This window comes from Clostridium porci (genome assembly GCF_009696375.1).
In the GTDB taxonomy this organism is placed as follows: domain Bacteria; phylum Bacillota; class Clostridia; order Lachnospirales; family Lachnospiraceae; genus Enterocloster; species Enterocloster porci.
In genome coordinates this window covers 1-57,671 of the sequence record NZ_VUMD01000017.1, presented here as the reverse complement: position 1 = coordinate 57,671, position 57,671 = coordinate 1, and the positions used below count along the sequence as shown (strand labels likewise).

The following is a 57,671-nucleotide window of genomic DNA, read 5'->3' as shown; positions in this document are numbered from 1 at the left end:
CTCCTGTATTGCCGATTAACTTCTCGCTTACATACAGTTTTGCATCTTTCTCTAAGCCACCGTTGACGATTAAAAACTGCAGCAAGTTGACCAGGTTATACTGATTGATCTTCTGATCATCAGATTGCATGATCAAAGGAAAAATGCCCTGGGACAGCCTGGTCATCATCTCTGGCTGTGAGGTAAACCCAACGCAATATGCACTGGTCTGCCGGGTCAAAGAGCCTTCCCCATCTTTTCCTGCATCCATAACAGCACCATCTACATTGGAAAAAATAATGATGGCGTCATCGCATGCAATATCAATGTTGTTTGCTCCTTTTTCCTTAAAATCTGCGTTCACATTTAACTTAATTGGCTTTCCCATGATTCTGTCTCTCCTTTTCTTCTTCATTTGTAATCGGGCGCTGTAAAATGTTTGCAAAATGAATGCAACGATTATCCTTCATGGTCACTTCCATGACCTGAATAAGCAGCTCTGATTTATCCAGCTGTACCTGATACATACCAATCGCTTCGTAGTTTTTTACGACTTTCGAAAACTGCATCAGGGCGGCAACATCATGGTCAACGAGCGTTCCGTCCATTTTACGAATGGTATCTGCATCAAAAATGCAGCTGATTACTTCTTCCGCTTCCTTGACCATCGCTCGGCTGGCCGCCTCGTCTCCCTGTGCAAACATGTCAATCAGCTCTGCGAGCTGATTGCTGTTTGGGTTATCGGTTTCATTTAATGTCTGTACAAGACTTTTGATGTTTTCGGTCATAGTTCTTCTCCTCCGTTATGACTTTGCAAATTTAAGGCCCGTTACATATTGAGAGCCCTTTGGATTTAATGTAACGCTGGCATCATAGGGGTTGCCGCTGCTTTTGGATTTTCCGATGGCTTTAATGAGTCTGGTTTCCTTTTTCTCAATCAGGTCCTTTAAATCCTTTTCCTTGAGTTTCCCGTTAAAATTCGACACTGAAAAATTGCAGCCCTTTTTGTAATCTTCACAAGCAAATCCCCACGATGTAGTTGTGATGGGTTTTTGACAATATGGGCAGGAATATGCTGTCGTACTTGGTTGAGAATCGAATTCAAACTTCGTAGCATGAGCAGATCCTTTTGCTTCCAGTCTGATTTTGGCATCATATGCCTTTCCTGTTTTTGCGGATACGGCGATATTTTTGATGGTACGCGTGACACCTTTGGTCAATAGTGCATCCATATCGCTGTCTTTCACCTTTCCGTCGAAATTGGAAACCTTAAAACCGCAGCCGTTTCTGCTGTCTTCGCAGGCATAACCCCATTTGAGTTTTAGGATTTTCTTTCCGCAATATGGGCATGGATGCTTCTCATACGTCTGAAACCGTGATACCGACTGGATATTCATTGCCTCTACGCCACGAACAAAATCCGTGATATAGGTGTGGAATTGACGTTCCGCATCATGGTAGTTAATGGTACCATTTCGGACACCTTGGAACATAGTTTCCCATTCAGCGGCCTGAATTGGATCTGTGATGGTAAAATCCTTCAGAGATTCAATGTAGCGTTTTCCCATGTCGGTAATAAATAGCTGGTTCGCCTTTGTGCGTGATTCCATATATCCAGAACGAATGAGTTCTGAGATAATTGTACCGCGTGTGGAGGGTTGTCCGATTCCCTCAGCGGCATTCATGGTGGCACGCAATGCTTTATCTGAAATGTATTTTGAAATATGTTCCATAACTTCGACTAACGATGCTTCTGTCAGGCGTTTTGGCGGCACGCTTTTCTTTTCGTGCGGTTCGATTTGTGCAATCGATAAAGCGGTGTTTTTTACAACAGAGGCTGGGATCACTTCTCCTTTGGTTTTTCGGTTATACAATTCCGTCCATCCCTTTTGTACCAGGGAGGTGCCGTTTGACTTAAAGATCAAACCCGCAATGTCTGCCAGGAGGATCACCTTTTCTTCGATTAACACTGGCAGGAAATGCCCAAGTAAACGCCGGCAGATCATATCGTAAATATTGATCTCATCCTGGCTTAAAGCAGCAAGATCCGGCTTTTTCTCTGTTGGCAGCAAAGCATCATGAGATTCTTTCTGCACTTCCTTGTCGTTGACAATACGTGGATTCTGCTGTGTTCGTTTGATGTCTGCAGCTGTGATATGCTCGACAAACGGGGCCAGATCTGGAAGGGTGCGAACAGATTCCAAAAGCATTGGAAATTCGAGGGCCTTTTGGCTTGAAACAAATTCTCCGTTCGTTCTCGGGTAAGACACAAGTTTCTTTTCATATAAAGACTGAATTAGATCCAGTGTCTTTTGCGGGGTGTAGTTGTATTTTGTACCCGCTTCTGACTGAATCGTTGCCAGCTTATAAAGTTTCGGTGCCTCTGTCTTGACGTTTTTTCGTTGAATGTCAAGTACCGTTGCAGTTTTCGGACTTTGCATGGAGCGAATGAAGTCTTCCGCCTCTTTTTGCGTTTCATATGCAATCGGACCTTCTTTGCTGTAATAATATCCAGTAAATCCTTCTGCATAAATAGCTTTAATCAGATAATCCGAATGCGGGACGAATTCATCAATCGCTTTGGAGTTGTCGTACACCAATTTTAATGTAGGAGCCTTTACTCGCCCTACACGCATCTTTTCTCCTGTTTTAACAGTCAATGCTCTGGTGGCATTCATACCAACAATCCAGTCTCCATGGGATCGTACCAAATAAGATTCAGTCATCTGTACGTCCCTGGGATTCCGGTCAAAATCTGTCATCTGAAACAGAGAACGCAAAATGTCCTTATCGGTTAAGGTGCTTTCAAAATATCGCAGCGTTCGCATTGAAGGCAGTTTGAGAAATTCTCTCAGCAAATAAAAAATGCCATTACCTTCTGTATCAGAGTCCGTTCCAACAATAATGCCGTCGAACTTGGTCTGCTGCAGAAGATTTTTGATGCGTTTGATAATTTCAACTTTTTCTGGAATATATGAGACCACAAATGGATCCGGGATCATTGGTAGATCTGTTTCTGCCCATTTTAACCCTTTCCATTGAGGGTACTCATCTGGCTCCAACCAACGGCATACGTGACCAGCCAAAGCAGTAAATTCAATCTCACCAATTTTTGAGATGATTTCTGTTTTGTGCTTTTGGTACGTCTCTTTTACCGCATTCATTACGGTTGGTTTCTCCGCAATAAATAAATACTTCAATGTACTATCCTCTCTTTGATGTGATAATTTCCTGTATGGTCAATGAGTATTTACATTACCCATAGCATACCGCACCACTCTCTTATGGTCGAAAAGAGAATGTTGCGGATATGAAAAACGAAGGTTTAATTGTGTTTTAACCACCATTTGTATGCCAGAAATAAAAGGAAAGCGATTGGAAGGAAGAACAGATTGGTGATCGCAAACTGAGAAAACAGACTATTATTTTCTTCTGCCGGTTTGGTAAAATCCAAATACACCTCTCCATTTTCCTCCGGGATCACGAGGTTTGCACCATTGGCCAGCTCCTTATTTTCGCCATCTACTACTTTGGTAATATGGTAGCTGCCAGGTTTAATTTTGACCGGCTGATTCTGATAGCTGACTGTGAACGAAAATGCTCCGCTCTTGTCCTTCATGGTCACTGTGACTGGCAACGTGACATTCTCTGCAGCTGAGATATTCATCGTCACAAACCCATCTGCATCTACTCCGGATTCACTTTCAATCACAGAAATGAGGTCGGAATCAGTTTCTCCCTCTGTGCTTTCGGTGGTTTCCAGCATTGTTTCATCGACACTGTCTTCTGGCGCTGTTTCATTGATGCCGGTCTCTGCTGGGTCCGCAGCAATAGTGTTGATGGTAGCTTCTTCGGTTGTCTCCTGTGCTTCAGAAGTGCTTTCTTCCAAACTATCTTCTGTCGATTCCGCCACAGACTCCATTTCCTGATTGGTGTCTGTACCTTCATTTTCCGGCACCGCCGTCTGATCCTTCATAGATTCCTCCACAGCATTTCGCTGTACCATATCCATTTCTTCTGATACGGAAATTCTTTCTGTTTCCTGTGTTTCCGTCGCATATGCTGGTGTACAAAGCAGCCCCACACAAAGGATTGGGGCAATATGTCTTACGCATGACTTTTTAATCATAAAAAATCCTCCTTTGAATTTTCTTAATTATGCAAAATTTTTTGCAAAAATCAGAAAAGCGGGACGTTCCCGCTTCATCTGGTGTAGGTGTTGCAGTTACACTTCCAAATCCTGATTTTGCACTGCTCGATTGTATTTGTATTGCATATTCGAGATAATCTGTTCAATGCTCTCTGCCATTTCCGGATCCTGTTCTCTTGTCCACTCAATGGCCTGCTGCAAAGAATCCCGATACTGGATGGCATGTTTTGCATTTTGGACGTTGCCGATCTCTTTCATAATGGCATCAATTTGCTGTTGATAATCTTTTGCAGTCCGCTCTTCGATTGTTTTGTTCGCTTTCTCTAAGGCATCCTTTTCTTTCGCTAACTGTTTTGCTTGATGTTCGATATGAAATGTGCGTAGTGACTGGTTCTGATAAAATTCATTGGCACGCTTGGCATATTCTGAGATACTTTCCCCTGCTTCTGGACCTGGCAACGACTTTTCGAGTGCAAGATTGATGTTCGCATAAAATTTCCCCACTTTTGTGTGGTCAATCTGCATGTATCGATTTTCCGGTTCTAATCCACACTCCTTTGTGTATTCGTGATATTTGGTATGTAAATCACGCATTTCCTGACGATCTTTAATAAAGGCCCTGGCACTTAACTTCCCATCTTTGACTGGGATTACCACCGCATGAATGTGAGGGGTTCCCTCATCCATGTGAAGCACGGCGGATGCAATATTCTCCTTACCAAACTGATCTTCCAAAAATCGCTTTGATTGTTCTGTCCACTGTTTGATGGAAAAATTTGGTGGCAGGTCGTTGGTACCGAAAGACATCATGATTTCCCAACCTTGAGTGGCATTCTTTCTGATTTTATGAGTTTCATAATATGGTAGAGCCATCACTCGTTTTTCAAAAAAGCTGTTGTAGGTTTCGCCTACCGGCAGCCGAATGATCTGTTCATTTTGATGCATGCGGCTTGGATCTGCATTTGGCACATTGCCAATGCGATAATTGTGCTTAAATTTTGCTGCAAACGCCTGTGCAGAGTGTATGGACTCGATTTGTAAAATTTGTTTTGCCATAACATCATTCCTCCTGTTGTGTTGTGAGAAAATTATGCAAGGAGATGTCGTGTGTGAAACGCTAATATTAGCATTTTGACTTTGGGGTACCAAAAAGGCACCGCATAATGCGATGCCTTTGAACATGACCTCATAGTCAACTGTTACAATGAATAACACCTGATTTTATTCTTGTCTTTTCTTTCTGATCCAATATAGGATGACAACGATCATGCAGCATCCTGCAATCATGCCACCAATGGCCAAGATGAGACTCATCATGCTGATCGAATCCACTTCTATTTCTTGGGCAGCCGCAATGGTTTCGGTTTCTGCAATGGTTTCTGTTAACTCAGGAAATGCTGATTCTAACTCTTGCTTTTCATGCTCCTGCTGTATCGCCAAACTTTCCTCTACAACAACGGAATCATTGATGATGTTGGCATTCACTTCCATGGAATTGCTTCCTTGAACCATATAGATGACTAAATCGCTGATTGTAGTTTCTCCTCCGGCAGTCACATCATAATATTTGCCAAAGTTTCCCATTTGACCTGCATGTTCTAACGCAAATTTCAAATTATTCTCTGGCACCCAGTCATGGAACGTATATGACATTGTGGAGCTTTCATAATAAGATCCTGTAGGAAGTTTCACATCTGCCTGAAAAGCATGTTCGCTGTCCAGTGTAATATCATAGATTTCGTCTCCTACAAGACGGTAAGTGACGGTATCAAACACACCGTAATCTTTCATGGAAATATGTATGATACCACTTTCCTGTCCATGAGAGAAATCATATTGCAGTGGGGTTAAATCAAGATCAGTAATTTCTGTGACTCCACTGAAGTCTTCTGTTTCATCAAAATCTAATGCGTCCATTGGACGTTCTGTCACCTGAATCGTCAGGGTTTTTGTTTCGGCAGGATTAAGCGTTGATGGGGCAGAAAATTCATATCTATCTTCCACATCCGTAGACGACAACACAACAATGTCATATACCAGTTCTTTGTTTAATGGGATTTCCATTGAGTATTGATAGTCTTTTGTCAGGGGATGTGGGGAATGATTTAAGTAGACTTCTATTCTTTCATCAAATCCTTCCGGTACGATGGCTGATATTGTGACGAATACGTCATTTGCTGATTCCTCGTCATCGAGTTGAATATCTCTTGCGAAGGCAGTGGATCCAAAGATTGCAAGGGACATACAGAGTGTTATAAAAAGATATGCGATTTTTTTCATGTTCCTCTCTCCATTTCTTTCATATTTTCTTTACCAATTATGATACTACATGATACTTCCTACGGAAATATTCTCTACCGGAAACATTTTGGTATTTCCGGTAGAAAATCATAGTGCTATCTGCTCAACACCCACATACCACTGTTTTTATGACTCATGATAAAAGATAATGAATACCTTTCATAGCATTGGTTTGGCTTACTCGGATTGTTGATATAATAATTTCCAGCAGCATCCATACCAGTAATCACCATCAGATGGGCGTTCGATGTAAAGGTGTTGGTTGGCGCTCCTCTTTTGGCTCCTTTCACAGAAATGATGACTGGCAAGCCTCTTTGTAGGGCTGCGGTCACTTCTGTGGCTGATGAGATATATTTACATTTTAGACCATAATAGGATGCCACAGCGCTATAAATCGCATTACTAGCACCAGCACCGGCAACGTGGAACGCTTTATAATTGCCTCCATTGTGGTCCATGATGGATTGTCGAATGTCGCTTGGATATACGAATTGTCCAGTATGATAACTCACCACCATAGACAACGATGTGATAGAACATCCGGAATATGCGATATTTTTATCTCCAAATGCCAATCCGCTCCATGGCGCATTGCTGCCCTGTGGGAAGTATGGCACCTTATTGTTGCTCAGGTTGTTTGGCACTCCATAGCCGTTTGCATCTATCGTCAGACTGCCTGTGCTTCGCATAGCCATGGAAATTTTTTGTGCATAGATCCTTCGCTGAGCCAATTCCTGAAATTGATCACCATTGACAATCGGGCATTGTGTGACTGGATGGTTTGCAGAACAAACACATCCCTCAATCACACGTGCCCACAGGTCACATGCAGTTTGTACGTCGGCAATTCCCTTCACATCACTCTGCCCATTATATCGCTTTAAGTTTCGCACAAAAGATGATGAGTATGTAGAACTATTAAGTTCTTCCAGAATCAATTTGATCTGTATGTCCAAGCTATCCCACGTGGAATTGTTTTCAGCTGCGATTTGTTTTAAACGTTCAAAACGTCCACCACCCCATTGTACAATGCCATGAAAAGTACCTGATGCAGACACAGCCTTGGGATTAAAGTTTGATTCCTGCCACATATTACCGCAGGCGCCTGCAGCAAATTCCGGAGTATAACCTGCGGATACAATCGCATTGAATACAGTCGTCATATTCATGATTGCCTCTTGGGATAGGCCATCCAGGGAATTAAAGCTAAAGGATCCAAAAGCAAATGTTTTTGTAGGGACATAATATTGCGGTTTGAACTTTGTGTTTTTTAAGTCCATGCTGTTTTGGATCCGTACATTTGACTGATTGGCAATGCCCATACTGTTTTTTTCATTCTTTTGATTGTTATCTGCTGCATATGCGGTGGTCGTGAATAAATCTGTGAATGAACGCAATGCTTTTCCAACTACAATTGTGTCACCATTCCCAGAGTTGGATGTCCCTTTGTATTTCTCAAGCAGTCCATCATCATACGTGTCATACCAACCATTCCATATCTGCTTAAATGGTTTGAGACGGTCGAAAGCTAATTTTGACATATAGCTTGTCTTCCATTTAATCTCTTTTTGGATCACGTCGCCGGATTCATTTTTGACCTCTGGAATTAACACTTCTCCGTTTTTCGGGTATTTCCCCTTCAATAGAGCAAATTCAATGGCTTCGAAACGTTCAATAACGCCAGCATCCCAATTGGAAGTGTTTTTAACCCAAGAATCTGTTTTTCCCAGGGTTAGTCGATCATATGCCAAACGCATATTATTATCACGTGTTAATTGACTATAATATACGAAGGCATTCCCATACACGTCCATATACATTGCGGAGTCATCTTGACGTAAGACATTATTGATCTCCACTGGCAATTTGGAGTCTTCGATTTTATTTCCATACTTATCCTTTTTGTAATCAGCTGGATTGTTCGGATCTCCACCCGGCTTTAAGGAGCTGAGCGATTTTTGCGATTTGATCGTACCTGGAATACCCTTCATCTGTTCTCCAAGTGAAGAATTGATTCGCACACGATTTCCGGTGTTACGCAAAATACCATTGGCATCAATTGCCACTCCGTATCCGGCACCGGCTGCCTCATTGATTTTCTCAATATCTGCAATATTGATCTCTTCTTCCGCTTCTTTGCCGCCGGCCGGTTGTCCAGTGTTTTGGTCTAAGGCGTCCGGATCCCAATTCTCGTCATACTCATACTCGGCAAAAAAATTGAGGTCCTGATTTTTCATGATTTTGAATGAAGCCCCACCACGATACAACTGATCATGATTTTCCTCAGTCCAGCCCTTAAATGTACTCTCCCATAAAAGCGCTCCAAGAGATTTTTTTAATTGAATCGTCTCTCCAACTTTTGTTTCCAAAGATGCATAGATGGCTCCCGACATATCATCCGCAGTATAATAAGTGTCATAGTTGATTGGGTAATAAAATGATATCTGCACGGGATCATCCGTCATAATATAAAATTCATATACGCCAGGGCGAAAACGTGCTTTATCTTTGGATGCAAACAGGTATTCCTTGTCTTTTTCATCCATACAGTACCAATAAATGCCAGTTCCATGCAAAGTATCGGATGGATCCTCTTCACCTTCCGCATCCTCCCCACTTTCAAACCAATACGTGTATGGTGCGGGATCTGCAAATGTAAATTCGTCTTTGGGGCTAATGTCCTTTGCAAGGCTGTAGATCTCGTCTCCATTTACATTATAAAAATACAGGTGAACGCGTTCTTCCCAGGTTAAATCCATGGTATTTTCACCAGTTAAAATCGGATTATCAGATTTCACATAAAAGAAGTGATCACCTTCTGACCATTCAAAGGTATCTCCTTCTTTATAAGTGGCAATATGTTTTCCAGATGCATCTTTCTCCTCCCATTCAATACCCGTTACCTGATAGTATAACTCTGGGTAAAGTGGTTCATCTCCATCTTCTTCGATAGGCAGGTATTTATAAGGATCTGGATTTTTGAACATATAACTCGTTTTTTTGCTTACTTTTTTACTCAATGTATCAACTTGCTCCCCATCAATTGTAAAAAAGTAGAGATATGCTTTTTCCGTTGCAGCCTGTGCTCGTATCGTTAAAAATGGGCAGAGCAATAATGTGCAAAGAAACAGCCAAAGCAATCCCAATTTCTTGTTGAAATATAAGTGCTTATGATTTGTCACAATTTTATCCTCCTGTCTATGCTTTGTCCTGGCGGAACCTACTGGTTCCGCCAATCATTTCCTTATTTTCACTTTTATCCTGTTGGTGTTTATTCAGTGTTCGTTTCAGCATTCTCTGTTTCTTTTGGAGGAAGAGTGTCAACATGTTGCTGGAATTTATTCATTGCTTCTTCCTCTGTGCTGCCTTCGTATGTGCTATCATCTTCTACTAACGTGTACACATAGACAAATGGTGTGGAACTTTGATCGACGGATTTGGTATAAGCATATCCGCGGTATGTTAATGTACCGGAATCATTTAAAATATCATCTCCGGAGATGCTGTCTCCATATTGTCCGACAGCACTGTAGTCAACATCTTTCGCAGCATTAAAACCTGGATCTCTGGATAAGTCTCCAATCGTGACGTAAACGACGGAACCCATATGGCCACCACAGTTATACACCCATTCATATTCCCAGTGTCCGTGAGAGATTGGAGCAGCATTTCCTGCATCTTCACAAGTCCCCATACTACAAGAATAATTTTCAGGATCGTGATCGCAGTCGATATGACGATGATCTGTTTGACAGTTGAAGACATAGCGCGGCTCTGCTCCAGTCATTTTCCATCCGCCATGTGAGTTATCATCCTTTCCATGGGTGCATAAATCATCCAGTTCATCTCCCATACCGGTATTTGGTACTTCATCACAGGAATCGCAGACCCAATCCCCGTTGCTACGTGAGATAATATCCTGTGTAAAATCGGCCTTAAACCATTTTGTTGTTCCATCCTTATCACACAATCCCTTGTCCAGGGTGGTTTCCAGTCCGGAATTATCGATTGCGCCATCCACACCTTCGCTGTGTCCCGGATGGTACTCTTCGATTGCAATTTGATGCGTAGCCGCCCAAAGGAAATAACAATAATCCTTAAAATGCTGTTTGATGTCCTCATATGCTTTCTTCTCTGCCAGACTAGCGGCATCTGCCGGTTTTTGGAGTGGATAGGAAATAAACTTGCTTGCCATTGAAAGAATCGCTTTTGTATTGTTTAAGTCCACATGTGTAGGTTCTAACTCGTTTCCATAAGAATCACGGAATACAATATTGTACGATTCATAGAATGATACATTTTCATTCGTGGTCAAGCCGGATGTCGTACTATAGGCGCCACGATGGTTTGCTGCATCGTTAATATCCGCCATAAACGCTTCATTTTTTTGCGTAAGCTCCGTAATGATTTCCTGGACAAGCTCTGTATCCTGGGAGAAATTGTATGGCTTCATGTGAGTCTGGTCTTTCTTTGCTTCTTCGGAAAGGTTGGAAATTAAGCTAACGATCAAAATAATCACCAGAAGAATTACAGCGGCCCAGCCTAATATAAATGCTGCTTTGGCTGCGAATGCGGTAATCTTGCCAGAGAGTGCCTGCATTGCCTTCCACACTGCTGTTTCTCCGAATTTGGAAGACAGTTTTGCTCCAATGGACTGCATTGGATGTGCGATAAATTTCAGGGCACTTGTTGCATGCTGCACAGATCGTTTTTGCATCAGCTTTGTACCATGTTTTCCAAGTAGCTTACTACCGGCTTTCATTCCTGCGGTTTTTACACTTTCTGCCGCCTTGACACGAGCCGCTTTCATGGGATCAGCCATGATCTTAAAGGCTACCTCTGATACAAGCTGCTCTTTATTCTTAAAAGGTATTTTATTTAAGATTGTTAAAAGCAAACGCATACCGGCACGATAAGCCATATATGTCTGTTGGGACACGCCAAGAATCTGACCAAGGGCCCTGGCTGCATCAGAATCTTTCATTGAAGACTTCAAGAGTCTGGTTAACCAGCCCTTCAGCACCGTATGAAAACCAGATCCCTTTGGTAATCCATAACGTGCATTGATTTTGGATGCATACAGCGTCTTCAACATCTGAATATCATTGGTACCAGAAAATTGCTTAAGTAACGACTGTAGTTTTGCAGGCGTAAGATCCTTAACAGGAATACCCATGAGCGCTTTTTTCAGATCTTCACTGATCGGTGCGTTCTGTACCCATGCTAAAAATGTATTATTGTCCAAACGCGCAATCGCAGACATCAAAGAGCGTCCTTCACCTAAGCTAAAAAGATCTCCGGCATTCTTTAATGTCTCCATATCCGCTAAGGAAAGACGGCCTTTTCCGGCACACACCATACTAATATCCAACATGGTCATATTTGCTAAGGCGACATTTGCTTGCTGTAACGTAATTCCTTTTTGGGTGGCATAAAATGATGCCAATAAGGTCGTGCTGCATTGCGTTGTACGTGCAATCTGCATGGCTCCGTTAGCAAGCAGTTTTCTCTGCATTGCGATCGCCAACGGTGATGCATAGTCAATCGCATTCATCGCTACTTGCCCGGCCTCTGTCTCACGACTTAAAACGGATTGCATAGCAATTCGACGGCTGGCGCGAAATACAGTTTTAAAATGATCCGGTGACAAAATGTCTCTCATATGATAGAAGCGTCTGGACATTAGGATTTGTCTTTCCCAATCATTGTTCATAGATACTACGTGTTGGTCGTTCTTGGGAGTATAACCTGATTGAAGAGTGCTATGACGTGTATCCCACTGTGAAGTTGATGCTTCCTTTTGTTTTGTTGATTGATGAACGGTGGATTGTTCTCCAATTGATGCATCAGGAGCACTCTTTTCCGAAGATTGGTCTTGCATTGAAGAATTTGCGGTTGACTCAAAACTGTTTCTGGAAATGGTGGTGACAACAATCTTCTTTTCTGATATTTTCCCAGATTCTGCATTCTGCTGCCCACGCAAGGCTTTGACGATATGCTCTGGATTGACGACATCTTTTGGGGAATGTGTTGGTTGATAACCACCCACATTATTTTCAACTTTGCGCGTCGCCTGCCGCACCGCTTCCGCAGCTTTGTGACGAGCGGATTCGTTAAAAAATCCGCCACGAGTTGTAGTGCTGGGTACTCCCGTAGATTCTTGAATGTCATGGCCACTACCAAGAATTTGGATGGTGCCAGATTGCTCTCCGGCCGTTTTGGCCATTGAGTGTTGTGTTTTTGTTGTAGAATGTGAGGACTGCTCTGTACTGGTAATTGGTCTGGAGGCTTGCCTTCCAGTCTCAGCAATTGTTCGTTCATTGCCAATCGACTGAAAGCCACCCATTCTGGTAGATTCTTGCTTTAGAGGTTCTGTGCGTTTTTCAATGTACGAATGTGGTTGATTGGCTGAAGTTGATGGATCTATATGCTGAGGCCGTTCGACGGCATTGGATCCTGTGGTCTCTCTGGTAGCTTCTCCGGTTGATGTTCTGGCAATTTCTCTGGTCGATTCCAACACCGGCTTTTTCGCAGTGATATGTTCCTTTTTTACATATGCCTCAGAGTCCCGTGATGTTGTTTGACTGGCCGGAGTAGACTCTTCTTTCCTTCTTTCCGGCTCTCTTTGGAATTTTTCAGAGACAAATTGCCCATCATGTTTGGCTTTTTCCTCTTTATGGATGTCAGATTTATATGTCGATGCATAAGAGTGTTCTGATTCTGAGGATTCATTTTTTGCAGACCGATGGGAAAAATCAGTCTCGCGGTAGCGGTTATACCCAGCAAGTCCTTCGCGTTGTACAGATTCCGGGCGTGGATCTCTGTGCTGTTCAGAAGAATGTGACCGTTCTGTATAAGAATGCGATTCCCTTTCTCTTTGATAGGACTCTTCCGGATGGTGATACGAAGGCTCCGGGGATTTTGAGTGCTGCGGCTCCTGATATACGGGCGCTCTTTCTGATGTCGTATAAGTCTCTTGACGATGTAAATCATGATTGTATGCCGGCCGCTCTTGTTTTAGATAGGTTGAAGTGGTCTTCTTTTTCTTCTGCTTCTTGGATGCTTCTTCCGCCTCAAGGTCATCAGAATCATCATTTTCCTGGGAAGTATCTGTGTGTTCCGTTTCTGATTCTTTTTCTGGCATCTCTTCGTCTGATGTGGTGCGCTCCGATTCTCTTTCGCGTTCCAGCTCAGCTTCATCCTGTTCCTTCTCGGCGTCCATTTCCGGTTCTGGTCTATGAGAGCGCTCAAATTCAAGCTGTACTTCTCTCATAGCCTCTCGTACTCGCTGTTCATCGATGCCGCGGCACAAAAATACAAACATGCCATTGGCTTTGACAACGCCCTGGAGATCAGAGGCCTTCCGTTTCTCCCATGGAATGCCCTTTTCCTGTAATTTGATCTCTACAAGTCGCACAGCCTCGTCTTCTGCCGCAATACAAAGACATTCATCTGTTTGTTTGATGTCTCTTCTCAGCACATCCTGATAATAGGCACTAGCCTTAAATGTATCTATACCTTCAAACAGGTCCGGTAAACCCTGTAGAAAACTCTGATACAGTTTGATTACGATACTCAGAGATTGGTTCATCATTTGCTCATCGCGCATGGTTACTCCTCCTTTACACATTTGTTCAATTATGGAAATATTTCTTTTAAAAATGCAGAAATATTGCGTTGAACAAATAAGCGGGGTGAATATGTAAAACTATTATTTTTTATATCCGCAAGTTTTTGTCCTTGTGTTATTATTGGGGGGTGGGTATAATCGATATAGATCATATATGAGAGGTGCTTTTTATGAAAGATATGACAATTAACGAATTACGCAAAAGCGGTTATGAATTAGATAATGAAATTTTACAGGCGATTTATGAAAATCCCATGGTGCGGGATTTGCCCAGGGCGGCAGGGCTTTATGGCTTTCTTTCGCGTTTTGTTGTAGCTCAATCATCTATTTATTTTGTGTATGGTATGGATGAGAGCCTTGTGTTTGGCGAATTTGTAGAAGCAAGAGACACCATTTTCCCGGTCAGTCGTGTAAAACGTTATGGTTTCTTTGATCCCAATCAAGATTGCGGGGCAATGATGAGTCCGGGATGTATGGTGGAAAAATTCCCATTAAATTTAGATGTCATCTATGTCAAGATGCAGTCATTGGAAACATTGTGTCGCGCATACAAGAAACACCATTTTCCTATGCCGGAATATATTACACGGGATTCAGATACGATGAACAAATTGTGGGAGTTCCGTGATGTGGCTGATAACCCGGAAATTGTACAGAATCATGCGAAACAATCATTCCAATTAAGGGAATGGCAATATTTATATGACCTGGCCATTTGGGAATGGCCCATTCGTCCAGATGGCAAAAAGCCTGGTTTTGGAGCATTTGCAAGTCATTCTCGCTATTCTCCACGCTTACAGAATTTGAAGGAAATGGAGCGATTATATAATAACCCCAAAGTGTGGGATAAAACATTTCGTTCTGAAAAATGTTATGGTACGGCAATGTTGCGTGATTTTTTTGATGATAAAGAATTGGATTTCGTTTGTCGCGGACTTGATCAGATGGGAATTCCTTACATTAAAGACTTTGTTGACAAAAAAGTAGTTAAGGCAGCCACGGAGGAAAAAGCGTGGTATCAGTCATTCTTTAACAACGACTGGTATAACAAGCAAGCGAATGCAAAAACACTTTACATGAGCCGGCTTGATTTTGGAGCTTTTTTATATTGGGAAATGCAGTATTTGGAAACATTATTTACCGATGAAGAAAAGGAGTACGGAGCACGTTTAGTACAGGATTCTTTTGATATGTATGACAATCAAATGATTCCTGCAACATATGTGTTTGAGTTACCATATTCTAGCTTAGCTTTGTTTCGTGACTACGCAAAAGAAAACCAAATTCCATTTGGTTTTATGGGGACAGAAGCGGTAACGAACGAGTTGCTTTTGCCTTTAATTGTGTCTTATGCACATATGCCATGCATTTTAGATTATTTACATGGAGAGAAATATTGTCTCAGTACAATACATTCATCTAGTGTCGTCGGCGCTGCCCATGAGGGGCGTTCATTTGCAAAGGATGGAAGGGGAGTTTTTATTGCAGAGAGAACATGGTCTGGAGAATTAGGTGCATCAATGTATCATCCACTTCATTCTGTGCGTGGCATCGTTAAACCTTATTAAAAGAGAGGGAAACCTCTCTTTTTTGTGATCAAAAAAGACCCAGTCATGAAACTGAGCCTTAGTCTGAAAATTATGCAGCTTTTGCAGTGACGTAATTTACGATTTCCATGGCAACTTCATCAATCGATTTGCTGGCATCAATCAGCAGATCAATGTCGATTTCGCCTTCATGGAACATACGATCATCATTTTTTAAGCGATTTTCGATTTTCTCAGGGGAGTCTCCACGCTGTTTCATGCGTGCAATCAAGGTGTCTGTTGCCACATCCAGAAAAACAACGATGATTTTTTTTATCCCCATGATATCTTTCCCTTAAGGTTTTGACACCAGAGAAATCCACGATATACATTTCTGTTTTTTCAACCTGTTCCGTGGTTGCACAGTAGCGGTGGCCGTCAAATACAGTGTATGCAACCATCTTTTCCAGTGGAATTTTGTTAAACTCCTCTTCCGAAATAAAGATGTGCCCACGCTCCCCTTCTTTTCTCTTGGGTCTTGTGGTATATGATTCCACGCTCGTCCAGCCAAAAAGCTCAGACAGTCTTTTGGTAACCGCTGTCTTTCCTGCGCCGGAACGTCCGCATAATGCGATCAAAAAATTATTTTTCATACCTTTCTCCTTTCAGACACCTCTATGTCTTGTGTGTTTCATGGTACAATTATGGAATACGACTCCAGCCAACAAAAAACCACGAGAAATGCTCCTCGTGGTTTTGCGGTTATGATTGTGATTTTGCTATGTTGGATTAAGAGGCATTGCCGTTCCAACGGTTCTTAGCATCCTGCGTTCTTAGTGCCGGATACCATACCTGTCTGGCTGCTTCCAGATTTGATTTTAAGCAGTCTACTACGCGTACCCATTCTGCCTCTGTCAGATCGATTTTGTCTTTTCGAATATCCTTTGCTTGTTCCATGAGTACAGGCTTCATGCCAGATTTCAATTCGCCAAGCGGGGCATAACAATTCATCAGCTCAACCCGATATGGGTATTCTTTCGTCGGGGTGCAGGTGATTAACACGGAGTAACAGGGATGCATGCCATCGATTATCTTTTTCTGATGTTTCACTGGTGTTTTATAGATGATATAGTTTTTTTCTTTCGGCGTCTGGACCGCTGCCTGCGACTCATCAGGCTTACAATCTTCAAGAATGCCGAGTTGAAAACATTCCAGGGCCGTTGAGATTGCTGTAATATCTGCCTGATTTTTGGGGTACTGTCGCACACGCTGCTTTAAAAACTCCATCTGTGATGTAAGAGTCGCCACAATTGCCTGTTTGTTTAACGACTCCAGCAGCATATCTCCCGGAGCTTTCCCTGCCAGCTTTCCCATGCGAAGCGGCTGAAATGCAGGAGAAATTTCCGTTTGAGTCTCCGTAGCCCCAACATCATCTGAAACAGCAAGTTCTTCGGATGATAACCGGAACATTGCTTCTTCTGCACAGTCTGTTCGCTTTACAATCAAAGGCATGTCTCCAACTGGGATATTCGCAATCAGAGAGCTGCCTTTTTCAAAATCAAATAGCGAAACGAGGTAAATGGATCGCTGTGAAAAAATATTGAGGAAGGGCTCTCCCTCCTCTTCCGTCATACGCTGTAAGCGATCAGTAAATGACAATCTTGATTTTGCTCTCGGAATGTCAATGACCTGTCCGGCATACTTTTTGTTGTTCTTTTCCTCCATGATACAATCTACTCTCCTATGTTAGTTTTTGTAGCGTCCGACTGCCCGATTCGCAAGTGCCCTGGCAAGCGGAGATGTTCTGGCTGTAGATTTTGAAGGGTATATTTTAAAATACTCCATCTGATTTTTGAATTTGCCCATAAAATGATGTACGGACAATGTTCCAAGCAAAGATACGTGTCTTGGTTTTCCAAGTTCCACATACTCTTCGCCGCCATCGAATTTGACTGCCTCTACATTGGGGGATAAGAGCTTTACACCTCGTCCGTCAGAGATCAGCTTAAAATATTCAGTGCCAACTGGTACCAAGGTCAAATCTTCCAGATAAAACACCGGCATGGGATTTCCTTCGCCATACGGTGCGAATTTCTGCAGTTCCTTCATGGTACTCTCGATGTCATTTGTGCTGATTTTTAAGTCGTATTCATCCTTTTCAACCAGCGAAGAAGGTCTCTTGCCATGCATATCACGCAGCAATGCGCTGCGAAATTCTGCAATGTGTTCAGTAAAGAGTTTAAGCCCTGCGGCCGGCGCGTGACCGCCATAAGAAATTAAAAAATCCTTGTGATCGTCCAACAAGGCTTTCAAATTGCATACACCATCTGATCGGCTGGATCCTTTGGCGATGCCGGTAGTGGCGCTCTCTCCAAGTAAGAAGCAAGGAGCATGGAATTTTTCCGCAACTCTTCCGGCGACAATACCGATGATTCCTTCAGGAATCTCTTTTTCATACGCAACCAATGGGTAATCATCCTGCATGCCGTTCTCTTCGATACTGTCGATAACCTTCTTGGTCCAGGTATCAGATAATTCCCTTCGTGTCTGGTTATCCTGCATCAGTGCCTGAGCCATGCTTTTTGCATCATCATATCGCCCCTCAAAGGTCAACAGATGAAATGCATCCATCGCTCCGTCATCACGCAGTCTGCCGGGAGCATTTAAGACTGGTGCCAGCTTGAATCCGATATTCTCTGCTGTAATATACTTATCCAGATTCAGCTCACACAAAAGAGCGTATAAGCCCTTGGTATTCCCTCTTCTGTCAATCATAGCCTGCAGTCCGTATTTCACTAACAGACGATTGTCCTTTATCAAAGGTACAGAGTCTGCTACCGTTGCGATTGCGGCAAATGACAGGAGTTTTGGCATCAGCCAATGTTTCGTGCCAAGCATAAATCTGCAAAGACGATATGCCAGGCCTGCACCGCAGTATCCATTAAATGCTGCACTGTCCGGAATGGCATTGGGATCAATAATGACATCTGCTTCCGGCAGGATCGGCTGATTTGTTTTTTCATCCATGATCGGTAAGTGGTGATCCGTTACAATAACGGTCATACCCTTTTCCTTTGCTTTCTTGATTGCATCAATAGAGGCAATTCCATTATCCACTGTGATTAAGACCTGCCCATCCTCGCACGCTTCTACCGCTTCTGCTTTTAGGCCATAGCCTTCCGAAAAGCGTTTTGGCAGTTTCACAACCACATTTGCATTGACAGAGTTCAGTCCCATGAACAGGATGCTCGATGCACAGATACCGTCCACATCATAGTCACCCATAATGTAAATGGTTTTCCCACTTCGTACAGCATCTCTTAAAATGATTGCTGCGGACTGCAGATTGTCAATCGGATAAGACTGTTGGTCATTCAACAACTCTTCCACAGACATACCTGTATTTGCGCAGACTACATCCTGGATAGAATGCAGGTCTGCGTTTCGTTTCGTTACCATTTCTTTTCCTTTCCGCATTTCCTCAAAAATGCCTTCATTGTATTTTCGTTTTAATTATGGAAGCGGATAAAAAAGAACAAGAAAAGAGGAGGCCGCGTGGGTCTCCTCTGGATGTTGCAGTAATGTTTAGAATTTTGGTTCCGGCCAGGCAACACTCGTTACATAGCTCATATCTTTTTCTCTTTTTTGATATTGCGTGTTGTAATTATTCCAATGTTTTCTCACCTTCGTATCCAGAAACTCGACAAATCAGTTGTTTTGCCTCGTCATATGTGAGAAATTCTTGAGTAATCAGATTCTCCAAACAACCGGCGTTTAACTCAAACTGGCACTCTGCCAGAATGGCTTCCCAATCATCTCCATACTCTGTTTTCACCTGCTCCAGATTTTCATATCCGTAACAATCCAGCACATCTTCGAGATTGATCTCCGAGCAAAAAACAATCTCGTGTGCCACTTTGAAAACTTGTCCCTGATCCATGGGGAGTTCCTGAATTTGATACAATTCATACACATTCCCCAATCGCTCTGCCATATCCTCTAAGCGCCTTCTGATCTGGAGACAATCATCATCTGTTAAAATCCATTTGCTCATGCTGTACCCCTTTCTTCCTTCAGTAATTTTCTTACACGTTCGATTTCCTCATCTGTATGAGGGGTGCCGCCGGCATTCATATCGATGTACCACTGCAATACCTCTGCTTTAGACTGTAGATCATTTACATTGACTTTCATAGTGTAACGTTCACCAAGCCTATCCTCGTATCCCGAATAATAGGAGCCGAACACCTTGATTTCATTGCCAATGAATCGCTGAATCGCCCGGATTCTCTGTAAGCCGTCCACACATACATAATCATTGTATGCTCCATCCTCCACCTGGCAATTCCAAGATGGGCAGTTAAAATACAAAATCGTACCTGAACGGCCACCTCGCAGAAAATATTCCAAAAATGCGATTTGCTGCTCTTCCGTCCATACGTGGCCACGCTGAAAATCGGGCATGAGCTGGAGTCCCATTTCATCAATCTCTCTTTGGATCCATTCTACCAAAAATGGCAGCCCACAATCGATTTGATAGCTCCCCGATCTGGTGAATGCCGGTATGTCACGAAATTTTTTGTATCTCATGTTTCCTCCTCTGTCTCTTTTACATATTTTATACATGAATTTTGACACAGCGGTTGGTGTCCTCATACTTTCTATACTTGACTCCAGCGGCATCAAACATACGCATAGTCGCCCTTCCTTCCGGCTTCATCTGGTATGCATCGTCAAAGAAAATAACTTCCTTAATCCCAGTCTGAATGATTGCTTTTGCGCATTCGTTACACGGGAACATGGTAACATATAACCGGCTGCCGGCCAGGCTCTCGCCTCTGAAATTTAAGATTGCATTCAGTTCGCTATGCATCACGTAAAAATATTTGTTGTTGCACGGATCTTCATCTCCCTTACCCCATGGGAAACTGTCATCATCGCAACCGGCGGGGAAACCATTGTATCCAACAGACAGAATACGGTTTCTGCTATCTACGATACAGGTTCCTACCTGCGTAGACGGGTCCTTGCTTCTCATAGCAGAAAGACCAGCAACTCCCATAAAATATGCATCCCAACTGATCACATCAGTTCTCTTTTCCTGTTTCTTCATCCCTTTTCTTCTCCTTTGCATCGTTTTGTGCAATTCTTTGCATTGTCTCCAGTGTCTTTGATACGCTGCTGATATTCGTTCGCAAGACAAACAGAATATCCGATAATTCCGGATACAAATCCTTTGCCTGTTTTAACATTGGCAAAAGCAGTTCATTGTTCTCCCGGATATTTTTTGACGCTGCCTCATCCGAAAGGACTCCGGCCATGGAAGACATATTGTGATATCGATCCAAACCTTTAATAATGACAGCTTCTTTGCATAGCAAAAGTTCCCGGAAATACCGTTCCTTTGTCTCTACCTTGCTTTCGGACTCCAATGGCTGAATCGTCAAGCGTTTTACGATTTCCTTGACATGGTTGTTGACCGGCAAAAGCTCCACTGGTACCTCGCAATCTTCACATACATCATGTAAAAGAATACCGGCCATAATCTCGTCATTACGCATTCCAAGCGCCGCCGCATAACAGGCCATCTGCAACGGATGTGCAATGTACGGCGTTCCGTCTTTTCGCAGCTGGCCAGTGTGCTTTTTCCTGGCAAAATTCAGTGCCTGGATCCCCTGATCCATACCGGCTCCCACTAAGAAACCACGCAGATATGTATACATTTTTTCTACGTTATACATCTGGTTCATCATCCTTTCTCCATTTCTTTTTTATAGTTCAACAGAATTATGGAATCGGAACATTCAAAAAAGCAGCACGGATTGTGCTGCTTCAAACTGTATGATGATTCTGGTGTGTGTATCATGCAACTCCGCGTACAGATACCTCAGAAACGTATTCTTTGAACTTTTCGGCAAATGCATCCATTTCCTCCTTGGAAAATGCACTAAGGCCGGTTGGGGCTAACACATTGTCGGAATGTACATACTGTTGCAAATAAAATTTCTGAGCTCCGCTTAACATCTGGGTCATTTCTTTGATCATGCTCTCATTTCCTATATCATGAATACCCTTGACCAAAGTGGTTCTGAATTCGCTGTCGATATGACCGATAGCTGTCATCCATTTCAAAAGCTCCATACTCTTCTGAATATGTCCCTGTGTCTCTGCGGAGAATGAAATGCCACAGGCCTTTTCATAGGTAGAAAATGATGCTTTTACATCCATAGCAATATAATCTACCAGTTTCTCACTGATGCAATGGCTCAAAAACTGAGGATTGGTACCATTGGTGTCCAGTTTGATCTTGTACCCAAGAGCTTTTATTTCCCTCATGAGATCTTCTAATTCCTGGGGGAACAAGGTTGGTTCTCCGCCTGTAATACAAACGCCTTCCAGAATACCGGTTCTGCTTTTCAGGAACTGCAAAAGTTCTTCTACGGTCATCAGTGGCTCTGCCTTTTGTACCAGTTCGCCATTATGACAAAATGGACAGTGGAAGTTACATCCACCAAGGAATACGGTAGCCGCTACGTGTCCCGGATAATCCAGTAACGTGGTTTTTTGCAGTCCGCATATTTTTAAGTTGTTCATACTTCCTCCTTTTTGAAACAGGCAGCACATTTCTGTGCCGCCTGTAAACTGTTTACTCTTCTTTCTGCGCCATTGCCCAGCCACGGATCGGGCCTGCTCCGGCGATGTTCTTACCATCAACTACCAAGGTTGGTGCCGCCATGATGCCGTGTTTGCGTGCAAGATCTGCTTCTGCAACGGCATCGATCACACGATATGTGATACCACACTCATCCAGGTATTTCTTTGCGATCACACAGTTCGGGCAGGTTAGAGTGGTGAATAACAAAAGCTCCTCCGCTGCTGCCGGCGCATTCTCACCAGATGTTGTCACATTCTCATCAGCGGCCTGCATTGGTGTGTCGCAATCACACGCTGTCTGTGCATTTCTTTTGTTGACATTGTACGTGTGTCTGTCCTTAAACTCCTGTGCCTTGCCGTCATTCCAGTTCTGCACCGGACGGTAATAGCCGGTGATACGGCTGTACACCTCTGTAGTCTTATCGCAATGCGGACATTTGATATGTTCTCCAGCCAGGTATCCGTGTTCTGAACATACGGAATAGGTCGGCGAAATGCTGATGTAAGGCAGTTTGTAGTTTGCACAGATGGTTTTTACCAAGCTGGCTGCCGCCATCCAGTCAGGCAGTTTCTCACCTAAGAAGGTGTGGAATACGGTTCCGGAGGTGTAGAGCGGCTGGAACCGATCCTGTACATCCAACGCATCGAATACGTCGTCTACGCTTCCAACCGGGAGATTGGTGCTGTTGGTGTAATACGGAGTACCGTTTTCATTCGCCGTAATAATATCCGGATAACACTTTTTGTCGTGCTTTGCGAAACGATAAGCGGTACTTTCGGCCGGTGTTGCCTCAAGGTTAAAGAGTGCATGATAACGCTCCTGGTACTTCATCAGACGCTCTCTCATGTGATTTAACATTCTCTCAACAAAGTCCTGGGACTGCTTGTGAGTGAGGTCTTTTCCAAGCCACTTGGCATTTAAGCACATTTCGTTTCCGCCAACCAGTCCAATGGTAGAGAAATGGTTGTCAAAGGAACCGAGGTAAGCCTTTGTGTACGGATATAACCCTGCATCTAACAGGCTTGTGATGGTTCTGCGCTTAATATCCAAGGACTGTGCTGTAATATCCATCAGCGCATCAAGATTTCTCCAGAATGCATCCTCATTCGGAGAGACGTATGCAATATGTGGCAGGTTCAAGGTAACAACACCAACAGAACCTGTGGAGTCTCCGGAACCAAAGAATCCGCCATTCTTACGACGCAGTTCCTTTAAGTCGAGGCGCAGACGGCAGCACATGCTGCGGATGTCTGACGGCTCCATGTCAGAATTGACGTAGTTTGAGAAATACGGAGTGCCGTATTTTGCCGTCATTTCAAAGAGCAGACGGTTGTTTTCTGTGTCAGACCAATCAAAGTCCTTCGTAATGGAATACGTCGGGATCGGATACTGGAATCCGCGGCCCTCAGAATCACCCTCGATCATAATCTCGATGAATGCCTTATTGATCATATCCATCTCAGCCTGACAGTCACCGTAGGTAAACTCCATCTCTTTTCCGCCAACAATCGCCGGCAAATCCTTCAGATCATCCGGTACTTTCCAGTCAAGGGTTACATTGGTAAACGGTGCCTGTGTACCCCAGCGGCTCGGTGTATTCACACCAAACACGAACGACTGGATTGCCTGTTTTGTTGCCTTATAAGACAGATTGTCCACCTTTACAAACGGTGCCAGGTAGGTATCAAAGCTGGAAAAAGCCTGTGCTCCCGCCCACTCGTTCTGCATAATACCAAGGAAGTTCACCATCTGGTTACAGAGAGTTGAAAGATGACATGCCGGTGCAGATGAAATTCTGCCAGCCACACCCTTAATACCTGTCAGAAGCAACTGCTTCAGAGACCAGCCAGCACAATAACCGCTTAACATAGAAAGATCGTGAATGTGCATGAAACAGTTCTTGTGAGCCTCAGCAATCTCCGTGTCGTAAATTTCATCCAACCAGTAGTTTGCTGTAACAGCACCGGAATTTGATAAAATGAGGCCTCCAAGCGTGTAAGCCACGGTAGAGTTCTCTTTCACTCTCCAGTCGCCTTTTTGCAAATAGCCCTCCATCAATTCCTTGAAATTGATGACGCTGTCTGCTGCATGGCGAATATTTTTGTGCTGCTGTCGATACAGAACATAGGCCTTTGAAACTGGGAAATATCCGGATTCTGCAAGCACCTGTTCCACTGCATCCTGAATATCTTCAATGTCAATGGCATTATCCTGTATTTTGCAGGTCAGAAGCGTCATGATATTGACCATCATTTTGTTTAATGTGTACTGAGACGGTACAGCAATACCTGTAGCTTCAAATGCCTTGAGCATAGCCTGCTCGATCTTTGCTCCTTCAAAGTTCACCAAATCCTTATTTCTTTTGATGACTTTGAGTTCGGAATGACCTGCCATTAAGTCTGCAAAATTGATGCCGGTTTCTGACATCTGGTTTACCTTATCGCGTCGCTGATAGTTCAGCATATAGGCTTTTGCAACTCTATAGTATCCAGACTCCGACAACACCTGATCTACGGTCTCATAGATATCTTTGATATGGATTTTGTTGTTATGTACCTTACTGTTCAGAAGACTCATGATATTCAACATCAGTTTGTTGAACACATACTGAGACGGTACAGGTACAAATTCATTCGCGAATGCATCGGTAATGGCGGATTCAATCTTCGCTCCATTGAAATCCTCCAGACGATTGTTTCTTTTGATTACTTTAAGCATAGTTTTCCTCCTCTATGTTTTACTATGTGTTGTGTTTTTTGCAGCAACACATACATGATGTTGTGTCGTTGCAATTATGCGATGGGATTCATAAAGATAACTTCAAAAAAAATCACCACGCATATCCATAAAAAATAGAGGTAATCGATTGATACAGTTTTCTCTCGATGCCTCATGGTTTTCGTTAAAATTATGGAATTGGATATTCCCAATGAAAAAGAAAAAAGAAGACCCGTTTCCAGGTCTTCTAATTCATGATGAAATATTGTCTGATTGCTTCAGCCGCAGGCTGTGGAACTAACGTCACCAGTTCCTCATAGGTAAGGATACCCTTACCATAGATTCTGGCCATATCCACATTTCGTTCACCAATGGTACCGATCAGTTCCAGCCATGTCTTTGGCTCTTTTTGCTTTCTCATTTGCTCCGATGCTCCACAAAACCCTCTTCGGTCAGATCATAACAACAGAAACGACGTCCGCCTTCTATCGGCTTCACAGTCGCTTGGATTGTGATGGTCGGATGTGGGCTTAATGCTTTTGCCTTTGTGTTGCACACATCATGTGCCGCCGCTGCATCAGAAGCAACATCGGGTCTGCTGTTTGCCGCAATTGTTTTTGCCATGCGGTAAATACGTCTTCTGCGGCTAATAGCGCCGCCTAAGATGCTGCTCAGTGTCTCCCTGTCGCTTTGGAGTTCGGTGTATACGATATTTCCAAAGCACATGCCGGCTGCCAGTACCAGTGTTACCTGCGTAATACGCGTCAATACTTCCATGTTCATCATTGTTTCCTCCTTGAATGCCTTTACTTTTCAGTGCAATTATGGGAAGAGAAATATCATGACACGCAGGAAATAATGCGGCACCGTTTATTTGCCTTCGTCTGGCTTTTGCTCTGTTTGTGTAGAAGTGCGGAATCCTTCCTTAAATGGCTCACGGGTTTTAAACGAGCCATCGGAGCCTTTGGAACTTCTAAAGCCGCGCTTATCATATTTGTTATGATCAAGGTAGGACTGGATTTCTGCTTCGTGCTCCTTTTGGAACTCTTCTTTCTCTAACTGAGCCTTTACCAAGGCCTCTTCTTTCAGTCTTTCAGCAGCCAGTTCCATCTTCACCGTTTCAAGTACCTCATCGCTCTTGAACGAATCGTTTCTCATAAACATGACTGCCTCCGGTTCGAACAATAACCGGATTTGATCGCAATACTGATCCATTGGCGAAGAGGGCTGCAGATGATAAAAAATCGGATCGGTCGCTATCATACCATACTGGCCACCTAAGGTCATAGGAAGCACCGTTAATCCAATCAGTGGGAATTCCCCGGTACTCACGTCATACTGAGCCATTTCGGCGCCGTAATCAGATAGCAAGGACCATAACCGGTTCATTTCTGCGGACTTTTTATGAGGAAATTGCAGGGTCACGGTATTATAGGCACCTGATTTTTCGAGGGACACTTGCGGGGCCATGGTCAAAAACATGGATTTTCCATGTGTTACCTCACCTTTTTCCAGATCCATGTAATTGATCCGGAATTCTGCGATTGTTAAGTTATTGCCCTGATCATCCTTATCCTTCAAAGCGTCCAAAATATCCGGAATGCTTGGAATTCCAATTTTCTTTAATTTTTCTATGGCCCTGGTCTTTAACAGTTCAACCGGATCCTGAGATTTTTCTTCAGTGAATCCAAAGTGTTTGCTATAGTCAATGACTGTTTCAGTTTGCGTTGCGGTATCATTTATCTTTTCTTGCATAGCTGTTTCACTCCTTCTTTTCTTTCCTTAATTATGTGGAATTTTTCTGAAAAATAGCAAAAAGAGCAGGTCGCCCTGCTCTTTTGTTATCGATCCCAGTCGCCGCTCTGCTCCAAGGGATCAAATAAGATGTCGTTCATCCAGTTCACTTCTCTGTCTGGGCTGATATCCTGATGGAACGCTCCTTCTTCACTTAATTGGGAAATGCCGTATGTGTCCTCAAAGTCCTGAAGCGTTCGTTCGTAATCATACATTCCTTCCTTATATAAATCTTCACACAATGCAACGGATAAAAGATCTGCGATGCCATCGTGACCAACCGCTCCCTTGTCGATGTCATATACCTCTTTTCCATCTAAGGTCACAGATGCGATCAAATGTTTCTCTGGATTTGTGCTTATTTCAATGGTGTGGTTATGGAATGGCACTGTAAACGACAGGCTTTCTTCGCTCATTGCACAGCAATTCAAAGTATGTACGAATTGTGTTTTCAAATCAGCATAACTGTATTTTGGGAAATATTCTTCTGTTAGATCTTGCTTCGTCTGCTGGTGCAGCAGGCTTTCTATCTCGTTAAGCTCAGAAGAATTTCGTTCCCCAAATCCTCTGAGGCATTCGGCAAGGTTTCTTGCACAGTCCGTTGGTTCCAATACGGTCCAATCTGGTGTAATCGTAGCACCATATCGGTACGGAGATGTTTTAGAAAAATCCGCAGAAAATGACAGTCGGATCTGCTCTTTTTGATCCAATTCCAGACGGATGAAGTTTTTATTGATTCCTGTTCTTAATTCCAGAGATGTGCGTAATTCCTGTAACTGGTCTTTGCGAATCAAGTCCTGCAATGTGCGATAATCTGCCATGAAATCTCCCTCCTTCTAAGGTTATAGTGGTGCGATCATATACACACAGGCATCGGTTTTTCGAAGTTTTTGAAACCAATGCCTGTGCTCTTGTTTCCTATTTATAGTGGTGTTTATCTTTCGGTTTCTAAAGCATCGTGCTCTTGTTCCTGCTCATTTTCATACACTGGTTCTTTGCTGTCTTCTGGACTTTCGTGTAACAGATTTCCATTTGAATCTAATTGGCTCACGCCGGTATATACGTCGCCATCGCCCATCTCATATGGCGGGAAAAGCGTATTGAGGTTTTTGGTGTACTCCGGATCCACAAAGTCTTGTTCTGGTGCCGGAATTTCCGGCGCCTCTTCTGCATGTCGCTCTCCCATCTGCTGGGTATCTGCATATTCCTCTGCGTCCCCTTGAGTATTTTCTGCAGATGGTTCTTCATGAGAGTGTTCTGTCTCATGTGCCACCCTATATGCTTCCACGGATTGCAGTAGTGCCTGTTTTCCTTCTTCAATCGCCGCATAATCCTGCCCGATTTTAGACACATAGAGACCGTGTAAAATATCAGCGGCAATTTTGTAATCTTTTGCCTCAGAAAGATCTACTGCTTTGCCATCGATGGATGCAACTAAAGCGTTGTTTTCTTTGCGGATATTCAGTACGTGACCAAAATCAAAATTATTGACATATCCTTTCTCATTCGCTTGCCGGAAGATCTGTGCAAAATCCTGTCTGGTCAGCGTCGTACCTGGACGCATCGTGTTTTTGTTATGTTCTACTGCACGCAGGACCTGACCATCTTTGGTATATCCGGTTCGGTTATAGAGTTCTTTATCCTTGGCGGGGGCATATTCCTTGACTGTGTAATACAACAACAATTTTCTTAAATCACCATGGAGGCGTTTTTCTTCCTGGCTCATCATGCTTGCTTTTCCAAGAAAACGGCCACGATCATCAAGACATGTGGTAACGGAAACTCCTGGCTTTACTTCCATGTTGACTTGAATGTAGGGTTTTCCTTTTTCTGTGGTAGCATTAAAGACCTGAATCTGATCTGCGGAAAGACCTGTTTCTTTCTGCACAAGCTCTGCGAAGCCCTTTTGATATGCTTCCGTCATCTGAGCAACCTGCAAGGAAAGAATACTCTCGTTTGGTTTCATGAGCTGAATGTCCGGTGTTTCATTTTTCGGTTGCTCTTGTTCACCAGCATCCTTTTTGTTTTCTGCTTCTGGTTCCTCGTGTTTTGAAGCCTCTGGCTCTACCTCTTTCTCTGGATGAGCTTCCTTTTCAGATTCTTGTGTCGGTTCCTTTTCCTGTGTCTCTTTTTCCTGATTTTCTTTCTCAGGAGTTCCTTTTTCAAATCGTTCTTTCTTTGCAGCCAACACTTGAATTTGAGCTTCCTTCTTAGCGGCGGCGATTGCAGACTCTTTTTCTGCGTTTCGGTTTCCTTCACTGAGACGTTTGTCGGTGGCAGCTCTGCCTAAAAATACAGACATGGTAGCTACCTTCACCATATTCCAAAAAGATCCCAGACGTAGTCTTGCCCATTGCCATAAACGTGCCACCGGTGTCGGCGCCACTAACGGCTGCAATGCCTTATCGACTTTCTCTTTGGTATCCAGGTGTGCATACATACGCTCCGCCTCTGTACGAAACTGCAGTTTCTGTGCTTCACTTACTTCGTACTGGCGTGGTCCTTTGTTTGGTTGATTTTGAACGGCCATAACAGTTCCTCCTTTATCTTTTTCTAATTATGGATGGACATGTTTCGGTTTACGACGTTCTGTCCTTTCTTCTGTGTATGGAAGAAAAGAAGCACTCTTTTGTTATCCGCAATGTTTGATTGCACTCAAAAAATGCATAGAAAAAGCCCCATCTTTGTGGGGCTAATCTCTATTACTGAATCACATGGCCGCTCTTTTTTGCATTCTCCAGATTGTCAAACATAAACGGAGTCTCTACATACTGGGATGCAGCAGCTTCTTCTGCGGTAAACAGTGTTCTATTGGCAATCGCATCCACATTCAGCCATGCATCGTCGATATATACACGGTTCCAGCCATGGGCGCCGCCTCTCCAGGTACCGACGACCTCCATAGTTGGAATATCACAGAATGTAGCGAATACATGGAACAGCGCTGCATAACCGTCGCAATCTGCAGTTTTGTTACTTAAGCAGGTTGCCGGCTGACCCTCCAGGCCGCTTTTATAGGTAAGATTGGAGTGGATCCAATTTGCAATGTAAGAAACAGTCTCCCGATCATTCATGGAATCGGTTGCCTCTTTCAGATCCCATGCGGTATTGTAAAGCAGATTGAGTGCTGCTTTGTTTGCTTCCGCTTTTTCAGCAGTCGGGTAATCTGTGTACGCTAACAGTGCGTCATACTTTCCATCGCTGCGTACGCCGATTGCCTGCAGGGAAGTGCCAAGCGGATATGCAACATCGTTCATGACGCTGGAATCCTGATAAGTTCCAATAAACATATAACCGCTGTCATCGACAACTGCCTTTTCTCCAGTTAAAAGAGCGGCGTTATCCTTAGCGCAACGTACCAGTTCCGTTGAACCCATGTTGTGATATAACTCCTCTACGATTGCGGTTGCAGTCATGGTCTCAGGGTTGCTTCTGGTAAACGTGGTTACTGCTTCATTTGCCTGCGGCTGATCCATATTTGGACCTTTTGGTGCGGCGTATACACAAGTTGCAAACATCGTAAATACACAAACTACACTGATCATCTTTAAGAATTTCTTTTTCATTTATTTATCCACCTTTCAATTTTTGATGAAAGAATCTGATTCCTTTCTATCTATTATAATTATGGGTGGATTTTTGGCAAGATCAATTCTTGCGGATATGAAAAATGCACCTTTTTTATTGTTTTCATTATCCGCAAACTTTCATTTTGGCACAAAAAAAGTCCTCCGGGAAAAGGAGGACTTTGATGCACGCAATTTCAATGATATTGTTTTACAAAGACTAATTACATTGAGCTAAGACGCTCTTCTGTATGTAGTAACTCACAAATGATTGCACAAACAATATTCAATTTTTCTATGATTCTTGTTTCACATTACACTTAGCTTTTTTCGCTATTTTTTCCGTGTCGTGAAAGGAATGGCAGTTACGTCTTATTTCGACTTCTCCTGCCTGATACATTTGACGACATATACCTGGTTTTTGGCATACGCCTCTCTACTTTTCTTTTGATAGCATGATTGGGCACTTGCATGATTCTGCTTGAAACATACGTCTGTGATCCACAAACGCTTAAGTGCCTTGGCGAAACCCTTGGGAGTAAGATAGCCTCCTGGATTTCAGTTGCAATTGATGGCTTTACTGCCATCACTTTGGTAATTCCGTTCTTTGTGGAGCCATGGTTGTCCAGTGCAGCTACAGTGTTCGTAGGTTTCATCAGTAACACTAATCCGATTAAACTGCTGATAAATACCAATACTGATAACGTATTGCCTTCATCTCCTGTTTTCGGGAGTTCTACTGGATGGTTTACGATCACTCTTGAAACCACCGGTTCCTCTACAACCGGCACATTCACAATAACTCGCTCGACTTCCTCTGGTTCAACCGGAACGACCTCAATCACAACCGGCGGCTCCGGTGTCGGAGTTGGGCGGTCTGGTCTCGGGCGATGTGGTTTTACCGGTGTCGGAGGAATGGTCGGAATTTCCGGTTCTGCTGGTACTACGGGTTCTGCTGGAATTTCCGGCACTTCCGGTACTTCTGGCTCAGTCGGTACTTCCGGCTCCGTTGGTTCCGTTGGAACTTCTGGTTCAGTCGGTTCGATCGGTACGATAGGCTCAGTAGGCACTTCCGGCTCAGTCGGCTCGGTTGGAACCTCAGGTTCTTCCGGTCTTGTTCCGAAATCCATGTCCACATTGTCATCTACTTCTTTGTCAGAAGTATCAAATGTGTTATCATCTGTAGAATCTACAGGAGGATTTCCCTGGTTACCACTATCCGGTATCTCAGAATCCTGATCATCGGTATCCGGAACACTGGTGTCGGTTCCGTCACTGGATGCATCTGATTCTGTGTCGTTGGACGGTGTGTCAACGGTCTCGCCGTTTTCTTCGCTTGATGAATCTGTAATTTCTGTGGCATCGGAAGAGGATGCAACATCCGCATAGGATGTAAATACCAATCCTAAGCACAGGAACATAGTCGCCAGCAACATGATCATCTTTTTCATCTTTTTGTTTTCCTTTCTCTTTGGAAATTTGAACTCCAAACGGCGTTCATTCTTCTGTAACGTGAATTTTAAGAGTACATAGAGTATTGCGCGCTTTCAATTTTACTCATATACCTTTAATCTTCTTCGTAATTATGCAGTCGGATCTATAGCATGAAAACAAAAACAGACCATGAATGATCATGGTCCGTTCTTGTACTTATCTTTTTTTCTTCTTATAGAGGGTTAACATGGTGAAAAGCGAGGCGAGGCCAAAGATGGAAGCTGCGGCAGCATCACCCGTTTTTGGCAATGGCGGTGTTGGCGCAGGCTTCTCTTCTTCTGGTTTGATGATCGGCTTCCATTCCTCTGTCGCTACCGGTTTACTTGGTGGCGGATCTTTTTTGTCTCGATCATGTCCACTGTGGCCACCATCAATCCCTGGTTTACTTGGTTTGTCTGGCTTATCCGGTTTATCTGGTTCTGATGGCGTGGAAGGTTTATCCGGCTCCGATGGCGTTGTCGGCTTATCTGGTTCTGATGGTGTTGATTCTTTTGGTTCATCTTCCATCACAACCTGGCCGCCTACCACTTCTCCGTTTTTTACTTCGAATGTAATACTCTCTGCAATTTCATAGCCATATGGAGACGTGATTTCCGTTAAGACATACATGCCGTCTTCAATATCGTTAATCACATGGGCTGATGTTGTGGATACCCACGTATCAACCACAGTGCCATCCAGTGTTGTCACCTTCAGCTTTGCTCCAGGCAGCTCCTTACCAGTCGCCGCATCCGTTTTTACGAAGGACGCAGATCCTTTGATTGGAGCATCGTACATCACGATTTTCCCGCCCTCTACCTTTCCGTCTTTGACTGTAAAGGTAATGGATTCTGCCAGTTCATAACCATTTGGAGCAGTCTGTTCCGTTAATGTGTATTGACCATCTTTCAGATTGGTCAGCATATGCGGTTTTGCCTGAGATACCCACTGATCGACGATGACTCCGTTTGCATCGGTTAAGACTAATGTTGCACCAACCAACTCTTTTTGCGTGGTCAGGTCCTGTTTGGAGATCACAATGCTGTCTACCAACACTTCTACATCCAAATCCAGCAATGTCTGTCTGACCGCTGATGCCAATACGTTCTGCACATCATTGGATGTCCTTTTGTAATACTTTAAGGTTGGCTCGTTGTAGGAAAAGGTCACTGCGGAAGGTTTGTTCTCAGATAAGAGTACAATTTCCTGCCCGGTCTGGAAGGATGATGCATCACTATCTTTTACGGTCATGCCACTGGTCTCAATGTTGATAGTGTAAATATAGTCGTTATTCACATCTCCGTTGCCATCGACAGTATTGATCATGATCGGGTCACTTGCATAACCATTTCCTTCACGATGGAACGCAATCGTGTTGTCTTCTAAGGCAAAGGATGGAGTGAAGTTATATTGTTCGTAATTCTTCACTGCCTCTTTTAATGCTGCCTTGTACTCATCTACCAGGGCCTCGTCAAATGGTCCATATCCAATTCCGTTGATAAAGGATGGTTCTGTTCCATCAATGACATCATAAACCAAAGCGGAAACAATGTTCAGCGCTACATCACCGTGCATCTGTACCTCTGGATCTGCCATTGCATCTTCATATGACATACCGAAGACCTCTTCAAAAAGTCCCGTGCCATTGAATGGTACTCCGACGTACATCAATGCTCGAATCTTATCATACTTTTCTGCATCAATATTTTGTGAATAATCTTCTACGGGATCTACTTCTGTCGGCACTTTTTTATCATAGTTATAACAGAAGCTCACCTCGCCGTTTACCACAAAGACGCCGGCATCCTGTGAGTAAAAGCTAAATACAACATTCTTGGTTGCACTTTCTGGAAGGCTGCCTGCGATACTTAAGTATTCCGGCACTGAGTTAAATGCGTATGGGGATACTTTGTTGAATTTGCTGAAATAGCCATCTTCAAACTCAGCTCCGGACGCCACCTTAATCAGTTTATCGCCAGACCATAATGCCTTTCCATCGCTTTCATAAATGGTACTGTTAGAAGCGTCAAAGTGTTTTACAATCGCTCCGTACAGGATCTCCCCATTCTCTACTTTGGCATCTCCCAGCTTTAAGGTTTCAATTTCTGTGCCGGCTAAAGACATTTTCAGCATACTGGTTGTGTCATTCAGGTCCAATGTGTCAAACATTGCGTGGTCCATGTTCCACACTGTTTTGAATCCATCTGGAACGGTATAATCCTGTTGCGGTACAGCAGGGCAATACTTAATTAACATTGAGTCATCCGGGTTTTCATTCATCAAAATATTGTCGTCTACTGCTAACCAGCTCTGATTTCCTTTGGCAATTTCGATGGATTCCAAGTCATTTGCACCGTACAAAGCATAACCAGTCATACTGCTAACGTTCTTACCAAGTACCAGTTTTGTGACAGGATATCTGCCTAAAAACGTTGATGTGTCTTCTGCACTGCCAAGGCGTGTGACAGGTTTTCCGTCAATCTCATCTGGGATCGTAACGGTGCCGTTCTGTACAGCTTGTTCGGTAATGCCCGTGATTCTAAAGCCATTCTTCACTGCTTCCGTGATGAAGCCATGTGTCTCTGATGCGTATGCAAAACCGCCGGATGCAAAGACGGAGGTTACGCATAACGCACCAGTCAGCAGGCACGACATCACTTTTGAAATTTTTTTGTGCATACTGTTCTCCTTTCTTGTTTGTGAGCTTCATTGCTTCCACAAAAGTATCAGTACAATTATGCAAGCAAATCATGTCGTTTTCTTATAAAATGTCAGATTCCTTATCCCAATAAAAAAAGAACCCATGATTTTGGGTTCCTTTTCTCATCTTACCAGATACGGATGATCTGTTCATATAGCAGAAGATGTTTTTCGTCAATGTTTTGATTATCATGGTAATGGCCGCAAAACCATTTCTTAAATTGCAGCATCTGCTCTACCTGCATGAAATAATCTGTCAGCGCATCTGCTTTGTATGTTCCGTGGCTGAGGATTGCCTGTGCAGTGGTAGATACGCAGTGACTCACGACAAAGTCTACCTCTCCACCGCATGTCTTAATATTCCGTAAGCCTTCCTGATATTCTTCCTCTGACGGAAGTTCTTCGGCCCACCAGCTTACATGATTGATGCGGTATGGTAGATCTCCTATATCCAATTCCTTTTTCTTCTCATGGAAATCAGGATCATCCGGATCCAAGACGCCTCCTTGAATATCATGGCTCTGAGCGCCGCCAAAGGTAAAAATACGGCATCCGTCAATCTGAAAGACCTGCCCACGCATGAGGTGTATGATTGATGGTGTGATTTTATGGATCTTACCGCCACACCATTCCTCAACCGGATATTGTTGTAACAGGTCATAGTTTTCATGGTTTCCATCAACCCAGAGTGTTGTAAATGGTTTTGCATCTAACCAATTTCGCCACCAGAGCTGTTCTTTGCTTTCCGACCACAAACCAAAATCACCACAGACGATCACGTAATCGTTTTTGGTCATTTCTTTTTGTTCTGGAAAGATCTGTGTATTAAACCGACGGTAATCTCCGTGACAATCGCCCGTGATATAGATAGACATTCCCGCTCCTCCTTTACTATGATTTGTTATTTAGAATACCATGGATGCGTTTGCTTTGCTACTCCTATTTCTTGCGGATAACAAAAATACCGCTTTAACAAAAAGAACCCCTGTGACGGGGTTCTTCGCATCTTAATCGAAATCAGATGCAATGTAAGGCAGGTCCATGTTTTTTCCAATATTCATGGTTACAGCATTTGGATTCTGTTCTTTTACCAGAGGTTTGATGATGCTGGATGTTCTGGTGAACTCTGGCATCGGCTGTTCATCGGCTGCTGGTGCAGGCTGGCTGTTCTTAGGAGTCACTTCTTCGGTATCTTCCTCTTCATCTTCCAAAAACAACCCTTCTTCATCCTGCTGATACATGTCGGCGTTGGCTTTTGCCATCGCATCTACGGAAAAATCTCCCAAGTCAAAGGACATCGGGTTTTCGCTGTTTACCACCTTGAAACCGTTGAGCACCTTGATAATATCTCGGATCTTGTCATCCTGCAGGGTAATTCCGAGGCTGCCGGGAGTCAGGCCCTTACAAATATACTGGCTGTTCGCTGCATTCTCATCAACTTCCTGGTTTTCATCAACTGCCACACGGTATTCCGTATTTGCCCCATCGTCATATACAGCCGCTACCCAAACAAACGGGATCTGGAGGCGGTTACAGAGAATGCGGATCTCATTTAACTTGTCATCAATCATCTGGAATTCTTTTCTTTTATCAAACATAATTATCCTCCTCGTACTATGTCTTCAAACGCTGCAAATGCGTCGAAATCGTCATCTTCAGTTTCCTGTACTTCTTCTGTGTGATCCAAAGGCATATCAGGAATCGGTTCCTGTGATACCGATGGGTCTGCCAACTCCTGTCCTGAATTTTCTGCGGGTACTGCCGCAGTCGTTTCATCTATGTATGGCTCTTTCTGTACTTGCTCTTTCGTTGGATCCAGATGATCCAAGGCGTGTGAAATACGTTCGCGTTGGCGTGGGTCTTTTTCCTTTGGTTTTTGTTTTGCGATTTCGGTAAGCCATTGGCTACCCCTTGGCCCTGATTCGGATTTTTGCGGTCTGCACACGATTTTTTCCATACCCAAGTCGAGTAATTCATGATACTCTCCGTCATTGCGGAAATATGCGATAGCCGGATCCGGTAAAAAATGTCGCAACAGATTTTTTAAGCAGCAATTTCGATAGCCTGGCAGAAAACCGGAAAGCCATTTTGTGATACCCTCAGCATCCTTTTCCGTAATAACGATGCTGGTGGCTACCACCAGAGGCATATCCGCAAGATCCGGTTTTTTCGGCATTGCAATATCAAAGCTGAATTTTTCGCCATTATAATAAGCAAGAATTGCCTTTTTCATGGCGGCTCCGATTTTTAATGCCCCTGTCTGATGCAGCGCCATCAAATCAAAATCGTGCGTACGATATATTCGAATGGTCAGTTTCAAAATGATCACCTTGCCTTTTTCTCCAAACGCTTCAGGGTATTGATCAGATACATATAATACCCTCTTACGTTACAGAAAATCATGTCGAGGTCTGGGCAGTTCTCATTTCCCATTACAACCGTAAGTCCCTCCACATCCTGGAAATATTCCTTAATATAATTCTCCCATGCCGCACTGGTGCCGCCGGTCAGAATCAGGTAGTCGTAATTAAACAGTCCGGCGTACATATTCATGATTTTCTCGACTGCCGCCTGACAAATGTGTGCGGATGCCTCTTCCAACAAGTCATCGAAGGCTTCCGCTTTTGAAGAGAGTTTCATGCCGTTTCTCTTTTTCACAATGATCGTGCCTGTTTCTAACGCATTCTGCATAGCTGCAGAACGAATGGTGACTCCGGTGCGTTCCTTGATCTTCTGGCTCGTCAGGTTTAAGACTTCCCTCATGCCAAATTCGTTGAATGTTTCCTTGGAATGGCTGGTACGATTGACAATATCAAAAAGATCCAAGGTTCCATGGCCGACATCGCAAAGGATGATTCTGGACTGGAAGTATTTTTTGGCGGCCGGGATCGTCATAGCGTTATCATCCATGGCGATGCTCATCAAGGTTCCTTCCGGCTGGCTCATGACATCCACGTTCTTCGCCAGAATATCCAACTCCAGGTTGATATAGGAACGCTGGCGTCCGGTTTTGATGGCGAATTTGTGATGACCTGCGATTGCATCGATCAAAAATTCCTTATCATCCTCCAAATATGCCGGCGGCAGCCCGGTCTGCACCATGATCTGCTTTGCGTTATAATTGCCTGCTGAATTATTTAAGATGGAAAGTGCAAGTCCAGTGCGAATCAACACCTTAAACATCGGAGAGAAGTATCGCTCTCTTCCGTAAAGCTCCATCTGCGAATCGCTGGTATCGCGGTCATCTACCATGAGCTGGGCACTTCTGCCTACTCTCCAGATTTCCCCGGTTTCTCCGTCGCGATATAAAATCTCATGTAAATCCTGTTCACCGTAGAGTTTTGGATTTTTTCCCAGGTTCTTTGCATAAGACGGGAATGCACAAATCATATTAGGCGAAAAACATTTGACAGCCGAATAGCCAACATCGATTGCAATCGGCCAGTACCCGTCTACACTCACATTTTGTTTTTCATTCATAATGCTTCTGGTACGATAATCGATTGTATTTACCATAAACGTTCCTCCATATTCTAAAAAAGTCATCACGTAAATGATGGGTTTTGATTGTTTGATTTAATTATGGGTGGATTTTTTCGTACAAAATTTCTGCGGATATGAAAAATTACATTATTTTGAAAATCCCACTGGTACAACATCCTCTCCTCAATCATCTTAGCAAACCACCCATCATGCATCAAAAATCGTTCTTTGCGGATATGAAAAATGGTGCTTTTTTATACCCATTAAAAAAATGCCGGCAGCCATAAGGACTGCCGGCAAAACAGATGGAGATTACTTCGCAATATCTAAAACCACCAGCTCTTGGTAATTTCGAATCACTTTTTTCTCTCTTGTATCAACGGTCTGGACCATAGCCAGGACATTTACGGTTTCTCCGATGGACAGATCGCTGATAATATTAGCCGGAGCTCTGAAATACACAGCATTGACCACATTCTTTCTTTCCTTTGACAGGTCGATACGAAGGGTTGCGATCGTGTCAGTACGCTTTGTAATGCCGGCCAGCACACCGGATAAGTACACTTCGTTCTGGGACTCTGGATAAGTACGGCCTTCTACACCAAATGCATTCATCATCTTGCTGTTATCCGGCATGATCTCATGCACATACAGATTCATGATCTCCTTTGCGTCGCCGGAATTCTCATCCAGTCGCATATAGGACTGAACATAGCCTTTTACGATGACATGGTCTCCCTGTTTGAAGGTTTCCAGAATGTCCTGGGTCACTGTACTTTTGTTAAAGGACAGTACCGGATAGTTATTCCTTACTCCATTCTCCACGACACCCTTTTTTCTGGTTGTGGTAATGAGTGGGCATGCCAGGGTAATCGTACCGTTACCGTTGGCGCCGCGGATTCTCACAATTCTTCCGCGGAAAATTGCTTCATTCATGATTTCCATCTTTTCCATTTTTTTACTCCTTTGTGTTTAGTTTTACCTGCGGTATGGCAGGCTGTAGTTTTTGGTTAAAAGAATTATGGAAAAAGAATGAAACAAAGTCGCAATTTTACAAAAAAGAGACGGTGTAACGCCGCCTCTTCTGTTTGCATTATGATGCCAAATAATTGGCTTCCAGGCCCTTAAAGGTCGAAAGCACATCGCTGTTATTTACGCCACAAACAAATACGTGGTCGTATCCTGCCAGAAATGCCTCGCTGCATACCAAATCTCGGAATGCCGGCATCCATTCATCATCCAGTGCCTCAATGTTATCAACAAACATAATCCTTGCACCGGAGAGCTGGTTGATCATATCCGCCAGCACAAATGTAGCAATGATCTTTTCCCCACGGGATAACGACTCAATTAAGTAGCCGTTTGCGTTCTTCGGCGTCTTCACATAAATTTTCACGCCGTCATCCGGAAGGAAGCGGAATGCATATCCAGGGGCAATCTCCTTGGCCCGGTCATTGCAGGTCGATTCAAACGTCTGCAAATAGTATTTGATGATACTTGACTTGACCTCTCCTTTATCGGAAAGTGCGGTGAGGATCTGAGTATAGAGATCTGACTTTGCCTTGTCGTTCTTAATCTCCTCCAGGAGTTTCTGCTTTTTGGCATAATCCTCTGCATTTCGCTTTTCGGCTGCCAGTTCCTGCTTTCTGGCCGGAATGGCATTGACGTTAATTAACTGCGTCGGCGCCTCTGGAACGGTTACCAGGTTCTTTTCAAAGATTTCCAACTCGCCTTTTTGACGTGTGTATGCTTCATACTGACGTCTCTTCTCTTCATTTGCCTGTCTGGCTGCAATGCTGTGTGCGATTCTTTTTTCTGCCACAGAAATTGCCGCAGTCAGCTTTTTAAGCTGTGCTTCATTTGCCTGAAGCAGTCCTTCCATCTCTGCTCGAATACCGCTCTTATCCGTTGTGCAGGTCAATTTCTTTGAGATCACGCATACCGGATCATCCAGACGGGAAAGCGTCTTTTGAAAGAACTCGATATTTGCCTGAACGGTGGCAGCCTGACTGCTCTTTTCGTTGCGCTCGTTTTCTGCTGTCGCACGAATGTGATCCAGTTGCGCCTCCATGCCCTCTTTGGGTTTTTCCGGCTCTTTTTCAAGGGCCATCCTGAGACGGCGAATGGCATCATCCTGTTTCTTTCTCTGTGCCGCTGCAGTCATATACTCCTTCTGGCGCTTGATTGCATCTTCCTGGCTCTTTTCATTGACCAGAAGCTCTGTCATTTCGGTTTCGATTTCCTGCAGGCTACGCCTTGGCTCCGTCGGTCGCAATGCTCTGGAAGCAGATTCCTTCTCACGAATAGACGCATTTAAGTTCTTTCTCTTCTCAAAGAAATGTGCGTAGACTTCCTGCAGTTTTTCGATACCAAAGGTTTCCGGCATCTTCGGAAAGACTTCGCTGCACTCCTTTTTGATTGCGTCATTCAGGTTAGGAAAGTAACTGACTACGGTTTCGAAATCCAGCTCTTCCGGAATGTACTGAAGAAGTGCTTTCAGAAGATCTCCGGAATTTAAGGCCATCAAAAGTTCTGCACTGCTGGCGATTTTTAAGTTCCTTAAAATATCGTCATTGGATGCAACCGGCATTCCGATAATATCGGCCACGGTTTTATCCAACGCCTCTTTTGATACGCGTTTCCCGTTTAATTTACAAACGGAACCCTTCTGGCCCGTTGCTCGCTCAACCACGATTCCATTTTCCATGGTGAGAGCCACAACCGCATTTTTCACTTTGTTCTGCGGCATCATGCCGGTTAAACCATAGCGAATGGCGTCACACAGACTTGTTTTCCCGACGCCGTTTTTATCAAAAAACAGATTCAAGCGTTTCGGGACGAAATCATAGCGTTTTCCGCGGAAATTTTCCACTTTTACTTGTAATAATTTCATGTGTCCTCCTCAAAAAGCAAGGGAGTCAAATTGACTCCCTCTACTTAAAACATATGTATCAGGATCCTTGTCTTGGATTTTTATATGTGCCGATTTTCACCATGTCAAATGCGGTATACATCGTCTGCTCTACAAGATCTGCTCTTGTATATACAAATACGTCGCCGCATTTAAACCATGCGATGCTTTTTGTTCCGTCTTCTCTGACGGCAAGCTGTCGTTTGCACTGTTCCATCAGCTTTTGATCTCTTACACGTACGATGGTGGAAATTGGATTATTGTACCGGTCCTTGCCGGCAGCAATTCCCATCGACAGATATGGCTGCCCATTGGCGTCCACTTTGTCTGCCATCCAGGTTACCATGCCGCCAACAGCGTGCCTTGGGCTCTGATGCATCTCGTCAACACCAAAACCAATGATGCCATTGTAATGGACCGCATAACCGTTGGCTTCTTCCAGATTGTCTCCCGGAAAACGTACCACGGTGGCAATCACGCAGTTTGTGGTGATGCGCTTCTCCCTTGCCCATGTTGCCCAAAGATAAGGGCGTTTCCCATCATTGCGCTGTTCCTGATCCCGGAACACGATCCGTGTATGGATTTTTTCAAACTGTGCTGTTCCGCGATTAAACCAGTCATAAGAGACTATGACATGCAAACTGTCTCCACGATCGTCAATCGACTCTACTTTTCCGATGAGCAGATAAAGCTCATCGTTTTTTCTCATAAAAATACCTTTCATAGTATGTACGCAGTCACGCTGCTACTCCTCTCTATGTCTCGTATTTTGCTGTCACTTATCATGCATTGCCAGCTACCTTCACTTTTGGCTCCGGCATTTTGTCGAAGTCCACATAAGCCGCCTTTGAGATCGTTTCATTAAACTTTCTGAGTGTTTCCTTACAGAGATCTTCCTCTTTTAAGAAATCTCTCAATTTTTCATCCAGAGAAAAGATGTCCATGACCACATCGTACGCGGTGTAATGCATGGTTTCATCGATAATCTGGTAATCGATCATCCGTTCAATGTTCACCAGGCGCTTCTTGGTAATGACATCCACAAGTCGCAGCTTCTTAAACACGTAAGAAAAGGCTGCCATGATGCACTTGCGATTCGTACTGATTGCTCTGGTCTTTGTCAGATCCAGACTGCTTGGGGAAATGTCGATGGACATGAGTTCCATCAGTCGTTCCGGAAGGATCGTGTACTTGTCAAAAATCTTTTCGCGGATTTCCTTTTCTACCTGCTCGATGTCAATACCCTCATCGCTGTGGTTCACGCGAGCGGCCTTCACCTTACGATGCTCTTTTCGGTAGATCTCACCAGAAATTCTGGACCCGTCTTCCATTCTCCAGTACGCTTTCGCCGTAAACGCACACTCGCCCATATCGGATGTTAAGAGTTCGACGCACGGAGTCATGGTCTGCTTTAAGTTGTACATCTCGGAAACCTCCGCAGCAAATTCCGGGAAAGAAAAGGCAATACTGGAGCGTTCATGTGTAATATCCCAGCCTTCGCATACCATTTTACCAAGTCTCTTGCCGCCGCAGGTACTCTGGCCGTCGTGACACTCTTCGCTTAAATCGTTTGCAACCGTACACAGTTCATGCAGCTTAATCTTTGCATAAGAGTCTGACATAACGGCAACCACTTTGCCGATTCCCTTAAAATGTTTGATGATCAGCGTACATGCTTTCGGGTTGTTTAACAGTTCTGCAATCAGCATATCACTTGCCAGACATCTTCGATCAATGGCAGCACTGGTAATACCAAGTCTCTGTGCCAGTGTCGGCAATGCCATGAAGGACAAGTGATAGAGGGTCATTGCATTGTTGATCTTATGCCCCAGCATGGTACGATTTTTATATAAAAGCTCACGGAGCAATTTGGAATCGTCCACGGAGGCAATCTTTTTCTCCGGCAACACGTCGATAACCTCGAAACTTTCTGCAGGAATTTCAGTGTCTCGGCTTCCATGTACCCATGCATTGCCTGCCGGCAAAACGCGTGCTTCCGCGATTGCAGGCAAAACGGGCTGGTACTGGTTGTCAATCAGACTGACCACAATCAAATCCCTCATCGGCATTACCATGTGGTACGTATGCTGATCGATTTCTTTGATGGCGGTTTCAAATTCCCCCATCTTTGTTCCGGCCAAATGAAAATCATCCAGCAAAAATTTCTCTGTTAACATTCTTTTGTCTCCTTTCTAAAGTCATCCATGATGTCAAGAATCAACAACTCGTCCGGATATTCGGACAGCTTTCTTTGTAACATGGACTGGGTTTGCTTTGAAAGGAAACCTGTTTTTGCATCCTGCAAAAGACAGTTTTTTTCTTCTGTGTTGAAATATCCGCAGTGAAACGCTAAGTTTACTTTCTGCAAAAACTTCAACAGTTTACATTTGTCTTTGGTCATATGCTCACTCTATTCCTTTCTATTATGGTTCGTATCAATTATGGAAGTCGAAACGCCAATATAAATTTTGGAATTGTTGCGATTTTTCTTATCCGCAAAAATACGGTTTTTCCAATGTGCCAATGGTGTGTTTACACACAAAAAAAAGAACACCCCGAAGGGTGCTCTCTTTGTTATGTGTGATTTTGAAAGGTTATCCTTTCCATTTTGCAAGTGCATCTCCATCCGCACATCCGGTTTTTTGCAGAACTTGAGCGAATACATCATCCATATCATACTGACTGATGAAATCGTCTTCCTGACTGGTATGCCAGGTACGCTTGATCACATCAAAGAAAAATGTCGTCAGATCTGTTTCTACATAGATCCGTTTGACCTTTGGATTTTTTGGATGTTCCCAGCGTTTTACTGCTGAAACCTTACAGTGAATGCGGTCCGGTAAAGCCTCACGCAGAGCTTCATGACAAAGTGGTACGCAATGATTGGCGACCAATACCGTGGCCATTGTATCTCCTTCTGCATTATGAAACTGCTCGATTTCTTTTGCCGCTCCGATATACTCCGTGATGGTTGCGAGCTTATGGTCTTTCACTTCGCTCACAGTGAAGAGTTTCTTCACGACATTGTATACGTCATATGACGCCGTTGGCTGGAAGATGGCACCATAGCGCTGATACATTGCGGCCATGAATTTATCATCCAATCGTTTGTTGCAGTAGCCCATCACAGGTAAATCGCTGAAAAAATTCATGATTTCCAAAAACACGTCCGCTTCAGAAGGCTTATCTGCAAGGAACTCATCTGTGATACCGGTCAACTGTACGATCAGGGCAGGTAATGCATAACCAGGATTGATGTACCAGTTTTGACGACCAAGTTCACTTAACCCTTCTGGAGAAGCTAAGCAAAGGCGTGCTGATACCTGGATAATACGATGATCTTTTGCGCTGAGTCCCGTTGTTTCAAGATCATACACAATGATCAGCATTTCGTTTTCCAGTGCCGTCAGAAAATCTTGCAATCCATTTTTCTGTACATATGTGCCATTACCCATATGTGCTCCTTACATCAGATGATGTGCTTCCAGATACTGACGAACTTTCTGGATCGGCGCTTTTAATCGCTCATCCATCGGATTGCTCATATTGGCCATTTTGCGTAAGGTATTTAAGCATACCTCATCTTTTACCAGCACCGAGATCCAGTTGTTGGTCTTATGCTTGAAGTTGCCAAGCGTTACCTGGAAATCGTCTGCTGCATGTGCTTCGGTATTGACCGGAGCCGCATTGGTTGTTCCGCCATTATTTGCAACGTTTGCATTGCCGGTATTTCCTGCCTGTGGCTGAGTCTGCTGGGTTGTCTGAGCCTGCTGCGGTGCTGTGGTTCCTCGCTGGTTGCCAGGAGTTCCCTGGGCGCGATTCGGCTGTGCCGCCGGCGCTGCATTACCGCCCTGCGGTCTCTGCTGGGTTGGCTGGGCCTGCTGTCCGTTACCTGTCGGTGTATTGCGTGTCTGAGTGCGGTTAGTCGGAGTTACCGGTGCTGAACCTGCCTGACGCGGCCCTGCGGTCTGTCTCTGCTGGACAGGCTGCTGATTTCCCTGTTCCGCATTTGGTGTTCTGTTTCCCGCCCCTGCCTGCGGCTGGGATGCTCTCTCTCCTGCTGTTCCTGCCTGTGGCTGGGTCTGAGCCGATCTCTGCTGGGTTGCCTGGGCCTGCTGTCTATTTCCCTGAGCTACCTGAGGCTGTCCGGCATTTACCGGAGCCACTCCTTTGATCTCTTCTCCATAAAAGGTACAAAGAGCCATGTATCCCGCCTCTTCCTGAGCCACGGTAATATCGCTGTTTCCTGCCATGCGGCATACGCGTTTTCCGTCTGCATTGCTTACCGTACACATAACGGCACCGTACTCCTTGGTGGCTGTCAGATGCTGATAGTCTATGAAGCAGTTTTCCTCTTTCGCACGCTTTTCCAGCTCCTGATAATGCGGATTGAATGTTTTAATCATTGTTTTCCTCCTCTGATTTTATGAGGAGTCTTTGGACACATAACGATGTTCTCGACTCCTTAATTTTTTGTTTCATTCCAATTATGAATTGTGATGCAGAAAAATAAAAAGAGGATCCGAAGATCCTCCTTTTCATGAATGGGTTGTTGTGCGAACACTTAGTTGCCGAAATCTCGGAATACCGGTTGATGATTACAGATTCCGTAAATCTTTTCGTCCTTCATAATTGCAGGTGACAGCAATAGATCACAGTCTCTGAATTCAGACATCATCGTGTCATAGATCTTGCACGGATAGCCGTTTTGTGCCACATACGGTGTCATCAAATTCTGAAGTTCACCGCCTAACACAGATTTTTTTGCAAAAATCAAAATGACTTTTGTTTTCGGCTTTAAGACTTGTGCGGTTTCCACAGACAGTTTTTTCTGTCCATTGGCTTCTTCCATCACACTTCCAGTGATTTTTAAGACTGCATTGTCCTTAAGTAGTCCTCCAAAGGAGGCAAATGCTTCTGTGAAACAGCACACATCGATGGACTCCGTCATATCGGATATAACAAAGAAGGCCATCTCTGCACCATCGCGGCGTCTGTGTTTTACCACATAATCCGATACAATACCGGTAATGGTGACATTGGCATATCTTCTTTGCTGCAATGCAGTCTGAATCGATATGGCTCCGCATCTGAGCGGTTCCGGGAATACACTCATTGGGTTCTGACTTGCAAATACTCCAAGCAGTTCCTTTTCCTTCACGAGTTTGTCCAGAACATTTTCGCAAATATCTTCGTCTGGTCTAAGGGCCATCAGCTTCTCTTTGGTGTCAGCCAGCTTTGCCTGATAGGAGGCAATCTTTTTGGCATCGGTCTGCTCAGTCAGTTTCTTTTCGTAATCCTTTACCTTCTTTCCGATTTTTACATAGTCAGGGATCACGGCCTTGATGGCATCACGGTTCTCACAGAATCCGTCCAACGCCCCTGCTTCCGTAAATCCTTCCAGAATTTTCTTTGATGCTCCGGTACGAAGGATAAAATCCTGCAGTGAGCGGAAATTTCCATGTTCCTTTCTGTCTTCTACTACGCCGGTCACGGACTTTCCAAGGCCCTTAATACTTCCAAGGCCAAAGACGATTGCGCCATCGTGCAGTGTAAAGCCAAGGTCTGACAAATTCACATCTGGAGCTTTTGACGGGATACCCATGATTTTTAAGTCTTTCATGAGACCTGGTACCTTATCAAATGGGGTGTTGTTTAACACCGCTTTCATGTATTCCTTAGGATAGTGACATTTTAACCAAGCAGTCTGATATGCCACGACTGCATAACAGGCGGCATGCGACTTATTGAAAGCATATTTGGCAAAATCGGTCATTTCATCAAACAGTGTATTGGCTGCCTGGAAAGAAATACCGTTTTTTACACATCCAGGAATATTTCGCTCGACATCTCCGTCTACGAATGCCTCACGCTCCGCACGTAAGACAGCATCTTTTTTCTTGGACATTGCACGTCTTACCAGATCTGCCTGTCCCAAAGAATATCCGGCAAGCTGCTTGAAAATCTCCTGTACCTGCTCCTGATAGGTAATGGAGCCATAGGTTGCCGACAGGATCGGTTCCAGCTCCGGAGTTAAATAGCTGACCTTTTTCTTTCCGTTCTTTACTGCGATCACATCCGGGAGGAACTGTAACGGTCCCGGTCGGTACATCGCAACAAGCAAGATCAGGTCAAAAATCGTGTCCGGCTTAAAGTCTCTCAGCATTCCTTTCATGCCATTAGACTCGTACTGAAACACAGAGTTTGTCATACCAGGAATGAAAATTTCCTGAAATACCTTGAAATCGTCATACGGAATATGATCCATGTCGATGACTTTTCCAGTGTTTTTATAGATCTCTCGCAATGCCTCTGTGATAATCGTGAGGTTGTTAAGGCCGAGGAAATCCATTTTAAGCAACCCAACCTCTTCTGCCTGGGTCATGTCACACTGCGTCATCATGATATTGTTCTTTGCGTTATAGATCAAAGGTACATATTCGTCAACAGATTTTCCATCTGTAATAATGACGCCGGCAGCATGCTGACCAATCTGGCTCATACAGCCCTCAATTAACACTGCATACCGTACAATCTCACAAGCAGTTGGGCTGCTTTTAAATTCCTCCTTTAATTGTTTTTCAATTCCCTTTAAGTCCATGTGGAGTTCGTCATCGGAAAGCTCCACTGCCTTTTTTGATACCGCACTCACGATATGGGAATATTCTGTGGTATCTCCTGCTTTCTGCAGACCGTATACACGGCCGGCGGTCTGAATCGCAGCCTTACCGGTCTGCTTGCCTCTGGTCATAATACCACACACAGATTTTGCACCATATTTGTGCTGCACATATGCAATAACATACGGTCTTACGGCTGTTTCAATATCGCAATCAATATCCAAATGATCATTTAGACTATCTCTCCGCCAGATTAAATCGCTCTGACGCCAATGCACTTCCACCGGTAACCCATTTTCCGGTGTACGCTCCAAGGAGCTAGTCGTTACACTTTACATTTTACGATTTTTGCTTTTTGGGACTTACCATATTTACGCAAACTGCTTTGACTGATACCAAATTTTTCTGATGCAAATCTGCACGCTAAAGAAACGCTTTGAAAAGAATCAATCAATATATCATTATAAAATAATTCACATCTTTGAAAATTTCTCACTGGCGACATTGTTTCATAGCTTTCTTCTAAATTTTCTCGTCTCGTACACCAGTTTAAATTTTCCACATGATTATTAGCCGGATTTTTATCTTTGTGATTGACTTCCGGTAAATTTTTTTGGGTTTGGAATAAAGGCTTCCGCTACCAATCTGTGAATGAGTTTTGCGTATGTTCTATGATTTTTACTTAATTTAATGATTTTATATCTATGTTTACTATCAAAAAACGGATGCATCTGATACAATGCTCCATTTCTTGTGCCATATACTTCTCCGGTATTAGATATAAAGTAGCCATTAAATCCAGTAATTTCTTTCAGCATTATAATCGCCTCATCTTTCGTTGAGTTCAAATGTCTTAGCACGGTATTCCGAGCTATCCAGTTTACACTGGACCTTTGGTTTCTTAGTCAGCTGCTTCGTCCATGGGTTTGCCATATATCTCGTTGTAACGCTTCATATGGCGGTCTTATTCAACTGATACCGTTAGCACAGCTTATGCTGCACACCCCTGGGTAATAGGGTTCACATTGGATGCCCGATATTGTTCAGGCATGGATACACGTTCCGGGTTCAAAAACCGCTCGAACAGTAATCCGTATTTCAATGGATCGATATTGGTAATGCCAATCAGGTAACATACCAGGCTGCCAGCTGCTGAACCACGTCCAGGGCCAACGGTCTCGCCAGGTAAATTTGCCGTATATTTCTCAATTGCCGGCACGTCAAACGACAATGCCAGTTTCTGCTGCTCTGGGTTGTCCAGATCCAGCTTTCCAGCTGCTCTTGCGTAACGAAGGAAATCTTCTACGATACAGTGGTAATCTGCGTACCCCATGTCGCACATAATCTTTAACTCGTACTCCAAGCGGTCGTAGTCTGCCTGTCCGTTCGGGAATCCGTCCGGATATCGTTTCGCAATGCCCTCGTATGCCATTTTTCTCAAGTATTCCTCAGCGGTAGAACCATCCGGGGTGATGAACTTCGGATAATGCTTCTCATCCGGGATCTCAATATGGCATTGGGATGCAATTTTTTCAATGTTGTCGTATGCAGCAAGAACCTGATCTTTCGGAATGATCTTGGATACCCAGTCAATGAGTTCCTTATCAGGCTTTACATACAACTCCTTATCAGATGCAGTCGGCTCTTCCCAGGCGTTTAAGAAACGCGTGGTACGGATGATCGCACGGGCCAGGATGTCGTCTCCGGTTTTTCTCGGAATATGGGCGTCATTTGCCAGTACGGCCGGAATTCCAAGTTCCTCGGATAATTTCGCAAGCCTTGGCATGATCTCCTTTTCCTGCGGGAATCCGTGGTACTGCAGCTCGATGTAAAAATCATCTTTGCCGAATGTTTTCTGATACCAAAGAGCCTCTTTTGTTAAGGTCTCATCGATCTTATCGCTCTGGATATGGTTTCCCATCACTGCATCGATTTTTGCCTGAAGTGTCTGCCACTTTTTGATGTCTTTTTCCATTCCGGCAAGAATTGGTTTCAGACGGGCAGCTTCCTCCGTTAACTTTGCTTTTTCCCCCATTAAAGCTGCCAGATCAATGGCCGCCTGTGATTTTGTTGCAAAGGCTTCATTGAAGACTTTCCGGGCTTCCTTCTGTTTTTCAGACCCTTCTGGGGCATTGAGTGCCTTACGCTCCAAGGTAAGGAGTGATTTTGATGCTGCCTTTTTAAGTTCTGATGAGGAAGCAGAGATTTCCGACAAACGTGCCTTAATCTTATCCATTCTTCCTTTGTTTTTCAGATAACCAGGAGAAGTAGGAGACTCCAGATTCTTCTGCGCTGTCACATGTTTTTCCACGGTGGTGTAAATTTTGTCGTTGATGGACATTAACGCACCAAGTACACCGGAGATACATGCGGAGGTTGCAATGACATAGCCGTGTCCCAAGGAACCCTCGCCAAAGTTTCTGGTAAGAATCTCCTTATTCATACGCGGGAATCCGTCTTCCGTACGTTCATTGCTCTCGCTGACCGCTTTGATCAGGGCCTTGAAGCCATGCTGATAGTCTTTGGCCATTAAGATCAGGTGTCTGCGGCCCTCGTTATGTTCCTCCACGTAGGCTTCCACACCAATGATCGGATTGATTCCTGCGTTCTGGCAGGCTTTTGTGAATTCAATGTAGTTGATCATGCTGCCATGATCCGTTAAGGCCACAGCGGAAGCTCCAAGCTCCTTTGCACGATCTACCAATGTCTGTACTTTCATAGCGGAATCACGGATTGAACCGTCACTATGACAATGCAGAATTGCACTTTTTACTTCATTCATGATCTTCCTCCATTTCTTAATCTAATATTTCAAGGTAATTATGGAGCTGGATGTACGAAAAAAGACCGCCCACATGGACGGTCTTTACTGAAAACTTGGTTAGCCTACAAGCTGCCTTGCAATCGCACGAAGCTCCTGCTCGCCTCTCACATTTAAGACGAAGGAAAGATCGGTCGTTCTTGCCGCTCGCATTAAGATGCCGGGCAGAGCCGGGTGTGCTTGATTTGCCTTTAAGAAGGATCTTAAGGCAAACACATTCATCTGCTCCACATTTGGTGCTTCTTGTGGCGCTACACCAACCGGATTCGAAGGTACTTCTTCCTGTTTTGGCGTTTCTGCCGGATGTGCGTCATGCTTTCTTTCCTCACTGTCTTTCGTGATCTGCACGGTACGCATATCGGATGAAGCTCGCTGCTCCTGCCGCTCAATGAACTTTGCCTTGACTTTTGGGCGAACCTCAGTCATTGCATCTGTGTCAATGTGAGGCGGCTGCATCGGTCTGGGAGCGGATAAATGGGTGGCTGTCGGGATGGCACCGTTTACCATCGCCATCACGCCTTGCTCCAGGGCTTCGCTTGCATTTTCCAACACGATCACAATCTGATTGCCATCGCGGAATACTCTCATATTCTCCATTGCTATCCTCCTACTTAATCCCACCCTTCTACTACTGCCGTCATTCGCTCGGCGAGTTTAGAAAAGAGGTCGCTTGGTTGTTGTACGTTTAAAAAATACTCCCTTTGGTACATCTGGCAAAAGGTCTTTGTATTGACCTCTCCAACACCAATTCCCAGAACATCGATCTGATCTGCTCTGGCGGCATTGATTGCCAGGGTGTTCTGCTTTATTCCTTCCTCGTGAGAAAAGTAAAAGCTCGGAAGTCCATCTGACAGAACAACCAGTAACTTATGACGTTCCTGTCGCTCTTTCAAAAGGTTTGTGACATATCGAATGCTGTAGGAATCAAAATTCGATCCGTCAGCCGATAAAAGCAAAAGACGTTCTCTTTCACTTCTGGTGTTGTCCCACCGAATATAGTGGCGCTGTACCGGGTTTCTAAACGGTACATGAAAGCCGATAAAGTAAAATGGAATATCAAACTCTGAAAAAATCTCAGCAAGGGCAATCATCGTATACTTTGCCTGTGTGATTTTACCGCCTGACTGCATGGAGCCGGAACAGTCACCGACAATCGCGACACACATATCCTCTTTGTGTCCCGGTTTCCTTTTTCGCTCAAACAGTCTGGTCGTTACCTTGCCGGAGGCGAAACGTTTTAAGCTCGCCCGGCCGGATTCCGAATACACCTTTCGTACGCGGTCCGCGATAAAAATCTCACGCAGCTGCTGTACAACGGACGAAATCCCCTCCTGCATCTGATCTACGATTGCATCGTAGTGATGACTCTTTTCTGCTGGCACTTCATCCACATACTGATTTTCCACTTCTACTTTTTGGAAATCTACATTGCTCTCGATGTCGTCAAAGCATTCAAATGGACGATAATAGGACTCATTCTCTTTGCTTTTCAACTCCGCATCATACATATGTTCCAAAATATGACTTAAAATAGCATCCACATCTTGCTGGGTCAACTCCGGTTTTGGAAGCATTTCCTGGTTTGCACCATGTTTTTCTTCTTTGTCACCGGTTTTGTTTTGTGGTTTTTCACCGTTCGTATTCTCCGAATCGTCCTTATTGATAGAAGAACTGTCAGATTCGGTTTGATCCTTGCCTATTTCGTTGTTCTTATGTTCCGTCTGCGAACTGGGACCTTGGCCTTTGCTGAGTTCATTTGTACCAGAACCTTCGCTCTGGCCGGGCTTTCCATCGGCTTTCGCTTCCTGTTTTTCCATCGCAGCCTTACGACGGTCATTCTTTTTGGAATGCTCGTTCATCGTACCATTGCTGCCTTGGCCTTGTGCATTGTGGGACTGAGGGCTTTTCCCATGGGCATCCATATTTTTCCGATGTTCTGCCAGCATGCTTCGCTTTTCCGATTCCGTGCGGCCAGCCCAAAGTCTCGCACACTCCGCAAAAATCGGAGCCGCCATATCCACACGCTTTTTGCAGTCCGGCTCATTGATCGCCCGATAAAACAGTGGCGTAATGAGTCGAAATACAATTTCTGCTGATTGAAAATGAAATGTTCCATGGACGATACCAAGGTCGCCAAACTGGATTAGGGCATTGATTACCTCATCAAATGGGTACTGGCAGCCATAATCGAAGTCTTCTGACAGCTCATAGAGCTTTGTAATGGTAAAGTCCAGCGCCCGCAGAGCTGGGCCGCCAATGATTTCTGCCGCCATGTTTTCGATGGCAGGATCTTCAATCAGATTGACGATCGTATGGTACGCCTCTAAATCCAGAGTCGTCTTTAAGATTCCGCGGCGAACCAGACGTTTCTCCAACTCTGAAATATAGTCAAAATTGGTAAACACCTGATGCAGTGCCTCATGGACTGTGATGCCAAAACGAAGTAACGTTGCCTCAGTTGCGGCCTGCAATTCAGTCGATGCTTTTCGTAGCTTTTCATAGAGCATATGCTCTTTGGCCACATGGATCACATTTCCTTTGGCAGTATATCCCAGCTCTCCGCCCATTGCGTCAGCAACAACGACTGCTTTTCCGGTAATACCAGAAGCGACACTGCCAAAATACTGCTTTTCCACCATCCATTCTTTATCTGTCATGGTTATCACTCATCTTTCTTAGCCTCTGTAGTCCGGCATCGTATCAAACAAACCGGCCTTCAATGCGTCTGCTACTTTTTTGTTTTTGACAGCGATTGCACCGTACATGCTGTCTGTGATCGCTTCTCTCGGGTTGACTCCTTCCTCGATTGCATTCAGTGCGTCAATACACTGACGAATGGAGATCTCACGAAGGAGTTTCTTTTTCTGTTCAGATTCTTTCAGATCCTTTCTTAATTTTTTATACTGCTGGTACACGTAATTGACTGGCTTTCTCTTATAACCACGCTTTATGAGTGCGCTTTTCATCTCCTCGTCACTCATCTCTTCGATCAGGTATTTGGAAGTAAAACGCTGCGAAGACGCGGAGTTAAGAGCCATGGTACCTTCGGTCTCCAGGTTCATGGTGCCGATAATGACGGTCATCGGATGGCGTGTGATACGCTCATAACCGTTTTTCTTGATGATGTACGGATACTCCATCGCCTGGTTTAATACAGACGTAAAGACGTTCGGTCGGGCCAGGTTGATTTCCTCTAAAAGAATGATGCCGCCCTTAGAGAATCCTTCCAAAAACGCCGTTTCCACAAAGGAAAGCTGTCCTTCAACGATCTTGTTTTTACCCTCTACCTCATCGTCCTCGGAGTCCTCGTTCATGGTTACCTCGTAGATCGGCATACCGGTCACTGCTGCAATCGCATTTGCCAGTGCCGTCTTTCCGGTTCCAGGGTCTCCGTAGAAAAGCATGTTGACGTAGTCCTTTCTAACATCAAGCGGATCCGTCTTGCCTTCTTCCAAATTTTTGACCATATGGTCGCCGATTCGCAGGTCGATTTTCTTCATGACCTTGTAAAACGAATCACCTGGTACATAATCGTCCATAAAGGTAATCGGACGAATGTGTCCTTCCTGTTCTGGCTCCCATGCGTGATTGATCTTGTGTTGGCCGGATAGAAAGGTCTCGATGGAGTTTGTCTCCATATTTTCTTCCTGTGCCGGATAACGTACGGTCAGACCGTCAAATAATTCGCACGGTATTCCATTGTACTTGGCAGATACATCTTTCAAAAATCCGGTTTTGTATGCTGTTTTTAATTCTTCTTCTGGGATATTCTTTCCTTCCTTAAACTCTGGGAACTGGTCTACAAACTCCCACTTGAAGGTATCGCAGAACAGAAGAGCTGCATTTAAGGCATTTTCAAGATCGTCCGATAACTGAAACGCTTCTTCAAATGTCTTCCGCACAGGTTCACTGTACTCAATTGCCATGCATGCGATTGCCATGCATTTGATCAGATCACTGGCTTGTGATGCCCACATCTTGCCTTTGTCTTCCGTAGAACAGACAACTCTGGCGGTGGCATGATCTGCATAGCGACATTCGACATACACCATCTTTGGTGTTGCCGCACATGAAATCTGACCACGTTTCACATAGTCGATCAGTTCAGCAGCAAAACTCAAATGACTTCTCCGGTCATCAAGTTGCAAAGATCCGCCCATCATAACTTGATGGCGTGTGCAAAGAAAACGTCCTACCGGGCCAGGTCTGCCAATTACAATGTCGCTTCCATACAACTCACTCAGGTATGCGATTGGATATGTCGGCTTATAAAGGTCGTTTAATACATTCATCTTTTTTCTCCTCTTTCAGTTTACTCGTCCCATACGGGTGTCTTCTGTTTTTCACAGTAATTATGGTATGAGAACCATCTGACAAAGGAAAAGCCGGCGAGTTTCCCCGCCGGCCAATCAGCCATTTCTTATTTTACCAGCATTCCGTTGACCAAACAGTTGCCGCTCAGCTCAATGACCAGGCAACGTTTGCCGTCAATGATTTTCGTTTCAATCCCTGCGCAGGAATCCTGTTTGGTGGTCACCACAACATCATCGGCCTTAACCGTTAGCTTTGCAGTGTTTAAGAGGTTGTCCGCCATCAGTGTACTTTTCTTGGTGTCCTTGGTTTCCATGATATCCTCAAATACCTCGTCGAAGTGCTCCAGCTGTTCATCAGCGGCTCCGCTCTCCTCTAAAAGCTCTCTGATTGCTTTCTTATCCAGGACATATTTTTCCGTGGACATCTCATGTTCCGTGATATGTTCCATCAGGTTGTCGTTGATGGCCTTTGCAGTCTGAAAGTCAAGGTCCTCGCCAAATGTCTCTTCGATCACAGCGGCAAACTTCTCACGCTGTTCATCCTCCGGCATCGGGATCACGGCTCCAAACATTTCGGCAAAGAAGGAGTCCTGCATGTCGCGGCTCTTCTTGGTGTAATAGAGGCTTCCATGAATGTCGCTGCTGCGGTCATGGAAGGCCGGGAACAAAAAGCCGTGGGTCGGCATTTCCACAATCCAGTCGCGGTCTCTGTTTTCAATTTTCTGATCCTTTTCATTGTAAGCTAAGCCCGGCTTATCCAGAGACATTGGGCAGATGCTACACAAAATGTAATTGTACACTTCATCGGAAGCATCAAACATCGTCTGACCGTCCTCTGCCTTTCCGGGAATGTCGTAGGTACCATGGATGAGCAAAATGAGGAAATTGCCGACGCAGCAGTATTTGTCAATGACACGCTGGTAGAATGCCTCCAGCAACTCATCATCTTTTAATCCGCTGTCACGCAGTTTCAGTAAAAATGCCTGGGCGCCGCCATCTTTTTCGGCTTCCCGCGGAAACTCCACATCATGCAGGCATTTCCCGACACTGCCGGACATCGTTTTCTTAAAGATCTCATAATACTTAAATGCCGCTTCCTCCGGCAGGGATAAGAAGGCATCCTTAAAGGTCGTGATGATGTCCTTTTCTCCGTTGACATAGCATCCGCAGATGCGGGTGATGTTGCAGTTAGTGGGTGAAAACTGTTTTTTGATTTCTGATACTTCGCGTTTGTTCATTGCGTTCTCCTTTGTGAATTGAATTGTTTGTATGATACGGTCTATTTTATCGAACTATTTTCTGATGCTCAAAAATCACATCTTGCGGATATGGAAAATGAAGGTATTTCACGGAAGTTTTGCGTGCTGATACTCCGTGATTGGTTTTCCAAGCAGCTGCATGATCCGAAGTTCATCAAAGCAGTCCAAAAGTGCATTGTGTTTCTCGCGATAGGAAGGGTTATGAGACAGCAGCTGAAGCATTGGTTCTACGCCATATCCACTTTTCAGGCGACCAGTTTTGTGATATGCGAGATTATGTGGCAGTTTTTTGTTGTACTGTTTGTAGGCCGCCACTTTCATGATGTCATACCAAGAAAACGCGGCTAATTCCGGAAGATACCGGTGGTCAAACGAGGCATTGTAAGCAAAGAGCATTTTCACCTGCAAAAGTTTCAGTGTGGTTTTGAGTTCTGCCACCATTTCCTGTCTGGAACAAATCGTAGTCACGTCTTTTGGTGTCAGATAAAGAGCTTCCTCATACAGGGATGGCTCCTGATACTCAGGCGTTAATAGGTAATATTTGCTCAGAAGCACCGTAGACAGATCTTCACTCACCACCAATACACCAACAGACATGACTTTATCGCTCCATGTGGTTTCCACATCAATGAGAGCAATGTTTCTGGCGGAAATAATCTGTTGTGCGTTGGGAATCTGCGGAGAATAGACGGAGGTTACGCTTTGCGTACCTACCATATGCTCAACAGGGTGTGTTTCCGATTTTCTCTTGCGTTTAGACTTTTCTAAAGTCTGTTCTTCCTGTGGGATGTCTGTTATCTTTTTTGTCACGGTCTTTTCCTCTGCGGATAACGCGGCATCTTTTGGGGCGAAGTATCGAGAGTGTACCTGCTTTGTGAACGCTTTTATCACCAGATCCATAAAGCGCTTCCTGTCTGGAATCTGAATTTCATATATGTGATTGTTGCGTGTATTCCAAAGGACACCTTTGGGCAATCCAAGGGCAACCATGTAGCAGGCACACTGAAGAAAATGTTCATGCGTCAGCTCTGACACAAATTTGAGTTCAAAGACCGTATTGTCTTTGACGACATCTGCATAGCCGGTTGCCGTAAACAATGTGTTTCCGTTTTTGTGTGTCGCGAATGGCAGGGTACAAAAGACCTGCACCATTTCATCCGGTGTAAACATGGTATCCAAACGATCAATAAGCTGCTGACGTTCTTCCGCCTGTACATATGGGACATTTACCTGATTTACATATCGGTTTTGATCCGTCTCTAATGCGACTAGATATAAAATCTTTTCTTCCAAGTTCCAGTTTTCAACTGCTCGGTTGTAACGGAATTTCTTATCCTGATTGAGTTCAAAGAATTGCGCGATGTCTTTGTCGATATTGTATTCATGAAAGTACATGGCTTCCTGATAGATACCTACACACGGAGATAGGTCAATCAGAGCATCATGGGTTTTAATCTCAATAATGGATGTATCTGCCCTCATCATACGTTTGATTGCCAGAGCATGGTAACACTCTTCGATGTTTTCCTTATATTTAAAGTCAAACATAGTTGAAATACCAACTTCCTGATCAAATTTGGGAGCCGGTTCTTCAATCTCTAAGAGCGTTTCTTCGGAAAGTGGGCGGTAGCCGTCCTGTACGAAATTGACACTCCGCACGACTAAAGTCGTGGGATTCTTGCTTCAGCGACCACTACATTGCTACGAAAGCTTTAGTTTTACACGGTCTCCACAAGCGTAAATTCCCGTATGTCCTACGGTACTGATATGTT

45 protein-coding genes and 3 pseudogenes (1 of these 48 running past the window's edge) are annotated in these 57,671 nt (G+C 44.2%); 1 reads left to right on the top strand and 47 read right to left on the bottom strand.

Annotated elements, in window-relative coordinates; genetic code table 11:
- The 8 genes from FYJ39_RS16160 to FYJ39_RS16125 form a co-directional block, all read right to left on the bottom strand.
- A protein-coding gene (locus tag FYJ39_RS16160) for a hypothetical protein (RefSeq protein WP_154473483.1) crosses the window boundary here: on the bottom strand, window positions 1–367 show its 5' portion. Its footprint begins 14 nt before the window's first position; only the first 367 of its 381 coding nucleotides appear in the window; the start codon lies at window positions 365–367; the stop codon falls past the left edge of the window.
- Window positions 351–767, bottom strand: a complete 417-nt coding sequence (locus tag FYJ39_RS16155) for a hypothetical protein (protein ID WP_154473482.1) — start codon at window positions 765–767, stop codon at window positions 351–353. The genes FYJ39_RS16160 and FYJ39_RS16155 overlap by 17 nt, the downstream gene beginning before the upstream one ends.
- A gap of 15 nt (window positions 768–782) precedes the next feature.
- Window positions 783–3,179, bottom strand: coding sequence for a type IA DNA topoisomerase (locus FYJ39_RS16150; protein ID WP_154473481.1), 2,397 nt, complete (start codon window positions 3,177–3,179; stop codon window positions 783–785).
- A 125-nt stretch (window positions 3,180–3,304) separates the two neighbouring features.
- A complete protein-coding gene (locus FYJ39_RS16145) occupies window positions 3,305–4,108 on the bottom strand; it encodes a hypothetical protein (RefSeq protein ID WP_154473480.1) in 804 nt (267 codons plus the stop codon).
- A 96-nt stretch (window positions 4,109–4,204) separates the two neighbouring features.
- Window positions 4,205–5,185: a MobV family relaxase gene (gene mobV, locus FYJ39_RS16140; RefSeq protein WP_195840463.1), complete on the bottom strand. Its 981-nt coding sequence runs from the start codon at window positions 5,183–5,185 to the stop codon at window positions 4,205–4,207.
- Between the two features lie 165 nt (window positions 5,186–5,350).
- A complete protein-coding gene (locus tag FYJ39_RS16135; protein ID WP_154473478.1) occupies window positions 5,351–6,409 on the bottom strand; it encodes a hypothetical protein in 1,059 nt (352 codons plus the stop codon).
- Window positions 6,410–6,525: 116 nt separating this feature from the next.
- Window positions 6,526–9,612, bottom strand: a complete 3,087-nt coding sequence (locus FYJ39_RS21400; RefSeq protein WP_154473477.1) for a phage tail tip lysozyme — start codon at window positions 9,610–9,612, stop codon at window positions 6,526–6,528.
- A gap of 89 nt (window positions 9,613–9,701) precedes the next feature.
- Entirely contained in the window at window positions 9,702–14,039 is a 4,338-nt protein-coding gene (locus tag FYJ39_RS16125) for a hypothetical protein (protein WP_154473476.1), read from the bottom strand.
- A gap of 191 nt (window positions 14,040–14,230) precedes the next feature.
- On the opposite strand from FYJ39_RS16125, the gene FYJ39_RS16120 reads away from it, so the two are divergent.
- On the top strand, window positions 14,231–15,628 hold the full coding sequence (locus FYJ39_RS16120; protein ID WP_154473475.1) for a hypothetical protein: 1,398 nt from the start codon (window positions 14,231–14,233) through the stop codon (window positions 15,626–15,628).
- A gap of 70 nt (window positions 15,629–15,698) precedes the next feature.
- Here the strand turns inward: FYJ39_RS16120 and FYJ39_RS20575 are convergent, their stop codons facing one another.
- From FYJ39_RS20575 to FYJ39_RS15940, 39 genes and pseudogenes are all read right to left on the bottom strand, one after another.
- Window positions 15,699–15,929 carry a hypothetical protein gene (locus FYJ39_RS20575; protein ID WP_195840465.1) on the bottom strand — a complete coding sequence of 77 codons (231 nt, stop codon included), beginning with the start codon at window positions 15,927–15,929 and terminating at the stop codon, window positions 15,699–15,701.
- A complete protein-coding gene (locus FYJ39_RS21595) occupies window positions 15,841–16,239 on the bottom strand; it encodes a nucleoside/nucleotide kinase family protein (RefSeq protein WP_154473474.1) in 399 nt (132 codons plus the stop codon). The genes FYJ39_RS20575 and FYJ39_RS21595 overlap by 89 nt, the downstream gene beginning before the upstream one ends.
- Before the next feature lie 136 nt (window positions 16,240–16,375).
- Window positions 16,376–17,311, bottom strand: a complete 936-nt coding sequence (locus FYJ39_RS16110; RefSeq protein WP_154473473.1) for a hypothetical protein — start codon at window positions 17,309–17,311, stop codon at window positions 16,376–16,378.
- 21 nt (window positions 17,312–17,332) lie between these two features.
- A complete protein-coding gene (locus FYJ39_RS16105) occupies window positions 17,333–19,045 on the bottom strand; it encodes a single-stranded-DNA-specific exonuclease RecJ (protein ID WP_195840462.1) in 1,713 nt (570 codons plus the stop codon).
- A gap of 205 nt (window positions 19,046–19,250) precedes the next feature.
- A complete protein-coding gene (locus FYJ39_RS16100) occupies window positions 19,251–19,640 on the bottom strand; it encodes a hypothetical protein (RefSeq protein WP_154473471.1) in 390 nt (129 codons plus the stop codon).
- On the bottom strand, window positions 19,637–20,176 hold the full coding sequence (locus FYJ39_RS16095; RefSeq protein ID WP_154473470.1) for a DUF262 domain-containing protein: 540 nt from the start codon (window positions 20,174–20,176) through the stop codon (window positions 19,637–19,639). Before FYJ39_RS16095 ends, FYJ39_RS16100 begins: the two co-directional genes overlap by 4 nt.
- Window positions 20,177–20,204: 28 nt before the next feature.
- Window positions 20,205–20,699: a deoxycytidylate deaminase gene (locus tag FYJ39_RS16090; RefSeq protein WP_154473469.1), complete on the bottom strand. Its 495-nt coding sequence runs from the start codon at window positions 20,697–20,699 to the stop codon at window positions 20,205–20,207.
- Window positions 20,674–21,339: an HD domain-containing protein gene (locus FYJ39_RS16085; protein ID WP_154473468.1), complete on the bottom strand. Its 666-nt coding sequence runs from the start codon at window positions 21,337–21,339 to the stop codon at window positions 20,674–20,676. The genes FYJ39_RS16090 and FYJ39_RS16085 overlap by 26 nt, the downstream gene beginning before the upstream one ends.
- A 109-nt stretch (window positions 21,340–21,448) precedes the next feature.
- On the bottom strand, window positions 21,449–22,180 hold the full coding sequence (locus tag FYJ39_RS16080) for an anaerobic ribonucleoside-triphosphate reductase activating protein (RefSeq protein WP_154473467.1): 732 nt from the start codon (window positions 22,178–22,180) through the stop codon (window positions 21,449–21,451).
- A gap of 52 nt (window positions 22,181–22,232) precedes the next feature.
- A complete protein-coding gene (locus FYJ39_RS16075; protein ID WP_154473466.1) occupies window positions 22,233–24,959 on the bottom strand; it encodes a ribonucleoside triphosphate reductase in 2,727 nt (908 codons plus the stop codon).
- Between the two features lie 247 nt (window positions 24,960–25,206).
- Complete coding sequence (locus FYJ39_RS16070) at window positions 25,207–25,380, bottom strand: hypothetical protein (protein ID WP_154473465.1); 174 nt, start codon at window positions 25,378–25,380, stop codon at window positions 25,207–25,209.
- Window positions 25,377–25,745: a hypothetical protein gene (locus FYJ39_RS16065; RefSeq protein ID WP_154473464.1), complete on the bottom strand. Its 369-nt coding sequence runs from the start codon at window positions 25,743–25,745 to the stop codon at window positions 25,377–25,379. The genes FYJ39_RS16070 and FYJ39_RS16065 overlap by 4 nt, the downstream gene beginning before the upstream one ends.
- 84 nt (window positions 25,746–25,829) lie before the next feature.
- On the bottom strand, window positions 25,830–26,714 hold the full coding sequence (locus FYJ39_RS16060) for a hypothetical protein (RefSeq protein ID WP_154473463.1): 885 nt from the start codon (window positions 26,712–26,714) through the stop codon (window positions 25,830–25,832).
- Between the two features lie 86 nt (window positions 26,715–26,800).
- Window positions 26,801–27,574, bottom strand: coding sequence for a hypothetical protein (locus tag FYJ39_RS16055; RefSeq protein WP_154473462.1), 774 nt, complete (start codon window positions 27,572–27,574; stop codon window positions 26,801–26,803).
- A 113-nt stretch (window positions 27,575–27,687) separates the two neighbouring features.
- Complete coding sequence (locus tag FYJ39_RS16050; protein WP_154473461.1) at window positions 27,688–29,283, bottom strand: hypothetical protein; 1,596 nt, start codon at window positions 29,281–29,283, stop codon at window positions 27,688–27,690.
- 172 nt (window positions 29,284–29,455) lie between these two features.
- Window positions 29,456–30,319 carry a transglutaminase-like domain-containing protein gene (locus FYJ39_RS16045; protein WP_154473460.1) on the bottom strand — a complete coding sequence of 288 codons (864 nt, stop codon included), beginning with the start codon at window positions 30,317–30,319 and terminating at the stop codon, window positions 29,456–29,458.
- 365 nt (window positions 30,320–30,684) lie between these two features.
- Window positions 30,685–31,770, bottom strand: coding sequence for an LPXTG cell wall anchor domain-containing protein (locus FYJ39_RS16040; RefSeq protein ID WP_154473459.1), 1,086 nt, complete (start codon window positions 31,768–31,770; stop codon window positions 30,685–30,687).
- A gap of 199 nt (window positions 31,771–31,969) precedes the next feature.
- Entirely contained in the window at window positions 31,970–34,471 is a 2,502-nt protein-coding gene (locus FYJ39_RS16035; RefSeq protein ID WP_154473458.1) for a SpaA isopeptide-forming pilin-related protein, read from the bottom strand.
- Between the two features lie 149 nt (window positions 34,472–34,620).
- On the bottom strand, window positions 34,621–35,367 hold the full coding sequence (locus tag FYJ39_RS16030) for a metallophosphoesterase family protein (RefSeq protein ID WP_154473457.1): 747 nt from the start codon (window positions 35,365–35,367) through the stop codon (window positions 34,621–34,623).
- Window positions 35,368–35,499: 132 nt separating this feature from the next.
- Window positions 35,500–36,090, bottom strand: a complete 591-nt coding sequence (locus FYJ39_RS16025) for a hypothetical protein (RefSeq protein ID WP_154473456.1) — start codon at window positions 36,088–36,090, stop codon at window positions 35,500–35,502.
- Window positions 36,091–36,092: 2 nt separating this feature from the next.
- Window positions 36,093–36,812 (bottom strand): hypothetical protein, encoded by a 720-nt coding sequence (locus FYJ39_RS16020; protein ID WP_154473455.1) that lies wholly within the window; start codon window positions 36,810–36,812, stop codon window positions 36,093–36,095.
- Between the two features lie 5 nt (window positions 36,813–36,817).
- Complete coding sequence (locus FYJ39_RS16015; protein WP_154473454.1) at window positions 36,818–38,008, bottom strand: ParM/StbA family protein; 1,191 nt, start codon at window positions 38,006–38,008, stop codon at window positions 36,818–36,820.
- A gap of 279 nt (window positions 38,009–38,287) precedes the next feature.
- The gene (locus FYJ39_RS16010) at window positions 38,288–38,929 is read right to left on the bottom strand and encodes a hypothetical protein (protein ID WP_154473453.1); all 642 of its coding nucleotides are present in this window, start codon (window positions 38,927–38,929) and stop codon (window positions 38,288–38,290) included.
- A 139-nt stretch (window positions 38,930–39,068) separates the two neighbouring features.
- Window positions 39,069–40,868, bottom strand: a complete 1,800-nt coding sequence (locus FYJ39_RS16005; RefSeq protein ID WP_154473452.1) for an AAA family ATPase — start codon at window positions 40,866–40,868, stop codon at window positions 39,069–39,071.
- Between the two features lie 58 nt (window positions 40,869–40,926).
- Window positions 40,927–41,595 carry a hypothetical protein gene (locus FYJ39_RS16000; protein ID WP_154473451.1) on the bottom strand — a complete coding sequence of 223 codons (669 nt, stop codon included), beginning with the start codon at window positions 41,593–41,595 and terminating at the stop codon, window positions 40,927–40,929.
- 73 nt (window positions 41,596–41,668) lie between these two features.
- Window positions 41,669–43,063 (bottom strand): hypothetical protein, encoded by a 1,395-nt coding sequence (locus FYJ39_RS15995; protein WP_154473450.1) that lies wholly within the window; start codon window positions 43,061–43,063, stop codon window positions 41,669–41,671.
- Window positions 43,057–43,287 (bottom strand): hypothetical protein, encoded by a 231-nt coding sequence (locus tag FYJ39_RS20710; RefSeq protein WP_154473449.1) that lies wholly within the window; start codon window positions 43,285–43,287, stop codon window positions 43,057–43,059. Before FYJ39_RS20710 ends, FYJ39_RS15995 begins: the two co-directional genes overlap by 7 nt.
- 193 nt (window positions 43,288–43,480) lie before the next feature.
- Window positions 43,481–44,341, bottom strand: coding sequence for a 3'-5' exonuclease (locus tag FYJ39_RS15985; protein WP_154473448.1), 861 nt, complete (start codon window positions 44,339–44,341; stop codon window positions 43,481–43,483).
- Between the two features lie 9 nt (window positions 44,342–44,350).
- Entirely contained in the window at window positions 44,351–45,292 is a 942-nt protein-coding gene (locus FYJ39_RS15980; RefSeq protein ID WP_154473447.1) for a hypothetical protein, read from the bottom strand.
- Window positions 45,293–45,450: 158 nt separating this feature from the next.
- The gene (gene dnaE / locus FYJ39_RS15975) at window positions 45,451–47,790 is read right to left on the bottom strand and encodes a DNA polymerase III subunit alpha (protein WP_195840461.1); all 2,340 of its coding nucleotides are present in this window, start codon (window positions 47,788–47,790) and stop codon (window positions 45,451–45,453) included.
- A gap of 41 nt (window positions 47,791–47,831) precedes the next feature.
- A pseudogene (locus FYJ39_RS21590) lies at window positions 47,832–48,074 on the bottom strand (hypothetical protein); the annotation flags it as partial.
- Between the two features lie 13 nt (window positions 48,075–48,087).
- Window positions 48,088–48,324 (bottom strand): hypothetical protein, encoded by a 237-nt coding sequence (locus FYJ39_RS21045; RefSeq protein WP_235919865.1) that lies wholly within the window; start codon window positions 48,322–48,324, stop codon window positions 48,088–48,090.
- Between the two features lie 224 nt (window positions 48,325–48,548).
- A pseudogene (locus tag FYJ39_RS21585) lies at window positions 48,549–48,926 on the bottom strand (hypothetical protein); the annotation flags it as partial.
- A gap of 894 nt (window positions 48,927–49,820) precedes the next feature.
- Window positions 49,821–50,288: pseudogene (locus tag FYJ39_RS21580) on the bottom strand (PHP domain-containing protein); the annotation flags it as partial.
- Window positions 50,289–50,387: 99 nt separating this feature from the next.
- Complete coding sequence (locus FYJ39_RS15960) at window positions 50,388–50,924, bottom strand: hypothetical protein (protein ID WP_154473444.1); 537 nt, start codon at window positions 50,922–50,924, stop codon at window positions 50,388–50,390.
- Window positions 50,925–50,938: 14 nt separating this feature from the next.
- Window positions 50,939–52,984 carry a vWA domain-containing protein gene (locus tag FYJ39_RS15955; RefSeq protein ID WP_154473443.1) on the bottom strand — a complete coding sequence of 682 codons (2,046 nt, stop codon included), beginning with the start codon at window positions 52,982–52,984 and terminating at the stop codon, window positions 50,939–50,941.
- An 18-nt stretch (window positions 52,985–53,002) separates the two neighbouring features.
- On the bottom strand, window positions 53,003–54,619 hold the full coding sequence (locus tag FYJ39_RS15950; protein ID WP_154473442.1) for an AAA family ATPase: 1,617 nt from the start codon (window positions 54,617–54,619) through the stop codon (window positions 53,003–53,005).
- A 128-nt stretch (window positions 54,620–54,747) separates the two neighbouring features.
- Window positions 54,748–55,878 carry a DUF4317 domain-containing protein gene (locus tag FYJ39_RS15945; RefSeq protein WP_154473441.1) on the bottom strand — a complete coding sequence of 377 codons (1,131 nt, stop codon included), beginning with the start codon at window positions 55,876–55,878 and terminating at the stop codon, window positions 54,748–54,750.
- A 108-nt stretch (window positions 55,879–55,986) separates the two neighbouring features.
- Window positions 55,987–57,558, bottom strand: a complete 1,572-nt coding sequence (locus FYJ39_RS15940) for a 3'-5' exonuclease family protein (RefSeq protein WP_154473440.1) — start codon at window positions 57,556–57,558, stop codon at window positions 55,987–55,989.
- Window positions 57,559–57,671 lie beyond the last annotated feature (113 nt).

Excerpts from the sequence above, each read along its gene's own strand:
- FYJ39_RS16045 (WP_154473460.1), bottom strand. The coding sequence starts at position 30,319 with ATGAAAAAGAAATTCTTAAAGATGATCAGTGTAGTTTGTGTATTTACG.
- FYJ39_RS16075 (WP_154473466.1), bottom strand. The coding sequence starts at position 24,959 with ATGCTTAAAGTAATCAAAAGAAACAATCGTCTGGAGGATTTCAATGGA.
- FYJ39_RS16055 (WP_154473462.1), bottom strand. The coding sequence starts at position 27,574 with ATGGCAGATTATCGCACATTGCAGGACTTGATTCGCAAAGACCAGTTA.
- FYJ39_RS16125 (WP_154473476.1), bottom strand. The coding sequence starts at position 14,039 with ATGCGCGATGAGCAAATGATGAACCAATCTCTGAGTATCGTAATCAAA.
- FYJ39_RS16080 (WP_154473467.1), bottom strand. The coding sequence starts at position 22,180 with ATGAACAACTTAAAAATATGCGGACTGCAAAAAACCACGTTACTGGAT.
- FYJ39_RS16090 (WP_154473469.1), bottom strand. The coding sequence starts at position 20,699 with ATGAAGAAACAGGAAAAGAGAACTGATGTGATCAGTTGGGATGCATAT.
- FYJ39_RS15980 (WP_154473447.1), bottom strand. The coding sequence starts at position 45,292 with ATGATTAAAACATTCAATCCGCATTATCAGGAGCTGGAAAAGCGTGCG.
- FYJ39_RS16015 (WP_154473454.1), bottom strand. The coding sequence starts at position 38,008 with ATGGTAAATACAATCGATTATCGTACCAGAAGCATTATGAATGAAAAA.
- FYJ39_RS16030 (WP_154473457.1), bottom strand. The coding sequence starts at position 35,367 with ATGTCTATCTATATCACGGGCGATTGTCACGGAGATTACCGTCGGTTT.
- FYJ39_RS16005 (WP_154473452.1), bottom strand. The coding sequence starts at position 40,868 with ATGAAATTATTACAAGTAAAAGTGGAAAATTTCCGCGGAAAACGCTAT.
- FYJ39_RS15955 (WP_154473443.1), bottom strand. The coding sequence starts at position 52,984 with ATGACAGATAAAGAATGGATGGTGGAAAAGCAGTATTTTGGCAGTGTC.
- FYJ39_RS16050 (WP_154473461.1), bottom strand. The coding sequence starts at position 29,283 with ATGGCCGTTCAAAATCAACCAAACAAAGGACCACGCCAGTACGAAGTA.
- FYJ39_RS21045 (WP_235919865.1), bottom strand. The coding sequence starts at position 48,324 with ATGCTGAAAGAAATTACTGGATTTAATGGCTACTTTATATCTAATACC.
- FYJ39_RS16095 (WP_154473470.1), bottom strand. The coding sequence starts at position 20,176 with ATGAGATACAAAAAATTTCGTGACATACCGGCATTCACCAGATCGGGG.
- FYJ39_RS16105 (WP_195840462.1), bottom strand. The coding sequence starts at position 19,045 with ATGGTAACGAAACGAAACGCAGACCTGCATTCTATCCAGGATGTAGTC.
- FYJ39_RS16060 (WP_154473463.1), bottom strand. The coding sequence starts at position 26,714 with ATGCAAGAAAAGATAAATGATACCGCAACGCAAACTGAAACAGTCATT.
- FYJ39_RS16070 (WP_154473465.1), bottom strand. The coding sequence starts at position 25,380 with ATGAGAAAGCAAAAAGAGCCAAAGACATGGCTGGAACTGATCGGTACC.
- FYJ39_RS21595 (WP_154473474.1), bottom strand. The coding sequence starts at position 16,239 with ATGAAAAATAATTTTTTGATCGCATTATGCGGACGTTCCGGCGCAGGA.
- FYJ39_RS16040 (WP_154473459.1), bottom strand. The coding sequence starts at position 31,770 with ATGAAAAAGATGATCATGTTGCTGGCGACTATGTTCCTGTGCTTAGGA.
- FYJ39_RS16010 (WP_154473453.1), bottom strand. The coding sequence starts at position 38,929 with ATGGAAAAGATGGAAATCATGAATGAAGCAATTTTCCGCGGAAGAATT.
- FYJ39_RS15945 (WP_154473441.1), bottom strand. The coding sequence starts at position 55,878 with ATGAACAAACGCGAAGTATCAGAAATCAAAAAACAGTTTTCACCCACT.
- FYJ39_RS16155 (WP_154473482.1), bottom strand. The coding sequence starts at position 767 with ATGACCGAAAACATCAAAAGTCTTGTACAGACATTAAATGAAACCGAT.
- FYJ39_RS16100 (WP_154473471.1), bottom strand. The coding sequence starts at position 19,640 with ATGAGCAAATGGATTTTAACAGATGATGATTGTCTCCAGATCAGAAGG.
- FYJ39_RS16135 (WP_154473478.1), bottom strand. The coding sequence starts at position 6,409 with ATGAAAAAAATCGCATATCTTTTTATAACACTCTGTATGTCCCTTGCA.
- FYJ39_RS15995 (WP_154473450.1), bottom strand. The coding sequence starts at position 43,063 with ATGTTAACAGAGAAATTTTTGCTGGATGATTTTCATTTGGCCGGAACA.
- FYJ39_RS15950 (WP_154473442.1), bottom strand. The coding sequence starts at position 54,619 with ATGAATGTATTAAACGACCTTTATAAGCCGACATATCCAATCGCATAC.
- FYJ39_RS15985 (WP_154473448.1), bottom strand. The coding sequence starts at position 44,341 with ATGGGTAATGGCACATATGTACAGAAAAATGGATTGCAAGATTTTCTG.
- FYJ39_RS16035 (WP_154473458.1), bottom strand. The coding sequence starts at position 34,471 with ATGCACAAAAAAATTTCAAAAGTGATGTCGTGCCTGCTGACTGGTGCG.
- FYJ39_RS15960 (WP_154473444.1), bottom strand. The coding sequence starts at position 50,924 with ATGGAGAATATGAGAGTATTCCGCGATGGCAATCAGATTGTGATCGTG.
- FYJ39_RS16085 (WP_154473468.1), bottom strand. The coding sequence starts at position 21,339 with ATGATGAACCAGATGTATAACGTAGAAAAAATGTATACATATCTGCGT.
- FYJ39_RS20710 (WP_154473449.1), bottom strand. The coding sequence starts at position 43,287 with ATGACCAAAGACAAATGTAAACTGTTGAAGTTTTTGCAGAAAGTAAAC.
- FYJ39_RS16120 (WP_154473475.1), top strand. The coding sequence starts at position 14,231 with ATGAAAGATATGACAATTAACGAATTACGCAAAAGCGGTTATGAATTA.
- FYJ39_RS20575 (WP_195840465.1), bottom strand. The coding sequence starts at position 15,929 with ATGGGGATAAAAAAAATCATCGTTGTTTTTCTGGATGTGGCAACAGAC.
- FYJ39_RS16065 (WP_154473464.1), bottom strand. The coding sequence starts at position 25,745 with ATGATGAACATGGAAGTATTGACGCGTATTACGCAGGTAACACTGGTA.
- mobV (WP_195840463.1), bottom strand. The coding sequence starts at position 5,185 with ATGGCAAAACAAATTTTACAAATCGAGTCCATACACTCTGCACAGGCG.
- FYJ39_RS16000 (WP_154473451.1), bottom strand. The coding sequence starts at position 41,595 with ATGAGAAAAAACGATGAGCTTTATCTGCTCATCGGAAAAGTAGAGTCG.
- FYJ39_RS16025 (WP_154473456.1), bottom strand. The coding sequence starts at position 36,090 with ATGTTTGATAAAAGAAAAGAATTCCAGATGATTGATGACAAGTTAAAT.
- FYJ39_RS16145 (WP_154473480.1), bottom strand. The coding sequence starts at position 4,108 with ATGATTAAAAAGTCATGCGTAAGACATATTGCCCCAATCCTTTGTGTG.
- FYJ39_RS16110 (WP_154473473.1), bottom strand. The coding sequence starts at position 17,311 with ATGGAGGAAAAGAACAACAAAAAGTATGCCGGACAGGTCATTGACATT.